39 protein-coding genes and 2 tRNA genes are annotated in these 45,095 nt (G+C 68.0%); 29 read left to right on the top strand and 12 right to left on the bottom strand.

Annotated features, from left to right (window positions below; all coding sequences use genetic code 11):
- The first annotated feature begins 97 nt into the window (after positions 1-97).
- The 5 genes from QM019_RS07685 (at position 98) to QM019_RS07705 (ending at position 4,656) form a co-directional block, all read left to right on the top strand.
- Positions 98-1,156, top strand: coding sequence for an aspartate-semialdehyde dehydrogenase (locus QM019_RS07685; RefSeq protein WP_282852500.1), 1,059 nt, complete (start codon positions 98-100; stop codon positions 1,154-1,156).
- Between the two features lie 84 nt (positions 1,157-1,240).
- Positions 1,241-2,734 carry a malate dehydrogenase (quinone) gene (gene mqo / locus QM019_RS07690; protein WP_282852501.1) on the top strand — a complete coding sequence of 498 codons (1,494 nt, stop codon included), beginning with the start codon at positions 1,241-1,243 and terminating at the stop codon, positions 2,732-2,734.
- 1 nt (position 2,735) lies between these two features.
- Positions 2,736-3,389: a uridine kinase gene (gene udk / locus QM019_RS07695; RefSeq protein ID WP_282852502.1), complete on the top strand. Its 654-nt coding sequence runs from the start codon at positions 2,736-2,738 to the stop codon at positions 3,387-3,389.
- A gap of 2 nt (positions 3,390-3,391) precedes the next feature.
- A complete protein-coding gene (locus QM019_RS07700) occupies positions 3,392-4,000 on the top strand; it encodes a thymidine kinase (protein ID WP_282828587.1) in 609 nt (202 codons plus the stop codon).
- A gap of 98 nt (positions 4,001-4,098) precedes the next feature.
- Positions 4,099-4,656, top strand: a complete 558-nt coding sequence (locus QM019_RS07705) for an SRPBCC family protein (protein ID WP_282852503.1) — start codon at positions 4,099-4,101, stop codon at positions 4,654-4,656.
- Between the two features lie 157 nt (positions 4,657-4,813).
- On the opposite strand, the gene map is transcribed toward QM019_RS07705, so the two are convergent.
- Positions 4,814-5,581: a type I methionyl aminopeptidase gene (gene map, locus QM019_RS07710; RefSeq protein WP_282852533.1), complete on the bottom strand. Its 768-nt coding sequence runs from the start codon at positions 5,579-5,581 to the stop codon at positions 4,814-4,816.
- Positions 5,582-5,594: 13 nt separating this feature from the next.
- Positions 5,595-6,107 (bottom strand): pirin-like C-terminal cupin domain-containing protein, encoded by a 513-nt coding sequence (locus QM019_RS07715; RefSeq protein ID WP_282852504.1) that lies wholly within the window; start codon positions 6,105-6,107, stop codon positions 5,595-5,597.
- Between the two features lie 219 nt (positions 6,108-6,326).
- On the opposite strand from QM019_RS07715, the gene QM019_RS07720 reads away from it, so the two are divergent.
- Complete coding sequence (locus QM019_RS07720) at positions 6,327-7,925, top strand: HNH endonuclease (protein ID WP_282852505.1); 1,599 nt, start codon at positions 6,327-6,329, stop codon at positions 7,923-7,925.
- A 322-nt stretch (positions 7,926-8,247) separates the two neighbouring features.
- Here the strand turns inward: QM019_RS07720 and QM019_RS07725 are convergent.
- From QM019_RS07725 to QM019_RS07735, 3 genes are all read right to left on the bottom strand, one after another.
- Positions 8,248-8,321 (bottom strand) — tRNA-Pro (locus QM019_RS07725).
- A gap of 126 nt (positions 8,322-8,447) precedes the next feature.
- Positions 8,448-9,380: a metallophosphoesterase gene (locus QM019_RS07730; RefSeq protein ID WP_282852506.1), complete on the bottom strand. Its 933-nt coding sequence runs from the start codon at positions 9,378-9,380 to the stop codon at positions 8,448-8,450.
- A 1-nt stretch (position 9,381) separates the two neighbouring features.
- Positions 9,382-11,919: a transglycosylase domain-containing protein gene (locus QM019_RS07735; protein ID WP_282852507.1), complete on the bottom strand. Its 2,538-nt coding sequence runs from the start codon at positions 11,917-11,919 to the stop codon at positions 9,382-9,384.
- Between the two features lie 127 nt (positions 11,920-12,046).
- Here QM019_RS07735 and sp36 point away from each other — a divergent pair, with 127 nt between their 5' ends.
- Positions 12,047-12,220, top strand: coding sequence for a Sp36 family protein (gene sp36, locus QM019_RS07740; protein WP_345957658.1), 174 nt, complete (start codon positions 12,047-12,049; stop codon positions 12,218-12,220).
- Positions 12,221-12,247: 27 nt separating this feature from the next.
- Positions 12,248-12,709, top strand: a complete 462-nt coding sequence (locus tag QM019_RS07745; protein WP_193127534.1) for a RidA family protein — start codon at positions 12,248-12,250, stop codon at positions 12,707-12,709.
- Between the two features lie 78 nt (positions 12,710-12,787).
- Here the strand turns inward: QM019_RS07745 and acs are convergent, their stop codons facing one another.
- Positions 12,788-14,758: an acetate--CoA ligase gene (acs, locus tag QM019_RS07750; RefSeq protein ID WP_282852508.1), complete on the bottom strand. Its 1,971-nt coding sequence runs from the start codon at positions 14,756-14,758 to the stop codon at positions 12,788-12,790.
- A 131-nt stretch (positions 14,759-14,889) separates the two neighbouring features.
- Here acs and QM019_RS07755 point away from each other — a divergent pair, with 131 nt between their 5' ends.
- The 6 genes from QM019_RS07755 to QM019_RS07780 all read left to right on the top strand — a co-directional run bounded on the left by QM019_RS07755 (position 14,890) and on the right by QM019_RS07780 (position 19,504).
- Positions 14,890-16,065 carry a TadA family conjugal transfer-associated ATPase gene (locus QM019_RS07755; protein WP_282852509.1) on the top strand — a complete coding sequence of 392 codons (1,176 nt, stop codon included), beginning with the start codon at positions 14,890-14,892 and terminating at the stop codon, positions 16,063-16,065.
- Positions 16,058-16,987 carry a type II secretion system F family protein gene (locus QM019_RS07760; protein ID WP_282852510.1) on the top strand — a complete coding sequence of 310 codons (930 nt, stop codon included), beginning with the start codon at positions 16,058-16,060 and terminating at the stop codon, positions 16,985-16,987. The genes QM019_RS07755 and QM019_RS07760 overlap by 8 nt, the downstream gene beginning before the upstream one ends.
- 46 nt (positions 16,988-17,033) lie before the next feature.
- Positions 17,034-17,234, top strand: a complete 201-nt coding sequence (locus QM019_RS07765) for a DUF4244 domain-containing protein (RefSeq protein ID WP_282852511.1) — start codon at positions 17,034-17,036, stop codon at positions 17,232-17,234.
- An 8-nt stretch (positions 17,235-17,242) separates the two neighbouring features.
- The gene (locus QM019_RS07770; protein ID WP_282852512.1) at positions 17,243-17,614 is read left to right on the top strand and encodes a TadE family type IV pilus minor pilin; all 372 of its coding nucleotides are present in this window, start codon (positions 17,243-17,245) and stop codon (positions 17,612-17,614) included.
- A 116-nt stretch (positions 17,615-17,730) separates the two neighbouring features.
- Positions 17,731-18,153 (top strand): Rv3654c family TadE-like protein, encoded by a 423-nt coding sequence (locus QM019_RS07775; protein WP_282852513.1) that lies wholly within the window; start codon positions 17,731-17,733, stop codon positions 18,151-18,153.
- 109 nt (positions 18,154-18,262) lie between these two features.
- Positions 18,263-19,504 carry a hypothetical protein gene (locus QM019_RS07780; RefSeq protein WP_282852515.1) on the top strand — a complete coding sequence of 414 codons (1,242 nt, stop codon included), beginning with the start codon at positions 18,263-18,265 and terminating at the stop codon, positions 19,502-19,504.
- A 148-nt stretch (positions 19,505-19,652) separates the two neighbouring features.
- On the opposite strand, the gene QM019_RS07785 is transcribed toward QM019_RS07780, so the two are convergent.
- On the bottom strand, positions 19,653-20,657 hold the full coding sequence (locus QM019_RS07785) for a substrate-binding domain-containing protein (RefSeq protein WP_282852516.1): 1,005 nt from the start codon (positions 20,655-20,657) through the stop codon (positions 19,653-19,655).
- A gap of 122 nt (positions 20,658-20,779) precedes the next feature.
- On the opposite strand from QM019_RS07785, the gene QM019_RS07790 reads away from it, so the two are divergent.
- The 7 genes from QM019_RS07790 to QM019_RS07820 all read left to right on the top strand — a co-directional run bounded on the left by QM019_RS07790 (position 20,780) and on the right by QM019_RS07820 (position 30,407).
- Entirely contained in the window at positions 20,780-22,396 is a 1,617-nt protein-coding gene (locus tag QM019_RS07790) for an amidohydrolase (protein ID WP_282852518.1), read from the top strand.
- Positions 22,393-23,763, top strand: a complete 1,371-nt coding sequence (locus tag QM019_RS07795) for an APC family permease (protein WP_282852519.1) — start codon at positions 22,393-22,395, stop codon at positions 23,761-23,763. Before QM019_RS07790 ends, QM019_RS07795 begins: the two co-directional genes overlap by 4 nt.
- Positions 23,764-23,983: 220 nt before the next feature.
- A complete protein-coding gene (gene topA / locus QM019_RS07800; protein ID WP_282852520.1) occupies positions 23,984-26,779 on the top strand; it encodes a type I DNA topoisomerase in 2,796 nt (931 codons plus the stop codon).
- Between the two features lie 14 nt (positions 26,780-26,793).
- Positions 26,794-27,420 carry a dTMP kinase gene (gene tmk / locus QM019_RS07805; protein ID WP_282852521.1) on the top strand — a complete coding sequence of 209 codons (627 nt, stop codon included), beginning with the start codon at positions 26,794-26,796 and terminating at the stop codon, positions 27,418-27,420.
- On the top strand, positions 27,417-28,577 hold the full coding sequence (locus QM019_RS07810) for a DNA polymerase III subunit delta' (RefSeq protein WP_282852522.1): 1,161 nt from the start codon (positions 27,417-27,419) through the stop codon (positions 28,575-28,577). Before tmk ends, QM019_RS07810 begins: the two co-directional genes overlap by 4 nt.
- A gap of 37 nt (positions 28,578-28,614) precedes the next feature.
- Positions 28,615-30,261, top strand: a complete 1,647-nt coding sequence (locus QM019_RS07815) for an alpha/beta hydrolase (protein ID WP_282852523.1) — start codon at positions 28,615-28,617, stop codon at positions 30,259-30,261.
- Between the two features lie 73 nt (positions 30,262-30,334).
- Positions 30,335-30,407 (top strand) — tRNA-Thr (locus QM019_RS07820).
- A gap of 78 nt (positions 30,408-30,485) precedes the next feature.
- Here the strand turns inward: QM019_RS07820 and QM019_RS07825 are convergent.
- The 3 genes from QM019_RS07825 to QM019_RS07835 form a co-directional block, all read right to left on the bottom strand.
- A complete protein-coding gene (locus QM019_RS07825) occupies positions 30,486-30,725 on the bottom strand; it encodes a hypothetical protein (RefSeq protein ID WP_282852524.1) in 240 nt (79 codons plus the stop codon).
- A 179-nt stretch (positions 30,726-30,904) separates the two neighbouring features.
- On the bottom strand, positions 30,905-31,600 hold the full coding sequence (locus QM019_RS07830; protein WP_282852525.1) for a response regulator: 696 nt from the start codon (positions 31,598-31,600) through the stop codon (positions 30,905-30,907).
- Positions 31,597-32,874: an ATP-binding protein gene (locus tag QM019_RS07835; protein WP_282852526.1), complete on the bottom strand. Its 1,278-nt coding sequence runs from the start codon at positions 32,872-32,874 to the stop codon at positions 31,597-31,599. The genes QM019_RS07830 and QM019_RS07835 overlap by 4 nt, the downstream gene beginning before the upstream one ends.
- Positions 32,875-33,022: 148 nt before the next feature.
- Between QM019_RS07835 and QM019_RS07840 the strand changes: the two genes are divergently transcribed.
- Positions 33,023-34,432, top strand: a complete 1,410-nt coding sequence (locus QM019_RS07840) for a cation:dicarboxylate symporter family transporter (RefSeq protein WP_282852527.1) — start codon at positions 33,023-33,025, stop codon at positions 34,430-34,432.
- Positions 34,433-34,509: 77 nt separating this feature from the next.
- Here QM019_RS07840 and QM019_RS07845 read toward each other — a convergent pair whose 3' ends face one another.
- Entirely contained in the window at positions 34,510-35,991 is a 1,482-nt protein-coding gene (locus QM019_RS07845; RefSeq protein ID WP_125106837.1) for an aminotransferase class I/II-fold pyridoxal phosphate-dependent enzyme, read from the bottom strand.
- A gap of 105 nt (positions 35,992-36,096) precedes the next feature.
- Between QM019_RS07845 and QM019_RS07850 the strand changes: the two genes are divergently transcribed.
- From QM019_RS07850 to QM019_RS07880, 7 genes are all read left to right on the top strand, one after another.
- A complete protein-coding gene (locus tag QM019_RS07850) occupies positions 36,097-37,020 on the top strand; it encodes a LysR family transcriptional regulator (protein WP_282826764.1) in 924 nt (307 codons plus the stop codon).
- Between the two features lie 99 nt (positions 37,021-37,119).
- Positions 37,120-38,343: a M24 family metallopeptidase gene (locus QM019_RS07855; RefSeq protein WP_282852528.1), complete on the top strand. Its 1,224-nt coding sequence runs from the start codon at positions 37,120-37,122 to the stop codon at positions 38,341-38,343.
- Positions 38,340-39,245, top strand: a complete 906-nt coding sequence (locus QM019_RS07860) for a M20 family metallopeptidase (protein ID WP_282852529.1) — start codon at positions 38,340-38,342, stop codon at positions 39,243-39,245. The genes QM019_RS07855 and QM019_RS07860 overlap by 4 nt, the downstream gene beginning before the upstream one ends.
- Before the next feature lie 20 nt (positions 39,246-39,265).
- Positions 39,266-39,565: a M20/M25/M40 family metallo-hydrolase gene (locus QM019_RS07865; RefSeq protein WP_211198180.1), complete on the top strand. Its 300-nt coding sequence runs from the start codon at positions 39,266-39,268 to the stop codon at positions 39,563-39,565.
- A gap of 106 nt (positions 39,566-39,671) precedes the next feature.
- Positions 39,672-41,102, top strand: coding sequence for an MFS transporter (locus QM019_RS07870; protein WP_193127551.1), 1,431 nt, complete (start codon positions 39,672-39,674; stop codon positions 41,100-41,102).
- 84 nt (positions 41,103-41,186) lie between these two features.
- Complete coding sequence (locus QM019_RS07875; protein ID WP_282852530.1) at positions 41,187-42,560, top strand: D-alanyl-D-alanine carboxypeptidase/D-alanyl-D-alanine-endopeptidase; 1,374 nt, start codon at positions 41,187-41,189, stop codon at positions 42,558-42,560.
- Between the two features lie 52 nt (positions 42,561-42,612).
- The gene (locus QM019_RS07880) at positions 42,613-43,194 is read left to right on the top strand and encodes an isochorismatase family protein (RefSeq protein WP_282852531.1); all 582 of its coding nucleotides are present in this window, start codon (positions 42,613-42,615) and stop codon (positions 43,192-43,194) included.
- 3 nt (positions 43,195-43,197) lie between these two features.
- On the opposite strand, the gene QM019_RS07885 is transcribed toward QM019_RS07880, so the two are convergent.
- Positions 43,198-45,095: ABC transporter ATP-binding protein (locus tag QM019_RS07885; protein WP_282852532.1), on the bottom strand; the 1,898-nt coding region annotated here is incomplete at its 5' end.

Consider the following 45,095-nt stretch of genomic DNA (forward strand, 5'->3'; position numbering starts at 1 on the left):
TTGTAGTTCTGGCGGTGCCAGAACTACAAAAAACGACCACTCAACCCCCTTCTTGGTGGGGCGGCGGGGCTTGTCTCGGACGGTTAAGCTAGTCGGCATGGTCAAGCAGATGAATGTTGCCGTTGTCGGTGCCACTGGTCAGGTTGGTGGCGTTATGCGCCGCCTCCTCATTGAGCGGAACTTCCCGATTGCGACGATTCGCCTCTTCGCCTCCTCGCGCTCGGCGGGCAAGCAGATCGAGTTCGCCGGCGAGCAGGTTACCGTCGAAGACGTCGCCACCGCCGACCTCAGCGGCATCGACATCGCCCTCTTCTCGGCGGGCGGCGCGACTTCGCGCGCCCAGGCCGAGCGCTTCGCCGCAGCGGGCATCGTCGTCATCGACAACTCGTCGGCGTGGCGTGGCGACGTCGAGGTGCCGCTCGTCGTCTCGGAGGTCAACCCCGCCGACATCGCGAACCGCCCCAAGGGCATCATCGCGAACCCGAACTGCACCACGATGGCGGCCATGCCGGCACTGCGTGCGCTCAACGACGCCGCGGGCCTCGAACGCCTCATCGTCACCACTTTCCAGGCCGTTTCGGGCTCGGGCCTCGCCGGCGCCCGCGAGCTCTCGGGCCAGGCCATCGCCGCTGTGAACCAGGGTGAAGACGCCTTGCTCGGCCTCGTGCACGACGGCCACGCGGTCGAACTGCCCGAGCCGGAACTCTACGTGCATCCCATTGCCTTCAACGTCGTCGCCCAGGCGGGCAACTTCGTCGACGACGGCAGCGGCGAGACCGACGAGGAGCAGAAGCTGCGCAACGAGTCGCGCAAGATCCTCCACCTGCCCGAACTCCGCGTCTCGGGCACCTGCGTGCGCGTGCCGGTCTTCACCGGCCACTCGCTGTCGATCAACGCCGAGTTCGCGAACGACATCACGCCCGAGCGCGCCACCGAGATCCTCGCCGAGGCGCCCGGCGTGCAGCTGCAGGACGTGCCGAGCCCGCTCGACGCCGCTGGCACCGACCCGAGCCTCGTCGGCCGCATCCGTGCCGACCAGTCGGCGCCCGAGGGCAAGGGCCTCAGCCTCTTCATCTCCAACGACAATCTGCGTAAGGGCGCTGCGCTCAACGCGATCCAGATTGCCGAGCTCGTGGCCGAGGAACTCTCGGCCTAACCAGCGCATCCGCGAGCATTAGCGGGTCACACCAACTGAAAAGCACACCCAAAGCGTGCCGAAGCCCGGGAGTAAGGTAGTTACGTGACGAACCCGAAGATCTACGATGTTGTCCTCATTGGCGGCGGTGTTATGTCGGCGACCCTGGCGACACTGCTCCACGAACTCGAACCCGACTGGTCGATCAAGATCATTGAGCGACTCGACGACGTCGCTCAGGAGTCGTCGGGCCCCTGGAACAACGCGGGTACCGGCCACTCGGCGCTCTGCGAACTCAACTACACCCCCGAGACTGACGGCAAGATCGACATCTCGAAGGCGCTCACGATCAACGAGCAGTTCCAGGTGTCGCGCCAGCTCTGGTCGACGCTCGTGACTCGCGGCCAGCTGCCCGAGCCCACGAAGTTCATCAACCCCGTGCCGCACATGACGTTCGTGACCGGCGAAGAGAACGTCGAGTTCCTCCGACGCCGTTGGAGCATCCTCAAGGAACAGCCGTTGTTCTCGACGATGCAGTTCAGCGACGACCCCACGCAGATCTTCGAGTGGGCGCCGGCGCTCATGGTCGGCCGTGCCAAGGACGAGAAGGTCGCCGCGACCTTCGTCGAGCAGGGCACCGACGTTGACTTCGGTTCGCTGACTCGCCTGCTCTTCCAGGCCGCGATCGAGAATGGTGCCGTCGTGCGTCTCGGCACCGAGGTCGTCGACCTTCGCCAGCGCCCGGACGGGGTCTGGCAGGTCGCGACGAAGGCCGCGAGTGGCGCCGAAAAGGGACGCAAGAACGTCACCCACGGACGCTTCGTGTTCGTCGGCGCCGGCGGTGGCGCGCTGCCGCTGTTGCAGAAGTCGGGCATCCCTGAAATTAAGGCGTTCGGTGGCTTCCCGATTTCGGGTGAGTTCTTCCGCACCGACAACCCCGAGGTCGTCGCGAAGCACCAGGCAAAGGTCTACGCCATGCCCCCCGTCGGCGCCCCGCCGATGTCGGTGCCGCACCTCGACACGCGTGTGGTCGACGGCAAGGCCTCGCTCATGTTCGGCCCCTACGCCGGCTTCAACACGCGCTACCTCAAGCAGGGCTCGCTGCTCGACATGTTCAAGTCGTTGCGCGTCGACAACATCCCGACCTACCTCGGCGTCGGCGTCACGAATCTCGACCTCGTCACCTACCTCGTGGGCCAGCTTGCCGCGTCGCCGGCCAAGAAGTTCGAGGCGCTCGCCGAGTTCTTCCCCGAGGCGAAGAGCGAAGACTGGCGCCTCATCACGGCCGGACAGCGCGTGCAGGTCATGAAGAAGAACCCGAAGGGGAAGGGCTACCTGCTCGTCATGGGCACCGAGGTGGTTACCAAGGCCGACGGCTCGATCGCGGGCCTGCTCGGCGCCTCTCCCGGCGCATCCGTCGCCCCCTCGGCAATGATCTCGCTGCTCGAGCGCTGCTTCCCCGAGCAGTGGCCGACCTGGTCTGAGAAGATCACCGACCTCGTGCCGTCGTACGGCCAGACGCTCAACGACAAGCCGGAGCTTGCCAAGCAGGTGCAGAACGACACCGCGAAGGTGCTCGGCATCGCCCCCGTCGCGTAACTTGGGCCAGCCATTCGTTGTCGGCATCGCCGGCGGATCAGGAAGCGGGAAGACGGCGCTCACGCGCGCGCTCGCCGAACGATTCGCCGACGATGCCGCGGTGATTTTTCACGACAACTACTACCACCGGCAGGATGCGCTGAGTTACGACGAGCGCGTGCTCGTCAACTACGACGCCCCCGAGGCCTTCGACAACGCACTGCTGGTGGAGCACCTCGACGAACTCCTTGCGGGGCGCGACGTTGAGTCGCCGACGTATGACTACGCGCAGCACAATCGGTCCGATATCTCGGTGCCGGTGTGCAGCCGGCCGATCATCTTTGTCGAGGGCGTACTTGTGCTCGCCGACGAGGCGCTGCGGGCCCGCTTCGACCTCAAGCTCTACGTCGACACCGATGCCGATGTGCGCATCCTGCGGCGCATCAAACGCGACGTGCTCGAGCGCGGCCGCACGCTGGAGTCGGTCGAGGCGCAGTACCTCGCGACCGTGAAACCGATGCACGAGCGTTACGTCGAATCGTCGAAGCTCTGGGCCGACGTCATCGTGCCCGAGGGCGGCCGCAACTCGGTCGCGCTCGAGACGATCGCCGGCGGGCTCGTCGCGAACCTGCGGGGCCTCGCGCACGAGTCGCTGCGAACCATCGGCGAGGAGTAATCGTGGCCAAGCTCTACTTCCGCTACGGCGCCATGAACTCGGGCAAGTCGACGGCGCTGCTCCAAACCGCCTTCAACTACGAGGAGCGCGGCCAGGCGGTCGTGCTGCTCAAGCCGCGCATTGACACGAAAGGCGCCGAGTCGATCTCGTCGCGCCTCGGCATGGACCGCAAGGTCGACATCCTGCTCGACGACGGCGCATCGCCACGCGAGGCGCTGGCCGGTGTCGTGGCCGAGCGTGGCGCGATCGCCTGCCTGCTGGTCGACGAGGCGCAGTTCCTCAGCCCGCAGCAGATCGATGAGCTCTTTCGCATCGCCGTGCTCGATGGTATTCCGGTGCTGAGCTACGGCATCCGCACCGACTTTCAGACCGTCGCGTTCCCGGGCGCCCGCCGCCTGCTTGAGATCGCGCACTCGGTCGAAGAACTGAAGACGATTTGCCGCTGCGGCCGCAAAGCGGTGTTCAACGCGCGCAACGTCGACGGCAAGTTCACGTTCGCGGGCGACCAGGTCGCGATCGACGGAGGCTCGGTCACCTACGAGTCCCTCTGCGGCCAGTGCTACCTGCTCGAGTCGGGTGGGCGCCTCGCGAGTGACGTCCTCGAGGGCTGACTACGCGCCTTGACACCATTAGGCGTTCGTGAGGCATGCACCCCGTACGCTATGTGGCACGAATTAATGGTGATTCGTGAGTTTAAGGACGGCACACTATGGAACCTCACGACGACGTGCGACTCGCTCGCATGAAACGGATTGACCTCGAACCCGAGCGCAGCCTTACCGTGACCAAGCTCGCCTACTCCACTCCGGCTGAGATCTACGACGTGGTGCGCAACCCCACGCTGCACATCGACTTCGACCCGAAACAGATGATCGTGAGCGTCGATCCGTCGTCGGCCGACCCGATCACCAAGGTGGGCGATACCTTCACGATGAACATGTTCTCGCCGAAAATGGGCGGCGCGTATCGCATGGTCAACCTCGTCACGCACCTCGAACAGAACTCCGCCATCGCGTGGAAGCCGGCGACCGAGGGCTACCCGCCGATCGGGCACCGCTGGACGTGGACGCTCGAGCCGCGCGATGCCGAATCGACCTACGTCTCGCTCACCTACGACTGGCTCGATGTGACCCATGCGGGGTTTCTCGCGAAGAACACGTTCCCCATCTTCCCTATCGGCAGCTTTCACGAGTCGGTGGATGCGCTGGTCGAGTTCGTCGAGAGCGACTGGGGCGATGGCTACGAGGATGCGGTCGCCCACGGGTAGGTAGCGGGTTGAGTAAGGGGTGCGGCCGCGCAGAGGAATCGCGACGTGGTTGCGCTGCTGGAGTCGTCCTGAGGAGGTCGCCAAGCGTTGTCCGTAGATCGCTGAGCCGGCCGTAGCGCGGGGCACCCCGTGGGGCAATCTGTGTCGAAGCGAACCGCTAGTTGGCCGAGGTGAGGATGCGCGGGCCGTCCTCGGTGATCGCCACGGTGTGCTCGGTGTGGGCCGTCAGGCAGCCTGTGGCGCTGCGCAGCGTCCAGCCGTCGGCGTCGGTGACGAGCTCGGCGGTGTCGAGCATCGCCCAGGGCTCGATGGCGAGCAGGATGCCCGGGCGCAGCTTCCAGCCCCGGCCGGCCTTGCCCCAGTTCGGGATGTGCGGGTCCTGATGCATGGTGGAGCCGACGCCGTGGCCGCCGAACTCGAGGTTCACCGGGTAGCCGGCGCCCTGCAGGATCGTGCCGATCGCATGCGCGATGTCGCCGATACGGCCACCGGGACGCGCAGCCTCGATGCCCGCCGCCAGGGCGCGCTCGGTCGCGTCGATGAGGTCGAGGCCCTCTTGTTTGGGCGTGCCGACGAAGAAACTGATCGCCGCATCGGCCACGATGCCCTGCAGCGAAATCGCGAGGTCGAGGGTGAGCAGATCGCCGTCGTGAAGCGCGTAGTCGTGCGGCTTGCCGTGCAGCACGGCGTCGTTCACCGAGGTGCAGATGTAGTACCCGAACGGCCCCTCGCCGAACGACGGCTCGTAGTCGACGTAGCAAGACTCGGCCCCGGCGGCGAGCATCATGTCGCGTGCCAGGGCATCGAGCTCGAGCAGGTTCGTGCCGACGGATGCGCGCGCCTTCGCGGCTTGAAGGATGTCGGCGACCAGGGCGCCGGTTTCGGCGCCGCGGGCGATTTCGGTGGGGGAGAGCAGTTCGATCATGTGACTGCTCATGCTACTCGCGAGGCTTGAGGCGCGTGATCGGCAGCGGCGGCGCCGGGAGCGGGGTGGGTTGGCCGTCGGGGAAGTCGCCGAAGAGCGGGCGCTTGCCCGCGTCCTGCGGGTCTTCGGGCTCGAAGCCGAGCTCGGCCTGGTAGCGGCGGCGGAACTCGACGATCTCGTCGTGGCTGCGGCCGACGAAGTTCCACCACATGACGATCTGCTCGCCGAGCGGCACGCCGCCGAGTAGCAGGATGCGCGCGCCGCTCGAGCCCGCAGTGACCGTGATGGTGTCGGCGCCGCTCGGGGCATAGGCGAGTTCGCGGTGTGCGGTCGCAGTGCCATTGACGCGGATCTCGCTGTCTTCCGCCATCACCCCGTGCTCGAACTCGCGGCGGATCGGAATGGTGAGCGTCGCATCCGGGTCGAGCAGGATCTCGGCCCCGAGCAGCTCGGGTGTGCGGGTTGCAACGGGTGACGTCGAGCCGAACAGCGAGCCGATGAAGACGCGGGCGGATGCGCCGGGCACTTGGGCATCGTCGTGTCGGGGTGCCTCGGTCGTGTCGGTGGCTCGGGTGACAATGAGTTCGTAGTAGGAGACCGCTGTCCACAGGGGGCGGCGGTAGGCACGAGAAATCGTGAACCTGGGAGCCAGCTTCGAACATACATACTAAACATATTGACCTGCTGCGTGGATCCCGTAGAATAGAAGTACGCACTGTTGCAGTCACCTGAGGAGGTGATTCCGATGTCCGTCACCAACTTCTCTGACTTCTCGTTCGCCGACCACTCCCACGCAGGACGCCTGCGCACGAGGTTCACCGAGTTAATGGGGTCGTGGGAATCCCTCACGCATGGGCGGGGTTCTTCGGAAGAGCTCGCGTATTCGCTGACCGCGGCGGATGACGCGGACGTCCTCGGTTTTCTGCAGCATCTTGGTGCGCTGCAGCGCCAGTTGGGTGCGGCGGTCGCGGTGGTCGCGAACGAGGTCTCGGTGCGCTCTGACGTGACGCGTGGTGAGGAGTCGTTGGCGCGGCGCCACGGCTGCCGCGACGCCAGCGACCTGGTTGCCGAGCATTTGCGGGTCGAGAAGCGTGATGCCGACGCGTACGTGCGCATCGGGAAGGACGTCGTTGGCCAGGAACGCTGGAATGGCGAACGGTTTGTGCCGCGGGCGCCGCATGTCGCGACCGCGCTACAAGCAGGTGAACTCGGGCTCGCGCACGCGAACGAGGTCGTGAAGCTCCGCCGCCGCATGGCTCCCCGCGTCCTCGAGGAAGAACTCGCCGAGGGCGAGCGTGAGATCGTCGAGGTCGCGAAGACTGGGATGCGCCTGCCCGACTTCCGCAAGGTCGAGGCCCGGTTGGAGGCGCAACTCGACCCGGACGGGCTCGAGCCGTCTTTCCGCAAGCAACGGCGGGAGCGGAGCGTCAAGGTCTCTACCGACATCGACACGGGCATGCTGCACGTGAAGGCGAAGCTCGACCCCGAAGCTGGCATGTATGTCGCGAAGTTCTTCGAGTCGTACTGCACGAACGCGCTGCGGACCTCTCGCGGCAACAATGTGAAGGGCGACCCGGAGGTGCCGGCTGATGGTGAGGTGGCGGGGTCGAGCGTGTTCTTCCGCCCGAGTGGTGACGGGGTGGAGCCGGTCGCGGTGGAGCAGGACACGCGGTCGATTCCGCAGATGCAGGCCGACGCGCTCGTCGAAGCGTGTAAGCACCTGCTTGGTTGTGCGCAGGACGAGGTTCCTGGGGTGACGACGACGGTGTTGATTCGGATGCATGCCGAGGGCCTGCGCGAGCACCTGACGGGCAAGGGCGAGGCGGCCGAGTCCGAGGGTGGCGCGATGTTGGATGCGAGCAACCTGCGTCGTCGCGCCGCGGTCGCGAACATCATTCCTGTCGTGCTTGGTGGTGACAGTGAGGTCCTCGACCTGGGGCGCGAACACCGTCACTTCAGCAAGGCGCAGCGCCTAGCGCTGGTGGAGCGGGATGGTGGTTGTGCGTTCTGTGGCCTGCCACCCGGGATGACGGAAGCGCACCATATTGCGTGGTGGAAAGCGCACGACGGCACGACCGATCTCGATAACGGGATCTTGTTGTGTACCTCGTGTCACCATCGCGTGCATGAGGGGTGGGGTGTCCGGATCACGCATGAACCGGGGCCGCCGGAGCATGTCGCGCGGGAGAAGTCGCGGGGTGGTGGCACGGTGTGGTTCATCCCGCCCGAGCATCTCGATTGGACGCAAGAGCCGCGCCTTGGTGGGCGCAAACGGTTCGATATCGGGTATCGGCTCGAGCATCCGCCGACCCCGCTGCCCGAGACGGTCGGACGCAGCTGGTAACGCGGGGGAGGGCTCTGCCTGCCCCCCACGCGTCCTCAGGCCCGGGCGCTAGTTACCCCGCCCGCCTACACGTACATCAACAAGACAGCGAGCTCGCAATCGTCGCTACCCTTGGCTCGCTGCTCGCTGCTCGCTGCTCGCTGCTCGCTGCTCGCTGCTCGCTGCTCGCTGCTCGCTGCTCGCTGCTCGCTGCTCGCTGTTCGCTGCCGCATGCCCGCTGCCCGCAGCGCACTCGGTGAGGCGATTGGACGTGCGTCGTCGTGCGCCGATACAACAAAGTCGCGGGGCATCCACTACTGGATACCCCGCGACTTCACCAACGTCGGGATGACAGGATTTGAACCTGCGACCTCCTCGTCCCGAACGAGGCGCGCTACCAAGCTGCGCCACATCCCGATGTGCCAACCAGGTCGGCAACTCGTCAATACTACCCCAAATTGGGGGGTCGTCCAATCACGCGATTCGCGGCGAGCGGCACGCGCAATGCCCGCCAATCACGTGATTCGTAACGCGTGGCAGCACCTAGTTGCGCGCGGTCAGCGTGATGAGCGACGCCTCGGGCGGGCAGAAGGTGCGATACGGCGCGTAGATCGAGGTACCGAGCCCGCGCGACACATGTAGGGGCACGGTCCGTCCGCCGGCCGTCCAATCCGATACGCCACCGGCTTGGTCCTTCGGCAGGTCGCAGTTCGCGATGATCGCCCGGCCACCCGGCAGACAAACCTGCCCGCCGTGGGTGTGGCCGGCGAAGATCGCCGCGACGTCCGTGTCCTCGACATAGCGATTGAGAATGCGCTGGTAGGGCGCGTGCACGAGCCCGAGCGTGACATCCCACTCGCCACCGCGGCGGGCGAGGCGCTCGAGGTCGGCGAGCGCTGCATCCGGCCTATCGAGGTGGATGTGCGGGTCGTCGACGCCGACGGCGCGGATGCGCAGCCCGCCCGCCCGCACGATCGCGGCCGAGTTCGTGAGGTCGACCCATCCGAGGTCATCAAACAGCAGCTGACGCAGGCCGGCCTCATCGAGGTCGGGCTGGCGCTCGACCTTGATCTTCTTGCCAGTGAAGTAGGTGAACGGGTTCTTGAAGATCGGCCCGTAGTAGTCGTTCGAGCCGAACACGCTGAGCCCAGGCACGCCGCGGAACGGCTCGAGCATCTCGGCGATGCCAGCGAGGCCGTCACGGTGGCCGTAGTTGTCGCCCGTCGCAATGACGAGGTCGGGCTCGTGCTTCGCGAGGCCACGCACGAAGCGCTGCTTCTTGCGCTGTCCGGGCGCGAAGTGGAAGTCGGCGAGGTGCAGCACCTTCACCGGCGTCGAGCCCGCAGGCAGCACCGGCAACTCGTAGCGACGCAGCGTAAATCGGCGGCGCTCGATGGCCGCAGCCCAGGCAACGAAACCGAGGCCGCCCGCAATCAGCGTGGCGGCCCCGGTCCCGAGAAGACGCGCGATGCGCACCTTAGTCTTCGGCCTGAATGGTCACGGTGTCGTCGGGTCCGACGATCTCACCGGCGGCGGGCGAGGTGCTCTTGACGGGCTTGTCCTTCGACCCCTGCCACTGGAACTGCGTGCCTTGGTCGCCGAGCCCCGCCGCCGAAAGCGCATCCACTGCCTCGTCATAGGACTTGCCGACGATGTCTGGCATCGCGATGCCGTCCGTCGAATCGCTGCCACCGCTCGACGGGCTGATGGTCACGCTTGAACCCTCTTGCGCGCTCGTGTTCGCGGAAGGGTTCGTGCGTGCGACGGTGCCTGAGGCCTCCTCGGAGGCGACCGAGTCGCCCACCGTCACGGTGAAGCCCGCCGATTCGAGCGCCGAGGTGGCCGCATCGACCGACATCCCCACGACATTCGGCACGGTCACGTTCTCGCGCTGGACGGCGTCGCCGGTGGGTGCCGGGAACGTCTCCGCACCGTACTTCGTGATGCCCGCGGCGAGGATCGGGCGGGCGACCTCGTGACGTGTCCAACCCTGGCCAATTTTACGCATCGACGCGAGCCGGCCATCGATCCGCTCGACGTTGCCGTTCCAGACGGCGAGCGAGAAACCGGAGCTGGCCGCGACCATCCAGGTGTACGCGGCACCGTCACCGTCGCCGATCGTGCCACCGGTGGTACCGGTCTTACCGATGATCTCTGAGGTGATGCCCGGGTTCGAGGCGCTACCCGAACCGGCCGACATCACGGTCTTCATCGCCACGGCCATGGCGTGCGCGACGTTTTCATCGATCGCCTGGGTGCAGTTGCTCGATGGCGGATCGATCTCGGTGCCGTCGCGCAGCGAGATGCTCTTGATCGCGATGGGGCTGCAGGACTCGCCATTGTTCGCGATCGCGGCGAACGCCGTGGCGAGCGACAGCGGCGCAACGTTGTTGCGGCCTGAACCGATGATGTCCGAGGAGTTCGTCTCGAGCGGCGTGCCGTTGGCGTTGTGTACGCCGAGCGCCTCCGCAATGTCGGCGGTGGTGCACTGGTCGAGCTTCTCGGCCATCGCGAGGAAGCCGGTGTTGATCGAGTCCTGCGTCGACTGCAGCGCGTTGATATTGCCGAAATTCGCCCCCGCGTCGTTGCCCGGCCCGTAGGCCTCGTTACTGCCCGGTCGGTCGCACGACTGGTAGAAGGGGCCATATTTGCGGTCGGCCGCGTTGAAGCTCTCGTAGAGCGAATGGCCGGATTGCAGCCAGTTCGCCAAGGTGAAGACCTTGTAGGTCGACCCGGGCGGGAAGCCCGCGGAGTTGCCGTAGTCGTAGTCCGTGTTGAAGTTGATCGACGTCAGCGCGGGATTATCCTTCGCCGCATCTGTCCCGTCGTATTCGGTGTTCTGCTGCATGACCAGTACGTGACCGGTGCCCGGCTGCACCGCCACGGCCGAGCCGCCGAACTTCAGGCCCTCCATCGCGGCGGGGAAGTTGGCGCGGATCGCGTCGGTCGCCGTCTGCTGCAGGGCGAGGTCGATCGTGGTGTCGATCTGGTAGCCCTTGGTCTGGAACGCGAAGCGGCGCTCGTCGTACGTCGCGCCGAAGGCCGGGTCGTTGAGCACGACCTTCTCGACGTAGTCGCAGAAGTACTGCGCGTTGTACTGCGCGTTCATGCAGCCCTGCTGGCTCGGCGTGATGTTCGGCGTGATCTCCTCCGCCTTCGCCTCGTCGTATTCGGCCTGCGTGATCGCACCCTCGTCGAGCATCCGGCCGAGCACGTAGTTGCGTCGGTTCATGCTCGCGTCGATGTTGTCGGGGTTGTCGATGCGGAACGCGTTCGGGTTCTGCACGGTGCCGACCAGCGTGGCCGACTCCGAGAGCGTCAGGTCCTTCGCTGGCTTCCCGAAGTAGTACTGCGCGGCCGCCTCGATGCCGTAGATCTGGCCGCCGAAGAGGGCGATGTTCAGGTAGCCCTGGAGGATCTCCTCCTTCGAGAACTGCTGCTCGACGCCGATCGCGAGGCGCATCTCCTGCAGCTTGCGGCCCATCGACACCTCGGTCGCGTCCTCGTATGCCGCCGCCTGCTCGTCGGGGTCGAGGATGGCCTCGGCCGCCTGCACGCGCTGGTTGCGCACGTACTGCATCGTGATCGTCGACGCGCCACCACCGTCGTCGCCGATCAAGCCGACAAGGAGGGCACGAGTCGCCGAGATGACGTCGACACCGCCGTGCTCGTAGAAGCGCGGGTCCTCCGTCGAGACCGCGGCCTCGGCGACGTACGGCGAGATGTCGTCAAGCGCCACCTCGACGCGGTTCTGCGAGTAGAACTCGGCGAACTTGACGCGCTCGCCGTTCAAGTCACCGTAGAGCTCGGTCTTCTGCTGCAGTGGCTGGATCTCGAGGTAGTCGGGAAGCGATTCGAACAGCGTGATTGACGAGTTCGCCGCAACACCGGCAACGGCAATGAGCGGGGTCACGAGAGCCGCAACCAACACGCCCGCGATACCGCTCATCCCAAGAAGGCCGAGAATTGTCGCAACGACGTTGCGTTTCGGCGCAGTGGAGGAGTTGTTAGGCATGCCAACTAGGGTAATTGGAAACGTGTAATTACGGGCGGTGCGTTCAGAAAACTGGCTCCCGCCCCACGGCACTCTCGCCCGCAAACACGGGCGAATCTCATTGCCAGAACCAAATCGACGGAGGGCCATGACCATGACCAACTGGGAGTACTTCATCACGCCGCTGCCTCTGCACACGCCGGGTGCAATCCTCAACAACTGGGGCAAGCAGGGCTGGGAACTCGTGCAGATCGTCACGAACGAGCAGGGTGGCTCCGTCGCCTACATGAAGCGTCCGCTCGCCGACGACGCGACCGCCTAAGCCGCACCCCTACGAAGGAGAACCCAGATGAGCCGTGTTGAATCCGCCCTGCGCGAACTTGGCCTGACCCTGCCCACCGTCGCCGCCCCGGCCGGCGACTACGTGCCCGCCCTCGTCGACCGCGGCACGGTCTACACCTCGGGCCAGCTGCCGTTCGTCGACGGCACCCTCAAAGCGACCGGCCACGTCGGCGCCGAAGTCACCGTCGAAGAGGCGCAGGAGCTCGCCGAGCTGTCGGCACTCGGCGCCCTCGCAGCGATCAAGCAGCAGATCGGCGACCTCGACCGCGTCACCCGCGTGCTCAAGGTCACGGTGTTCGTGAACTCGACCGCCGACTTCACGCAGCAGCCGCAGGTCGCGAACGGCGCATCCGGCCTGCTCGGCAAGGCGTTCGGCGAGCGCGGCCGCCACACCCGCTCGGCCGTCGGCGTCGCGGCCCTGCCGCTCAACTCGCCGGTCGAGCTCGAGGTGACGGTCGCGTTCGAGTAGGCGCGCGCATCCGCTCGTAATCACAGACGCCTCGGCGCTGTCGTCTCCGACACCGCCGAGGCGTTTTGTTGCTGTGGACTAGTCCTGCGCGCCGGCCGCGACGTTGTCGGCAATCGACGCCATCACGTTCGCGTCGGTGAGCGTCGTCGTGTCGCCGACGGTGCGCCCCTCGGCGACGTCCTTGAGCAGCCGGCGCATGATCTTGCCCGAGCGCGTCTTCGGCAGTTCGTCGACGACGAACACCTGCCGCGGGCGGGCGATGGCGCCGATGCGGTCGGCGACGAACTTGCGCAGCTCCTCGGGCACGTCGGCCTTCGCGATCGCGTCGGCCTGCGAACGTTTGAGCACCGCGAAAGCCACGACGGCCTGGCCCTTCACCTCGTCGGCCGCGCCGACGACCGCCGACTCGGCGACGAAGGGATGCTCGACCAGGGTCGACTCGATTTCGGTGGTGGAGAGGCGGTGGCCCGACACGTTCATGACATCGTCGACGCGGCCGAGCAGCCACAGGTCGCCGTCGAGGTCGACGCCCGCGCCATCGCCAGCGAAGTAGCGGCCCGGGAACTGCGACCAGTAGGTCTCCTTGAAGCGCTCGTCGTCGCCCCAGATGCCGCGGGCCATTGAGGGCCACGGCTCGGTGATCGTGAGCAGGCCCATTTCGCCCGGGTTGACGCGGTTGCCGGCCTCATCGACGACCTCGACGACTACACCGGGAACCGGCTTCTGCGCCGAACCCGCCTTGAGCGCATCCTGCGTCGGAATCGGCGCGATCATGTGTGCGCCCGTTTCGGTCTGCCACCAGGTGTCGACGATCGGGGTCTTGCCCGAGCCGATGACGTCGCGGAACCACTCCCAGGCCTCAGGGTTGATCGGCTCGCCCACCGAGCCGAGCAGGCGCAGCGACGAGAGGTCGTGGCGCAGCGGAATCTCGCGTCCGGTCTTCATGAACCCACGGATCGCGGTCGGCGCCGTGTAGAAAATCGTCACCTTGTAGTTCTCGATGATCTCGAACCAGCGGTCGAGCGACGGATAGTCGTTCGTGCCCTCGTACATCACCTGGGTCGCGCCGGCGAGCAGCGGGCCATAGATGAGGTAGCTGTGGCCGGTGACCCAGCCGATGTCGGCGCTGAGCCAGTACATGTCGTCGTCGCGTAGGTCGAACATCGTGCGGAACGTGAGGTTGACCTGGGTGAGGTAGCCGCCCGTCGCGTGCCAGAGGCCCTTCGGCTTGCCGGTCGTACCCGAGGTGTAGAGGATGAACAGCGGGTGCTCGGCGTCGAAGGCCTCGGCCTCGTGCACGGCGGGCTGGTCGGCGACCGCCTCGTGCCACCAGAGGTCACGGCCCTCGACCATCTCGACGTCGTACTCGGGGCGCTTCACGACGAGCACGTGCTCGACGGTGTGGCCCGGAGCCTTGAGGGCCTCATCGACGGTGGGCTTGAGTGGGAATACCTTGCCCTTGCGGTTCGACCCGTTCGCGGTGATGATCAGCTTCGCGTCGGCGTCATCGGCGCGCTGGCGGATGGCGTCGGACGAGAAACCCGCGAAGATCACCGAGTGGATCGCGCCGATGCGCGCGCAGGCGAGCAGCGCGATGACGGCCTCAGGAATCATCGGCAGGTAGATGGCGACCACGTCGCCCTTCCTGATGCCGAGCGAGAGCAGCATGTTGGCCGCCTGCTGCACCTCGCGGTGAAGGTCGTTGTAGGTGATGGCGCGCTTGTCGCCGGGCTCGCCCTCCCAGTGGATCGCGACGCGGTCGCCGTTGCCGGCTTCGACGTGGCGGTCGACCGCGTTGACCGTGGCGTTGATCTTGCCGTCGGCGAACCAGCGGGCGCGGGGCGCATCGCTCCAGTCGAGCACCTCGGTGAACTCCTGACCCCATGTGAGTTCGCGCGCCTGATCGGCCCAGAACCCGAGCCGGTCTGCCTCCGCTCGATCGCGGAGGTCGGTGGTGACCTTCGTGCCCGCAATGAAGTCCTCGCTTGGCGGGAACGTCTCAATCGGGTTGACGAGCTTCTCGATCTTGTCGTCGCTGGCAGCAACCATAGGAACCTCACTTCGTTGTGATGCGGAATCTCCACGCGAAGTCTATGCCTCGGGTTTCGGGGCGCGCTCCGCTTACCAACTTTGGTAGGTAGTTGCACGGCGCGTCGCAACGCCTCCCGCTCGGACGGTGGATGCGCGGCGCTCCACAGGCGTATGGGCTCGGCACGCGCACGGCCCGCCAGCCGAGCATCCTGGGGCGCATGCAACGCACTTCGTTTGATGCCTACGACGCCGGCGACCCCGAGCCCTTCGTGCTGCAGCGCGCCGCGGACCGCCCCGCGCAGGTGCAGCTCGTGTCCCGGCCCGGGCGCCCCGACGAGGCCCGCCCGCGGCGGGAGCTGACGCGCGGCCAGGCCGAGGCATTCGGCCCGCTTGCTGGCTACGTTGCCGACGGCGAGGTGACCGACCTCTTCGTGAACGGCATGGCCGGCCTGTGGGTCGACCGTGGCTCGGGCGCCGAACTCGACCGCTCGTGGAAGGCCCCCGGAGAGCGGGCCCTGCGCGAACTCGCGACCCGCATCATCGCAGCGGGTGGCCGGCACCTCGATGAGGCGGCGCCGACCGTCGACGTGCGCATTGGTGCGGGTATTCGCGTGCACGCGGTGCTGCCGCCGGTGTCGACGACCGGCACGCTGCTCTCGATTCGCGCGCCCCGGGCGACACGTCTCAGCCTCGACGACCTCGCCGCGGCCGGCTTCTTCTATGACGACGCCGAAGAGATTGTGCGCCGCGCACTCGCCGACCGCGCGAACATCCTCGTCACCGGAGCAGGCGGCTCGGGCAAGACGACCCTGCTCGGCGCGATGCTCGGTGAGGCGCCGAAGGATGAGCGGCTCGTGGTGATCGAGGACGTCGCCGAGCTGCGCATCCGGCACCCGCACGTCGTGCAGATGGAGGCGCGGCAGGCGAACGTCGAGGGCGCCGGCGAGGTCACGCTCGAGCGGCTCGTGCGCGAAGCTCTGCGCATGCGCCCCGATCGGCTCGTGCTCGGCGAGTGCCGCGGAGCCGAGCTGCGCGAGCTGCTCGCCGCGTTGAACACCGGTCACGACGGCGGTGCCGGCACCCTGCACGCGAACTCGCTCGCCGATGTGCCCGCGCGACTCGAGGCCCTCGGAGCGCTCGCCGGCATGTCACAGGAGGCCGTGGCGCGGCAGACCGTCTCGGCGCTCGACCTCGTGATGCACATCGAGCGCGATCGCGGCCTGCGGCAGCTCGTCGACATGGGCGAGTTCGGGCTCGACGACCTCGGGCGGCTGCGCGTCACGAGCGTGCGCACCGGCAAGCGGCTGGAGCGACCGGGTGGCTAAGCGGCACGAATCCGAGCACACCGCGGCCGTGGTCGAGCGGCTCGCGACGCTGCTCGGCGGTGGGGTCGTGCCCGACTCAGCCTGGCAGCGGGTGGCGCAGGCTGATGCCCTTGAGCAGGCGCCCGAGGGGAAGCGACGGCGCCGCGCGCCCGAGACGACGATCGCGCGGCTCGCGCGCGAGGTGGGCGGCGGTAGCGACGCCGGGATGCTGCTGCAGGGACATCCCGATGCGACGTGGAGGGCCCTCGGCGTGACCTGGGCGCTCGCGAATCGCACCGGTGCCCCGCTCGCGCAGTCGCTGCGGCAGCTCGCGAATGGCTTTCGCGATCTCGGCCAGTCGGCCCGCGACGTACAGGTCGCGCTGGCCGGCCCCGCATCCGCGTCGCGCATCGTCATGCTGCTGCCCGTCGTCGGCCTCGTGCTCGGAGCCATGCTCGGGTTCGACACGCTCGGCGTGCTCACGGGCAGCGCGCTCGGCTTCGGCTGCCTCGCTGTCGGCGGGGTGCTCATGCTCATCGGCTGGCTCTGGAACCGCCGCATGATCGCGAAGGCGACGCAGCATCCCACGACCCCGGGCTTCGGCCTTGACCTCATCGCCATGGTGATGCTTTCGGGTCGCAGCACCGACCACGCGAAGTCGGCGGTACGCGACGCCCTTCGCGAGTGGCGTCTCGAAGAGAGCGGCTTCGAGCGTGCTGAGGGCATCGTGCGCCTCGCCGCCGAGGCGGGCGTGCCGGCGGGCGAGCTGCTGCGCTCGGAAGCGACGCTCGAGCGGGCGCGCGCCCGTGCCGACGCAGCCCAGTCGGCGGCGAAGCTCGGCGTGCAGCTCATGCTGCCGCTCGGGGCGTGCATCCTGCCGGCGTTCCTCGCCGTCGGGGTCGCGCCGCTCGTCATCGCCGTGCTGCAACGAACCATCGGGTAATCCCGCAATAACGTGCCGTGCATCCACCCCTACGAGAGGAACCGACATGACCAAGACCCCGACTCCCGACTCTCCCGACCGCAACTGGTTGCAGCGGCTGCTCCGCGACGAGCAGGGTGCGGCGACCGCAGAGTATGCAATTGTGATCATGGCGGCGGTAGCGCTGGCCGGCGTCCTTGTCGCCGTTGTGCAGTCTGACGCGGTGCGCCAGATCATCGAAGACCTCGTCATCAGCGCGTTCGGTTAGGCGCGGCGATGCGGATGTGGTGGCCGCGTTCGCGGCGGCGCCGGCGGATGCGCGCCGACGAGCGCGGGTCGGTTGCAGTCGAGTTCGCGGTCACCATGCCCGCCGTCGTGCTCGTGCTCGCGCTCTGTGTCGGCGCCGTCGTCGGGTCGGCCGCCTTCGTGCAGGCGCAGGATTCCGCGGGCGAGGTCGCTCGGCTCGCGGCGCGAGGCGACAACTACGGTGCCGCCCTCGTAGGGCACGGCGACGGAGCGAGCGCCGAGGTGTGGGATGCGGGCGAGTTTCGCTGCGCGCGCGTCACGGTGCCGATCCGACTGCTCGGCGCGCAACTCGGTGTGAGCGCCGACGCGACCTCCTGCGCGCTGCGGGACGTCGACGGATGAGCCGGGATTCGTGGGGTGCGCGCTTCAGGCGGGCGAGCCGGGACGTGCCTGACTGGAATTCGGAGCGCGTGAACGGGAATGCGCCGCACTGGCACTCGAGGCGGGTGAGTCGGGGTGTGCCTCGCGGCAATGCGCAGCAGACGATTCGGGGCGCGAAGTGCAGGAGATCGAAACCGGCGCACCAGAACGTGCACCGCCGCCACCTGGAGCGGGGGAGCGGCAGCGTGCTCGCGGTGGCGATCATCGGGGCAACCGTGTCGATCGCGGTCGCACTCTGCCTCGTGCTCGCAGCACACGCCGCGAACACTCGAGCCCAGGTTGCTGCGGACGCCGCCGCGCTCGCGGCCGCCGACACCGCGTCGGGTCGCATCCCCGGCGATGCTTGTGGTCGCGCTGCGGCCATCGCTGCCGAACACGGCGCCACCCTCAACGGCTGCGACGCCGGCCGGACCGAGACCTTCGTCACTGTCTCGCTCGACTTCGGCTGGATCACTCTGACCGCGTCGTCGAGGGCGGGGCTGCCCGATTCGGTGCCGTAGCGATTTTCATGTCGGAGGCTCGGGAGAAAGTTCAGGTGCGTGAGAAATCACACTCATGCGGCTTCGCAGCCGGGTTCCGAGCTGCCTTTCGAGAAAGACGCACACCACCATGACTGATGGCGTAGCTGGCTCCAACGACCACGTTCCGTTACCCGACAACCGCATGCCACAGCTGCTGCCGCTGCCACAGCCGGTTCCCAACCCCGAGTTCGGCCGTGCCGCAGCGGCCACCGTGCCCAACCCCGCATACGGGCGGCCTGCAGCGGCCACAACGAGCAACCAGGGCACTGGCGCGCCGTCTCAGGGGCCGACCGTTCCTCCGCGCAAGAAGCGGAAGAAGTCGTCGCGGAAGGCGCGGATCCGCGTCGTGATCGGGGCACTGGTGGTCGTGCTTGGCGCGGCGCTGATCGTGCCTCCGCTCGTGAACGAGCCAAACTTGGCCGACTATCGCGAGCAGGTCAGCAAACTCGACGGCGTCATATCTGACTCAGAGTCGCTCCTGAGTGAGGTGCCCGACGGCTACGAAGCGAGTCTTGTCGCCGACATTGAGAGCGACGTTGAGGCGGCAGGCGCACTGCTCGACGCAGACGAACCGCACGCGTACTCATTCACGATTCGGGCGCAGGCCGACGAAATCTACGAATCCCGCCAGGGCATTCTCGCGCTCACCGACGAACTGGATTCCGCGCTGCAGACCAAGGATGACTACGACGACTACGTGAGCCACGCCAACGACGTCATGGCCGACGCGCAGAGCCTCCTCGAAACGACCTCGGGCCAGGTCGACAACGACGCCACGCGCACGGAACTCGCGGACGCGATCGACTCCCTCGAGTGGGAGTTGGGCCTGGACGCGGACCACGCCGAGGCCGACGGCTACTCGGAGGCACGTACCAACCTCGAGGGCGCCGTGGGCGATGTCGAGAATGCGTCGGACAACGTCGAATCAAGCAACGAGGCCTGGATTACCGCCGAAGAAGAGCAGGCGCTGACCGACCCCGCGAACTACGGCACAATCTCCGATCGCGACTGGCAGCTGCTCGAGCGCACTGCGGACAGCCACACGGGCGAGAACTACGTGCTCTACGGCTATGTAACTCAGGCCGACAGCGCCATGGGTTCGTATGGCATTCGCGTGAATACCTCCGGCGAACAGCTCGGTAGTTGGTACGACTACGAGATCAACACCATCGTGGTGGCAGCCAGCGACGACCTCTTGTCGACCGTGATTACCGGTGACACCGTGAAGCTCCTGGTCGAGGTGCAGGGCTCGACGTCGTACGACACCGCGATCGGAGGCACGGCGACGGCAATCACCGTGCTCGCCTATTCCGTCGAGATCATCGGATAGTCGACGGAGACCCGGCTCGGTGGCGCAGCCTTCGTCGAGGGAGTAGCGCCGAGCCAGGTCGACGTTCGCCTCGACCGCGGGGACGGCGGCCGCGGTGGTCGTGAACTGGTGGCGAGGTTCGCCGGGAGGTCCTCGCGCGCGGCGAAGGTCAGTTGACCCGAGCCCAGTGCTCCGCCCAGGCGATTCGGGTCGGCCACGCCTCGTGTGTGGCCGACGGGAGCTTGCCCGCAGAAATGAGCCCGGCGAGCGCCTCGCCCGACCGACGACCGAACTCGTGCGGCTGCGTGTCGAGCGCCGAGATCTGGGGCGCGTTGACCTCGCTGAGCGGGTCGCCGGCGCAGGAGGAGATCCACGGCACCGCAGAATCCGCGTAGCCGATGTGTAGGGCGGCCGAGCACACCGCCGCGAGGCGCTGGCCGGCGAAGATCATCGTGTCGGGCGCATTCTTCTGCTCGAGCTCGCCGCGCACGAGCGCGATGATGTCGGCATCAGGACCGTTGACCGGGAACATGCGCACCGATCCCGAGACCCCGAGGTGCTCACACCACCGCTCGAACGCGGCGGTCACGCGGTCGCGCCACGACGACGCGAGCGACAAATCCGGGGCAATGAGCATGGGGCGTCGGGCCCCGGAGGCCACCGCGGATCGCAGCAGGTGGCCGATAACCTCGTCATAGTTGATGTCGATCGACAGGCTGGGCTTCGGGCCGGGCACCGGTGCACCATCGGCGGCAACCACCGGCACGCCAAATGCGATGAGCTCGCGCAGGCGCTTCGAATCCTCCTCGGCGTCGATGAACACGGCACCGTCGGCGGCGAGCAGGCCGCCCGAGCGCGGCCGGTCGGCGGTCGTGAGCAGCACATCCAGCCCCGCGGCTGCGGCCGCGTCGACGACCCCAAACGCGAAATCGATGTAGAACGAGAGATGCCGCGCGTTCCGCGGCAGGTGCAGCTCGATCGCCTGCGTCGCGCCGACCCGCAAATTGCGCGCGGCCGAGTTCTTACGGTAGCCCCGGGCCGCGGCGTGGTCGATCACGCGCTGCCTCGTTGCCGGTGCGACCCGGCCCGTGCCGCTGAGTGCGCTCGAGACAGTGCCGACGCTCACGCCGCGGTCGGGGGCGAGCTGGGGGATCGTGACTCGGTCGGCTGTCATGTCGTCGATCCTACGGGGATGCTTGCGCGTCTCGGCCCCATCGTGACAAGATGTCGAAACGTTTCAGCACAGCAGCGGAAACGTCGACACCAACCACGTCGGACCCAATGGAGGGCGCCTACATGACGACTGCCACCACACTGTTCCGAGCGCACACGGTGCGATCGCCGGAGCGCGTCCTCGGCGACACCATCGCTGTCGTCGACGGGGAGATCTCGGCGGTCGGCACGTGGGACGAGCTGCGGGCCGCGCATCCCGACGCCGAGGTGCTCGAGTATCCCGAGTCAACGATCACCGCGGGGCTCATCGACGGCCACAGCCACCCCATCTGGGGCCTCTCAATGGCACGCGGCGTTGACCTCACTGGAATCGAGACCCGCGCCGAGATCATCGCCGCACTCGCGAAGGGCGCCCAAGAACTTCCCGAAGGCGAGTGGCTCTTCGGCTGGGGCCTCGCCCCCAACGCGCTCGAGGGGCCGGTCGACAACACGACCATTCATGAGGCGGTCGGCCCCGATCTGCCGGTCTACCTCATGCTCTTCGACGCCCACTCGGCCCTGCTCTCCGACGCGGCCCTGCGCGAGGTCGGCGTCACCGAACCCCACCGCACCGTCGACGGCGGCGGCTTCACCGCGCGCCCCGACGGTCGGCTCTCGGGCCACGCCCTCGAGTTCGCGGCCATGGGGGAGGTTGAGGACCGCGTGCCACAGGAGCCGCTCGAGGCGCGAGCCGACAAGCTCGACGAGCTGCTGCACGACATGGCCGCGACCGGCCTCACCTCGCTCGTCGTCGCCGACGCGCAGGGCGGCGAGGCCGTCACCGACGTGCTCGAAGAGCTCGAGCGGCGCGGCGAGCTGCCGGTGCGCCTGCGCATCGCGCCCTGGTGCACGCCCGACCTCACCGAGCAGCAGGTGCGCGAGCTCGTCTCCGGTCTCGGTCGACACGGCCGTCGCTGGCGCCTCGAGGGCGTCAAGCTCTTCATCGACGGCACGATCGACAACGGCACGGCCTGGCTGCACGAGCCCGACACCGAGGGCGAGGGCCGCGCCGGCTTCTGGCACGACCCGCAGACCTACGCGGCGCGCATCCAGCTGCTGCACTCCCTCGGTGTGCCGACCCTGACCCACGCGATCGGCGACCGCGGCGTCCGCTTTGTCGCCGAGACGCTTGCCGCGCTGCCGAAGACCGGCGTGCAGCACCGCATCGAACACCTCGAACTCGCCGACGACGAGACCGTCGAGATCCTCGCCAAGCACGGCATCGCCGTCTGCGTGCAGCCGACCCACTGCACGCTCTTCGTGCATCCCGACCAGCGGGACTCGTGGTCGCAGCGGCTCGGCGAGCCCCGCAACCAGCAAGGCTTCCGCACGGGCGACTTCGCGGCGGCTGGCATCGTGCAGGCGCTCGCGAGCGACTGGCCGGTCGCGCCGTACGACCCGCGCATCACCTTCGCGGATGCGCAGCTCCGGCACCCGCACGACCAAGACAGCCCGGCGGTCGGCGCGCAGCAGGCCCTGACACCAGAGCAGATCCTCGCGGGCTACACGACCGCCGGTCGCGCATCCATCGGCGAGACCGGCAGCAGTCTGCGGCCGGGTGAACCCGCCGACATCACTATCTGGGCCGCCGACCCCATCACCGCGTCACCGCACGACGTCGCCGACATTCGCATCCTTGCCACCACGCTCGACGGCGTCGTGGTGGCGCAGTACGCATCTTCGAAAGGCACGACGGCATGACCACGAACCAGCCGCAGCTCAAGCGAGCGATGGGCACCCCGACCCTGCTCATGTTCGGCATCGCCTACATGGTGCCGCTCACGATCTTCAGCACCTACGGGGTCGTCAGCGACATCACCGGCGGCCGCCTGCCGCTCGCCTACATCGTGACGACCATCGCGATGCTCTTCACGGCGCTGAGCTACGCGAGCATTGTGCGCCGCCTGCCGACCGCGGGCAGCGCCTACGGCTACGCGCGCCAGGCGTTCGGCCGCGGCGTCGGCTTCGTCACCGGTTGGGGCCTCATGGTCGACTACATGCTGCTGCCGATGCTCAACTACATGCTCGTCGGGCTCTACGTAAACAGCCAGTTCCCGGATGTACCGGAGTGGCTCGTCATCGTGCTCGCGATCGCGCTCGTCACGGTGCTCAACATCATCGGCATCGAGGTCGTGCGCAACATCAACGTGCTGCTCGTCGCGTTCCAGGTGCTGTTCCTCGTCTTCTTCGTCGTGCTCGCCCTCGGCAAGTTCTCGCCCGACGCGAACGCCGCAGCGCCCTTCGCGGTTGCGCCCGACTTCTCGACCGTGGTCGCGGGCTCGGCGATTCTTGCGCTCTCGTTCCTCGGCTTCGACGCCGTCTCGACGCTCGCCGAAGAGGCGAAGGATGCGCGCCGCACAGTCCCGCGCGCGGTGCTGCTCACCGTCGTGGTCGGCGGCGTGATGTTCGTGCTCGTCTCGTGGATCGGCGCCATGGTGTGGCCCGACCACTCGACGTTCGAGAACCTCGACACCGCCCCGAACGAGCTGTTTGGCCTCGTCGGCGGCTCGGCGCTGCAGGCGTTCTTCCTCGCCGCCTACATCGTCGGCTGCGTCGCGAGCGCCCTGAGCTCGCAGGCCTCGACCTCGCGCGTCCTCTACTCGATGGGCCGCGACCGGATGCTCCCGCAGCCCCTGTTCGGCAAGATCAACGCGCGCTTCCAGACGCCGAGCAACGCGATTCTCGTGGTCGCCGCGGTCTCGCTGCTCGCGCTCGTGCTGCCGCTCGACACCGTCATTTCAGTCGTGAGCTTTGGCGCCCTCGCCGCCTTCTCGATGGTGAACCTCGCGGTCATCAAGTTCTTCCTCATCGACGCGAAGCTGCGCGGGGCGAAGGCCATCTTCCTCTACGGTGTCCTGCCGCTCATCGGTTTCGCGCTCACCATGTGGCTCTGGTTCTCGCTCAGTGCCGAGGCGCTCACGGTCGGCCTCGTCTGGGTTGCGATCGGCATCATCTACCTCGCGGTGATCTCGAAGGGTTTCCGCAAGATCCCCGATTCGAGCATCGATACAAAGGCGATCATGCACCTCGACGAGGAGGAGCGGGCGCAGCTCGAACGCGACGCGTAGGGTCGGGTTCGAGCACACTCGGAGACGAGTGCATATATAAAGGAATGACTTCGCCCTGTGGAGAACCCCGGCGCCGCACGCTGATGTTGCGCTACTCTGCGCAACGTGGCAGTTTTTGTCGGAGCGCGCTGCACTCCCCGTCACGGGCATCCTCCAACCCGCGTGCGACTGACGCATCCGCGTACTGCCGCACCCCCAACCCCGCAACAGAAAGCACATCGTGTCGCACAAGCTCGTCATCGTCGAGTCACCAACCAAGGTCAAGAGCATCTCGAAGTACCTGGGTGACGACTACACGGTGATGGCGTCGGTCGGTCACATTCGCGACCTGATCGAGCCGAAGAACCTCCCCGCCGAGCAGAAGAAGGGCTCGCTGGGTAAATTCTCGGTCGATGTCGAGAATGGCTTCGAGCCGTTCTACGTCGTCAGCGACGCGAAGAAAAAGACGGTCACCGACCTGAAGCGGGCGCTCAAAGACTCCGACGAGCTCATCCTTGCAACTGATGAGGACCGCGAGGGTGAGGCCATCGCTTGGCACCTCCTCGAAGTGCTCAAGCCCAAGGTGCCGGTCAAGCGCATGGTCTTCCACGAGATCACTCAGGAGGCCATCGAGGCCGCCCGCGACAAGACCCGCGACATCGACGACCACCTCGTCGACGCGCAGGAGACCCGTCGCATCCTCGACCGCCTCTACGGCTACGAGATCTCGCCGGTGCTCTGGCGCAAGGTTGGCCCGGGCCTGAGCGCCGGTCGCGTGCAGTCTGCCGCGACCCGTCTCATCGTCGACCGCGAGCGTGAGCGCCTCGCATTCGTCGCTGCCAGCTACTGGGGTGTCGAGGCCGACCTCGCCGCATCCGGCCAGGCCTTCGGCGTGCGGCTCACGCGCGTTGACGGCAGCCGCGTCGCCACCGGCCGCGACTTCGACGACCACGGCCAGCTCACTGGCGACGCGACGATCCTCACCGAGCCGACCGCGACGGCCCTCGCTGACGCGCTAGCCGCGGGCAGCATCGACGTCACGGTCTCGAGCATCGAGTCGAAGCCGTACACCCGCCGCCCCGCCGCGCCGTTCACGACGTCGACGCTGCAGCAGGAGGCCTCGCGCAAGCTCGGCTTCTCGGCCCGCCAGACGATGTCGGTCGCCCAGTCACTCTACGAAAACGGGCACATCACCTATATGCGTACCGACTCGCCGAACCTGTCGGCGCAGGCGCTCAACGCGGCCCGCAGCCAGGCTCGCGAACTCTACGGCGCCGAGACGGTGCCCGAGAAGCCGCGCTTCTACGGCTCGAAGTCGAAGAACGCCCAGGAAGCGCATGAGGCGATCCGCCCGGCAGGTAGCGAATTCGCTCGCCCGCGCGAGCTGAGCGGCGTCAACGACAACGAGCGCAAGCTCTACGACCTCATCTGGAAGCGCACCGTCGCGAGCCAGATGGCCGACGCGAAGGGCCAGACACAGACCATCACGTTCGCGGGTGCCGCCCACGAACTGCCGGATGCGGCGGGCACGTTGACGAAGATCGCGACCGAATATCAGGTGTCGGGCACGGTCATCACGTTCCGCGGCTTCCTCGCCGCGTACGAGGAAGGCCGCGACGAGACCCGTAACTCGCAGGATTCGAGCGACGGCAACGCGAAGCTGCCCGAGCTCACGACCGGCGTGCAGGTTGACGTCGCCGGCGCCGAGGCCAAGCCGCACGAAACGACCCCGCCGCCGCGCTATACCGAGGCGAGCCTCGTCAAGGTGCTCGACGACCTCGGCATCGGCCGGCCGTCGACGTACGCGTCGATCATCGCGACGATTCAGGACCGCGGCTATGTGAGCCGGCGCGGCAACGCGCTCGTGCCAAGCTGGACCGCCTTCAGCGTCGTGCGCCTGCTCGAAGACCACTTCACCGACCTCGTCGAGTATGACTTCACGGCGCAAATGGAGTCCGACCTTGACGCCATCGCCTCGGGCGAGCAGGATCGCGTCGAGTGGCTCGGCGGCTTCTACTTCGGCAACGACGACCACCCGGGCCTGCGCCGCGTCGTCGACAACCTCGGTGAGATCGACGCACGAGCGATCAACTCGACGCGCCTCACCGACACGGCGACGCTGCGCATCGGCCGCTACGGCCCCTACATCGAGGTCGCGCAGGGCGAGGGCGAAGACCCGCGCCGCATCAACGTGCCCGAAGAACTCGCGCCCGACGAACTCACCGCCGAGAAGGTGCAGGAGCTCATCGACGCGCCCGTTGCCGGCGACCGCGTGCTCGGCCAAGACCCCGAGTCGGGCCACGACATCGTAGTGAAGGACGGCCGCTTCGGCCCCTACGTCTCCGAGGTCATCCCCGAGCCCGAGCAGCCCGAGGGTGCCAAGCGCAAGAAGGCCGCGCCGAAGCCGCGCACCGCATCCCTCTTCAAGTCGATGTCGCCCGACACCCTCACGTTCGAGCAGGCCATGCAACTGCTGAGCCTGCCGCGCGTCGTCGGCACCGACGAGGAGTCGGGCAACGACATCACCGCGCAGAACGGCCGCTACGGCGCATACCTCAAGAAGGGCACCGACACTCGTTCGCTGCCCGACGAAGAGTCGATCTTCTCGATCGACCTCGCGGGTGCGCAGGAGCTCTTCGCGCAGCCGAAGTACGCGAACCGCCAGTCGAAGACGGTCATTCTTGACTTCGCCGAGCCCGACCCCGTTTCGGGCAAGGTGGTCAAGGTGAAGGACGGCCGCTTCGGCCCGTACGTCACCGACGGCGAAACGAACGTCACGGTGCCACGCGGGCAGGACGCCTCGACGATCACCTTCGCGCGCGCCGTCGAGATGATCGCCGAAAAGCGGGCGAAGGGCCCGGCGAAGAAGCGCACCACGGCGGCCAAGAAGCCGGCGGCGAAGAAGGCGACCACCGCGAAGAAGCCCGCGGCGAAGAAGACGACGGCGGCGAAGAAGACGACGACGGCCAAGAGCACCGCGGCCAAGAAGCCGGCGACAGCGCGCACGACGAAGACGACCACCGAGTCGGCTGAGTAGTGGCGTCGCGGGGCATGTTCATTACCTTCGAGGGCGGGGATGGTACGGGCAAGTCGTCGCACGCCACCCGCGTTGTCGAGTGGTTGCGCGGCCTCGGCCACGAGGTCGTGCAGACGCGCGAACCCGGTGGCACCGAGCTCGGCAAGCAGCTGCGCAACATCGTGCTCCACGGCCCGGACGACCTCTCGGACCGCGCCGAGGCGCTCATCTTTGCGGCCGACCGAGCCCATCACATCCAATCCCTCGTGAGGCCCGCCCTCGAGCGCGGGGCGATCGTGGTGCAGGACCGCTATCTCGACTCGTCGATCGTCTACCAGGGCCGCGGGCGCGGCCTCGGCGCGCAGCAGATTCGCGACCTCTCGATCTGGGCCGCCGACGGGCTCATGCCCAACCTCACGGTGCTGCTTGACCTCAAGCCCGAGATTGCAATGCAACGGATGCGCACCGGTCGCGGTCGCCTCGATCGCCTCGAGTCGCTCGGCCTCGAATTCCACCTGAGCGTGCGCGAGCAATTTCTCAAGCTCGCGGGGGACGAGCCGGAGCGCATCCATGTCGTCGACGCCGACCGCCCCGAGCGGCTCGTGAGCGACGAGATCCGCGGGCTCGTCGAGGCGAAGCTTAAGGAGTTGCAGCAAGCGTGAGTGTCTGGGATGAGGTCGTCGGCCAGCCGCGCGCGGTCGGGACTTTCCAGCGCGCCGTGCTCGGCGCCCGCCGTGGCGCCGAAGATCCGCAGGCCTTTACCAACTCGTGGCTCGTCACCGGGCCCGCGGGTTCGGGCCGCTCGACGATCGCGTACGCCTTCGCCGCCGCGCTGCTCTGCCCCGACAACGGCTGCGGCGTCTGCCCGAGCTGCCAGCAGGTCGCCGCGCGCAGCCACGCCGACCTGACCGCCGTCGCGACCGAGAAGGTGTCGATCGACATCGGCACCGCGCGCGAGCTCGTCAGTCGAGCCGCGAACTCGCCCGTGAACTCCGACTACCGCGTCATCGTGGTCGAAGACGCCGACCGCATGATCGAGCGCACCTCGAACACGTTGCTCAAGGCGATCGAAGAGCCCGTCGACTCGACGGTGTGGGTGCTCTGCGCGCCGAGCGAGGCCGATCTGTTGCCGACCATCCGCTCGCGCGTGCGGGTCGTCGCGCTCTCGACGCCGCCGATCGACGACGTCGCCGAGCTGCTCGAGCGTCGACACGGCATCGGCCACGAAACCGGGATGCGGGCGGCTCGGGAGGCGCAATCGCACGTCGGCATGGCCTCACGCCTCGTCACCTCGCCCGAGGCCTGGCAGCGGCGCGACTCGTCGCTCGACGGCGTGCTCAGCCTCGCCTCGACCGGCGACGCGGTGCGCAAGGCGCAGCAGTGGGCCGACCTCGCGAAGTCCGACGGCGAGGCGCACTTTGCCGAGCGCGCCGAACGCGAGAAGCAAGAGACCTACCGCAGCCTCGGCCTCGACCCGGGGCAGGCGGTGCCGCGCAAGCTGCAGGGCATTTTTCGCGATCTCGAGCGCGACCAGAAGCAGCGAGCGAAGCGCGCGACGATCGACGGTGTCGACCGCATCCTCACCGACATACAGTCGCTGCTGCGCGATCTCCTCATGCTGAAGTTGCAAGTTGGCGTGCCGCTCGTGAATGAATCTCGGCGTGGCGAACTCGAAGCCGTCGCAAATCGCGCGCCCGCGTCGCACACGATCGCTAGCATTGAAGCAATTGCGCTGGTGCGCGAACGATTGGCGGCAAATGTGCCGCCGCAGCTCGCGCTCGAAGAATTGTTGATCGGTTACGCCATCGGCTCGAGCTAGCGCGACCCCGCCCGAATTCCGCGCTGAGAGGACACCGATGCGAGAAGCAGCGAAGCGACGACGAGCAAGACTGATTGGCGCCGGGGCGATCACGCTCACCGCATCCCTCGTGCTCAGCGGCTGCACCCTGATTCAGGAGCTGCAGACGCCCGACGAGCAGCAGACGAACGAGGAAGAGAACGACGGCGGTAGCGAGGGCGCCGTGGGCATCCCCGAGTCGGTGGCGCCGGGCGGCGAAGACTTTTACGAGCAGGGCATCGAGTGGGGCGAGTGTCCCGAGGAGTATGCGGCCGTCGACGATACCGCCGAGTGTGCCTACGTTGACGCGCCCCTGAACTGGGCCGAGCCCGGCTCAGATGACCCGATCGAGCTCGCGCTCGTGAAGCTGCCCGCCACGAGCGGCAACTCGCAGGGCGCGCTGTTCACGAACCCGGGTGGTCCGGGCGCGGGCGGCGTCGACTTCGTTGCTCAGAGTGGCGACTACATGTTCTCGAGCGATCTGCGCGAGAACTTCGACATCGTCGGCTGGGACCCCCGCGGCGTCGGTTACTCGAGCGCCGTCTACTGCGTCGACGACGCGGGCATGGACGACTACCTCTACGGCGTGCCCGACGGCTACGCCGACATGACCGAAGATGAGCTGCTCGCCTACCAGCAGGCGAAGGCCGCCGCGTTCGGCGACTCCTGTTACGAGAACACCGGCCCGCTGCTCGAGTACGTCGACACGAAGTCGACGGTGCAGGACCTCGACATGCTTCGCTACGTCGTGGGTGAAGGCAGCGCGCTGAACTACTTCGGTTTCTCGTACGGCACCGACATCGGGGCCCAGTACATCGACATGTTCCCCGAACAGGTTGGCCGTGTCGTGCTCGACGGTGCGACCGACCCGACCGTGCCGATGTTCGACGTGATCCTCGACCAACAGGAGAAGTTCAGCGACTCGATCCGCGCGTATCTCGAGGACTGCCTCACCTCGGCCGAGTGCCCGTTCGACCAGGCGGGCGGCGTCGACGGTGCGATCGACGAGATCAGCGACATCATGAACGACGTTGACGAGACGACCCCGCGCGCCGCCGATGGCCGGGTCTTCACTTCAAGCGTCATCTACCAGGCGATCGTCGCTGGCATGTACGACGAGACGAGCTGGCAGTACGTCACCCAGGCGTTCGTGCAGTGGGAGCGCAACAAGGACTCGAGCATCTTCTTCTCGCTCACCGACTCGTACAACGGTCGCGACCCGAGCGGCACCTACTACTCGAACCAGGAAGAGGCGTTCACCGCGATCAACTGCCTCGATTACCCGCTCGTGACCGACAAGGCGACGATCAAGGCGTTCAACCAGAAGCTGCAGGACGTCACGCTGTTCCAGGCGCCAATGACCGAGGCACAGCTCGAGGTCGGCGATGTCACCTGCGAGAACTGGCCCGTGCAGTCGCGCGTGACCGAGCAGGAGCCCGTCGTGGGCGCCGGCGCGGCCCCCGTGCTCGTCGTCGCGACGACGAACGACCCCGCAACCCCGCTGAAGTGGGCCGAGGCCGTCGCCGAGCAGCTCGAGTCGGCGTCGCTGCTCGTCTATGAGGGCGAGGGCCACATCGCCTACGACGAGGGCAGCGAGTGCGTCATCGGCACCGTCGATGACTACCTGATCACGGGCAACCTGCCCGAGGGCGACATCAACTGTTAGCGCTGATTTGCCCCGAGTGGCGCGCGACACGAAACGTACGATAAGATTTCGTGTCGCCTGTCACTGGCGGCACGCCGCCTTAGCTCAGTCGGTAGAGCGATTCACTCGTAATGAATAGGTCACCAGTTCGATTCTGGTAGGCGGCTCCGACAACAAACGCCCCGGCCACCCGCGCAGAAGCGCGAAGGTGACCGGAGCGTTTCGGTGCAGGCGGATGCTCGGGCTCAGTCGAGCTGCGCGAGCCTCGCTTCGAGGGGCGCGTTGTGGTGCTCGACGGCCAACGGGTCGTCGAGCGCGTCGCCCGACTCGGCGGCGACGAGCAGCTCGCGTCCACGCGCCGCGTGCGGCAACTCGGCCCGTGGGTTCGGGCTGCCGCTGCCCTGCCACTTCGACAGCGTCCTTCGAACCAGGGGTGTCGCGGTTGGGGCGGCACCGATGGTGCGAATTGGCGCCGTCAGCGACAAGCGGCGTCGTCAGCATCGCGCCACTTGTCGCTGAGCGCGCCACCACCGTTCGCGCTCGTCGGAGAGAGCGCCACAACCTGGCTCACCGCGTCGGTGACAGCGCCACAAACACTCACGCTGCGTCGTTGACAGCGCCAAAAAGACACGTCAGGCCGCCCACTGCCCACGAAGAGCATCAACTACCGCGCACCGCGCCAGCGGTACTCCGAGCGCGGCCGACCGCCGGTGCCGTAGTGCGCCACGCGCTCGACACTGCCGAGCTCAGCCAGGTGCTCAAGGTAGCGCCGCGCCGTCACGCGCGACATGCCCGCGACCTCGGCCGCTTCTGCTGCCGTCACCTGCGCCCGCGCGCGCACGACGGCGAGCACCGCCTCGAGCGACTGCGGCGATAACCCCTTCGGCAGCGCCGTCGGCGCCGGCCGCAGGGCGCCGATCATCGCGTCGATCTCAGACTGGGTCGCCGCGCCCGACGCGTTCCGCAGGCGCGCCCGATAGTCGCGGTACTGCGCGAGCCTCTCCCGAAAATCGGCGAAGGTGAACGGCTTCACGAGGTATTGCACGGCGCCGAGCATGATCACCTGCCGCACCACCTCGGGGTCGCGCACGCTTGTGAGGGCAATGACGTCGACCGGCGTCGCCTTCGCCCGCGCGTACCGCAGCACGTCGACCCCAGTGCCGTCGGGCATCGTCATGTCGAGCAGCACGAGGTCGATCGTGTCGCCGCCCCCGCCATGGATGTTCGGGGCGAGCCGGTCGAGGGCGGCCCGGGCCCCGGAGGCCTCGGCCACGACACGAAAGCCGTCGATGCGCCCGACGTATTCGCAGTGCGCTTCGAGTACGAGGGGCTCATCGTCGACGAGCAGCACATTGATCACCGTTGACTCTCCTCCTGCACGGCACGGCCCGGCAGCGTCACCGTGAACAGCGTCGGTGCCTTGCTCACCTCGATCGTGCCGCCTGCCGCGTCGACGATCGATCGTACGAGGGCGAGGCCGATGCCGCGACCCGACGCGTCGGCTGGCTTCGACGAGACGCCCTCCTCAAACATCCGCGCCTCGATGCCGGGCGCGAAGCCGGGCCCGCTGTCGGCGATCGCGAAGACGACCGCGCCGTCCGCGCCGGGCATGATCGACACTTCGACCCACCGCGCCGCTTCGCTCTCGCCTGCCGCGTCGAGGGCATTGTCGATGAGGTTGCCGCACACCGAGACGGCGTCGACCGCAGTGAGTGTCGAGCGCGGCGCCGCGGGGTCGATCTCGATCGACCACTCGATGCCGCGCTCTGCCGCGGCTGACGCCTTGCCGAGCAGGAGTGCCTGCACAGCGGGCTCGAGCCGGCTGCCGTCGGCGGCGATATCGAGCAGCAGCTGTTGCCGCCCCGCGGTTTCGGTAAGGATGCTGATGGCCTCGTCGGTGCGTCCCAGCTCGAGCAAGCCAACGGCGGTGTGCAGGCGGTTGCCATGCTCATGGGCCTGGGCGCGCATCGCCGAGCTCAGCGTGCGCACCGACTCGCGCGATGACACGGCGTCGCGGATTGTTGAGGCCGGCAGGTCGCCGGCGAGTTGACGGATGCCCCGGCGCGCGAGCACCGCGCCGCCGAGGCCAAGCAGCAGTACGAACAGCGACACGATCGCGACCGTCGCGAGTCGCTGCGGCAGCCCGGCGTCGATGCTCCGGATCGTGATGCCGGAGGAGACCCAGCCGACGACCTGGTCGTCGTCGAGCACCGGCACGATCGTGCGGATAGAGGCCCCGAGCGAGCCGACAAACTCTTCGGAGAGCGGCTCGGGCGCATCCGGAATCGTGCCGAGGTAGTGCGCGCCGACCTGCGTGTCGGTTGGATGCGTGACGCGCGTTCCGTCGGGCCGCATGATCGTCACGAAGTCGAGGCCAGCGTCGTGCTCTACCTCGGTCACGACGGGCTGGAGGGTCTCGGTCGCGGCGTCGTCGTCGTCCGCGAGCGCCTCACGCACGAGCGGGGAGTCGGCGAGCGCGATCGACACAGCGTGTGTCGTTGTCGTGGCGTCGCCGCGGGCATCGGCGAGCGCGTCGATGACGAGGTAGGTCGACGTGACCGCCATGAACAGGGCCGAGGCGAGCGCGACGAGCACGAATACGAGCGTCGCGGCGCTCCAGCGAAATCGTGCCATCAGACCCACCCCTCCCTCGTGTGCGGTCGACGTGCGCGCGAAGACCAATACGACCACAAGCGGAGCCCGCGCGCGTGCACACACCAGGGTAAAGGGCAGTACGGGTGCCCGCCCGCACGTGACAACGAAGTTCACAATGGAGGCAATGATGGCTCTCTCGAATCAGACACCCACGGGTGCGACCCAGGATGCGGCAAAACCGCGCGGGATCGCCGGCTGGGACAAGCACACCTGGCTCTACGTTTCGGTGATTCTCGCGGTCGTGCTCGGCGTGATCGTCGGGCTCGCGGCGCCCGACTTCGCGATCGGACTTGAGCCGCTCGGCAAGGCGTTCGTCGGGCTGATCAAGATGATGATCGCGCCGATCATCTTCTGCACGATCGTCGTCGGCGTGGGCTCGATCGCGAAAGCCGCGACGGTCGGCAAGATCGGCGGCCTCGCGCTCATCTACTTCCTGGTGATGTCGACGTTCGCGCTCGCGATCGGCCTCGTCGTGGGCAACATCATCCACCCGGGCGACGGGCTGAACATGGCTGGCTCGACCTACGAGGCGACTGCCGAGGCGCAGGGCACGACCGACTTCCTGCTCGGTATCATCCCGACGACCTTCTTCGCACCCTTCACCGGCGAGAATGTGTTGCAGGTGCTGTTCATCGCGCTCGTTACGGGCTTCGCGCTGCAGGGGCTCGGCAAGCGCGGCACGCCGATCCTTGGCGTCGTGAAGCAGCTGCAGACGCTCGTCTTCCGCATCCTCAGCATGATTCTCTGGCTCGCCCCGATTGGTGCGTTCGGTGCGATCGCCGCCGTCATCGGCAAGACCGGCATCAGCGCGATCTTCAGCCTCGGCCTGCTCATGGTTGCGTTCTACATCACTTGCTTCCTCTTCGTCGTGGTGGTGCTCGGTACGCTGCTTTACGCGTTCACGCGGGTGAACGTGTTCCGCCTCATCGGCTACCTCGGCCGCGAGTACCTGCTTATCGTCGGCACGAGCTCGTCGGAGTCGGCGCTGCCGCGTCTCATCGCGAAGATGGAGCACCTCGGTGTCGCGAAACCCGTCGTCGGCATCACGGTGCCCACGGGCTACTCGTTCAACCTCGACGGCACCGCGATCTACCTCACGATGGCGTCGCTCTTCATCGCCTCGGGTATGGGCTCGCCCATGTCGATCGGTGAGCAGATCGGCCTGCTCGTGTTCATGATCATCGCCTCGAAGGGCGCCGCGGGCATCACCGGCGCGGGCCTCGCGACCCTCGCCGCGGGCCTGCAGGCCTACCGCCCCGACCTCGTCGGCGGCGTCGGCGTCATCGTCGGCATCGACCGCTTCATGTCGGAGGGTCGGGCCATCACAAACTTCAGCGGTAACGCCATCGCTACCCTTCTCATCGGCACGTGGACGAAGCAGGTCGACATGGAGCGCGTGCGCCTCGTGCTCTCGGGTCAACTGCCGTTCGACGAGTCGACGCTCGGCGCCGACGACCACGGCGCCGACGAGCACGATGCGGCTGAGGATGCGGCGACCAAGCCGGGCGCGCAGCTCGAGCAGGCCGACGTGCGCTAACCACTACCGAGGTAACCCACAACAGGGCCCGGCCGGCGCAACCCGCCACCGGGCCCTGCTGTCGCGCTCTGCCGCCGCTACTTGACGACGCGGAAGGTCGCGGCGGCCGGATCGACCGCGCCGCGCACGTAGCCCATCGGGGCGGCGGCGACGGCTTGCAGGTAGTCGACGATCTCCTCGGTGATCGTCTCACCGGGCGTAAGGTTCGGGACACCGGGCGGGTAGGCCGCGAGTGAGTCGCTCGAGACGCGACCCACCGCATCCTTCGCGAGCACGACCTCGCTCGGCGCGAAGAACGCGTCGCGCAGCGACATTGCGCGGGGGCCCGGATCGACGACGCGGGCGGCGATCGCGTTGCTCGGCATCTCGGGCAGTGCGTCGATCGCGCGCATGAAGCGGTCAACATTCGCGGTGCGAGCGGCGCCGAGCACGAACACCACGGCCCCGTCGGTCGCGAGCTCGGGCACCACACGCTGCTCGTAGGCGAGGTGCTGGTACGTCTCGAAGCCACCGATGTTGCCCGAGCGGGTGTCAATGACGAGCTTGAACGGGTCGATCGCGATCGTGTCCTCGGCCGCGAGCTGCTGCTCGCGCGCCTCGGTGAAGCGGCCGTGTTCGGCGAGGCGCACCCGCAGTTCCTCGGCCGACTCGAGGCCGCGGTTGAACGCGGTGCTCGCCTCGGTGGCGAGGAAGCGACGGGTCTCGTCGAGCGCCGCCATAAGCAGCGCGCTCGAGCTCGTCGAGGTGACAACCTTCGAGACACGGTCGACCGCGGCGCCCAGGGCGGCCGCGTGCGGGCCCTGCCCGAGCAGTAGCATCGCCGACTGCGTGAGGCTGCCGGCGAGCTTGTGGGTGCTCGAGACGACGAGGTCGGCGCCGAGGCGAATCGCGTTCGTCGGCAGCTCGGGGTGGAAGCCGAAATGCGAGCCCCACGCCTCGTCGACGATAAGCGGCTTGCCCGCGTCGTGGGCGACCTTCGCGATCGCGGCGATGTCGGCGACGGCGCCCGAGTAGCTCGGGCTGACGACGAAGACGGCCGCGGCATCCGGATGCTCGGTGAGGGCCTCGGAGACCTGCTGCGGCGTGACGCCGCGCGCGAGGCTGAGGCGGAGGTCCATCGACGCCCGCATGAAGACCGGCTCGACGTTCGCGAGCATCATGCCGTCGATCGTCGACGAGTGGCAGCTGCGCTGCACGATGAGCTTGTCACCGAGCGTGCCGAGCGCGAGCATCGCGATCTGGTTGCCGGCCGAGGCACCGTTGGTGAGGAACCAGGCTCGGCTCGCGCCCCACGCATCCGCCGCGAGCGTGAGCGCGCGCTGCATCGTGTCGGGCGCGTCGCCGAGCGGAATCTGCGGGTCGGCGAGCGGAAATTCGGTGAGGATCATCGGGAAGTCGAGGGCGACGGCCTTCTCGCCGAAGACGCGGGTGAGATGCGTCGAACCCTCCGCGTCGGCGCCGTGGCCGGGCACGAAGTAGCGTTCGAGCTGCAATGACGCCAAGACCTGCAGCTGTTCGGAATAGGGGGCCGCGTATTGGGAGTCGTTTAAGGCAGTCATATGCAGATTTTTGCCCCACCTGTCGGTTTGGCACAAGCGCAGAAGTGTCGAGATCCCTCAATACTCCCTATGGTGGCTATGGGTGCTCGGCCCTAGGCTGCTTGTATGCTCGACCTTCGCCAGCTCTCCGTGCTCGACGCGATCGCCCGCACCGGCTCGCTCGCCGCCGCGGCCCGCGACCTCCACTATGGGCAACCGACGATCAGCCACCACCTGCGCGCGCTCGAGCGACACCTCGACTCCGAGCTTGTCGTCTCGAGCGCCACCGGCACGGCGCTCACGGCGGCCGGCGAGCTCATGCTCGAGCACGCCCGTGCCGTGCTCACCCGCCTGCGCGTTGCCGAACGCGACGTCGCCGAGCTCGGTCAGTCGGGCGGGCCCGTGCTGCGCATGGGTACCTTCGAATCGGCCGGCGCACGCCTCCTGCCGCAGGTGCTCGCGAAGCTGGGCACGGGTCGCACGGTGCAGGTCGAGCTCGTCGAGGGCGAGCCGCTCGGGCTGCAAGAGCAGCTCCTCGACGGCTCGCTGCACTGCGCGCTGCTGTACGACCTCGACGGCGACACCTCGGTGACCGACGCGGCGCTGCGCCAGCGGACCCTCGAGCGCGAGCCCTTTCGCATCATGCTCGGCGCCGACCATCCACTCGCTACCCAGGAGGTTATCGACCTCGCCGACCTCGCCGAGGCCGACTGGATTCGCTCGCGCAGCGTGCTCGAGGCCTCCGAGCGCGCGCTGCTCACGGCCGCGGGCGCAGCCGGCTTCGTGCCGAACACCCTCCTGCAGAGCGAGGACTACTCGCTCGTGCACGGGTTCGTCGCCGCGGGCGTCGGCGTCGGCCTCATCGTCGAGTCGGCCGTCGACACCCGCTACCGCGTCGTCGCGCGGCCGACGGTGCAAGACCTCGGGATGCGCCGGGTGCGCTTCGTCGCGACGGCCACCCCCGAGCCGGGTCGTGCCGCCGCCCTCGCGCGCCTCGAAGAGCTGCTGATCGAGGCAGCCGAGGTGAATCCCGCAGCATCAGTGGAGTAAATAACGACGTTCGTCGATGAGCGTGGCAGTATTGCCAGCACATCACCGTCGTAACGACGCGAAGCCGCAAGCCAGCGCCGTGCTGTCGAAGGGAAACGAATGTCGCAGCCGCACGTTGGACCGAGCATCGGCGCCCCGTTCAGCGAAACAGAGTTCATCGCGCGGCGCGACAGCGTGCGGGAGCGGATGCGTGCCGGCGGCTTTGACGCCCTGCTCGTGGCCGACCCCGCAAACCTCTACTACCTCACGGGCTACAACGCGTGGTCGTTCTACATGCCACAGGTGCTGTTTCTGCCGCTCGACGGCGAGCCGCTGCTCATCATGCGCGAAATGGATGCGAACGGCGCCCACCGCACCGCGACGACCTTCCCGCCAGAGCAGATCCTCGGCTACCCCGAGTCGCTCATCCACCAGCCCGACTGCCACCCCGGCGACTGGATCGCGCAGGCCCTGCTCGATCGCGTCGGCACCGAGCCGCGCCGGGTCGGCTACGAGGGCGAGGCGCACTTCTTCACGGTACGCACCTTCCTCTCGCTGCGGGCGCACCTGCCCGGCTGGCAGCTCGACGGCAGCCAGGATCTCGTCGGCTGGGTGCGACTCGTGAAGTCGCCCGCCGAGATCGAGCTCATGCGTATCGCGGGCCGCGTCGCCACCTCGGCGATGACGGCGGGCCTCGAGGCGCTCGTGCCCGGTCGGCCGCAAAACGAGGTTGCCGCGGCGATCCAGGCCGCGCAGGCGCGGGGCGTCGACGATGCCGCGGGCGACTACCCGGCGATCGTGCCGCTCATGATGGTCGGCGCGGCCGCCGACACGCCCCACCTCACCTGGAGCCACGACCCGCTACCCGACGAGACCGGCGTTGCCCTCGAGCTCACCGGTGCCCACCGTCGCTACCACTCGCCGATCGCGCGCACCGCCTACCTCGGCACCCCGAGCGCCGAGTTGCGCCGCCTTGCCGACGCGACGACCGACGCGCTCGAGGCCGCGCTCGCGGCAGTGCGCCCGGGCGTCACGGCGCACGACGTGAGCGAGGCATTCACCAAGGTCCTCTCGGCGGCCGGCTACGAGAAGGCCTCGCGCCTCGGCTACTCGATCGGCATCGGCTACCCGCCCGACTGGGGCGAGCGCACCGTGAGCCTGCGCCGCGATGACCCGACCGTGCTCGTCGAAAACATGACCTTCCACCTCATCGCGGGCATGTGGATGCAGGGCTATGGCTTCGAGACCTCCGAGGCGATCCGCGTCACAGCGAGCGGCGTCGAGACCTTCGCCGACGTGCCCCGCAACCTCGTGCTGCGGCCGAGCACGGGAGGCGGGGAGTGAGTATCACCGATGCAGAACAGGCCGTTATCGACCGGCTAGACGCCGACGCGATCGCCGAGCTCACGGCCGAGCTCGTGCGCGTCGGCGGCGAGAACCCCGGCGGCACCGAGGAGGCGACGGCGACGCGGCTCGCGTTCGCGCTGCGCGCGCTCGGCGCCGAGGTGACACTGCAGACCGTCGAGCCCGGGCGCCCGAACATCATCGCGCGCATGGGCGACCACCGCCTCGGCGACGGCATCCTTTTTCTCGGCCACAGCGACGTTGTGCCGGCGGGGGAGGGGTGGACTCGCGACTCGTACGCCTGCCTGCGCGAGGGCGACGCCCTCTACGGCCGCGGTACGACCGACATGAAGGGCGGCCTCGCCGCCGTCGTCTCGGCGATGGCGGCGGTCAACGCCGAGCTGCCACACCTGCCGATGACCCTCGTCGTCACGGTCGACGAGGAGCTCGGGGCGAAGGGCGTGCTCCACTACATCGAGCACGAGCCGGTCGGCAGCTACCGGGCCTGCATCGTCGCCGAGCCGACGAACCTCGTGACGATCACCGCGTGCCGCGGCGCGATGAACGTCCGCGTCAATCTCGAGGGCGCGAGCGCGCACGCCGGCAAGCCGGACGAGGGCGCAAATGCCATCGTCGCGGCGACCGAGGTGATCGCCGCGGTCGAGGCCGACGACGCGGCGTTGCGCCGCCACCCGCATCCCGTGCTCGGCAGCGGCACGTGGTCGGTCGGCACCGTCGAGGGCGGCCACGGCACGTCGATCGTCGCCGACGCTGCACGCTCACGATCGACCGACGCATCCTGCCCGACGAGCAGCCGGATGCTATCCTCAACAATCTGCTTGCGGACGCCCGCGGCAGGATCCGTGACCGAGCCCGTGTCGGCACCGACCGCATCCGCGTGAGCGGCGAAGTCGAGATGGTGATGCCAGGGTTCGAAACGGAGCCGGAGTCCGAGCTCGTGAACGCCGCGGTGCACGCGGTGCGCGACGCCGGCGGCGACGGCTCGGTGGGCGTGTGGACCGCAGCGTGCGAGGGCGGATTCCTGCACCGCCATCACGGCGTGGACTGCCTCGTGTTTGGCCCCGGAGACCTCACGACGCAGGCGCACCAACCCGACGAACACGTGCTCGTCTCCGACCTGCATCTCGCCGCCCGCGCCTACGCACTTATGGCCGTGCGTGCCGCCCTCGCGGGCCGGCACCCGGCGCAGACCCCCAACTGATCGACCCGCCTTCGAGCAAGAAAGGATCGCCCCACCGAGACCCAAGCGCGCACGAGGCGCGCACCTTGGCCGCACCGATCGCGGCCATGCGCAGAGAGGAAATCCGATGACTGCGACCCCACCCCCGTACGACGAACTCCCACCCATCACCAAAGAGATCGACCTCACGCCTATCCAAAAGAAGCTGGCGCGCAAGTCGGTGGCCGGTTCCGCCCTCGGTAACGCAATCGAGTGGTTCGACTACGGCATCTACGGCTACCTCGTCACGTACATCGCGGCCCACTTCTTCACGTTCGGCGACAACTCGGGGGCGTGGCCCACGATCTTCGCCTTCCTCACCTTCGCGGTGTCGTTCCTGGTGCGGCCGCTCGGCGGCATCATCCTCGGCCCGCTCGGCGACCGCGTCGGCCGCCAGAAGGTGCTCGTGCTGACGATCATCCTCATCTCGCTCGCGACCGCGGCCATCGGCATTCTGCCGACCTTCGAGCAGGTCGGCTTCCTCGCCCCCGTGCTGCTCGTGCTGCTGCGCATGCTGCAGGGCTTCTCGGCCGGCGGCGAGTACGCCGGCGCGGCCGTGTTCATGTCGGAGCACGCGCCCGACAATCGACGCGGCGCCTACGGCTCGTTCCTCGAGTTTGGCACGCTGCTCGGCGCGAGCTGCGCGGCGATCCTCTGCACCACCCTCACCGCCGTCGTCGGCGAACAGGGCATGCTCGACTTCTGGTGGCGCGTGCCGTTCTTCGTCACCCTCGCGCTCGGTGGCGTCGCGCTCTGGCTGCGGTCGAGCCTGCAGGAGTCCGAGACGTTCAAGCAGGACTCGAAGCACACCGACGAGAACGAGTCGGCGTTTAAGGCGCTCGGCAACCTCTTCAAGCACTACCCGAAGCAGGTCTTCAAGCTCTTCGGCTTCGTGATCCTCATCAACGTCGCGTTCTACATCGTGCTCACCTACATGCCGAGTTACATGGCGACGACGCTGGGGCAAGACCCGGTCGCGTCGAACTGGACGCTCGTCGCGATTCAGGTGGTCATGATGGCGGTGATCGTGCCGTTCGGCGCGTTGAGCGACCGAATAGGGCGCAAGCCGCTGCTCATCACGGCGAGCCTCGGCTTCGTCGTGCTCTCGGTGCCGGCGGTGATGCTGCTGCAGATCGAGGCCGTGTGGTCGCACCTGCTCGGCCTCGGCATCCTCGGTATCTGCCTCGTCATGGTGATTTCGACGATTTCTTCGACGCTGCCGGCGCTGTTCCCGACTGCGGTGCGCTACTCGGGCTTCGCGATCGGCTACAACATCTCGACCGCCCTGTTCGGTGGCACCGCTGGTGCCGCGAACACCTGGCTCGTCGAGGTCACGGGCAACCCGCTCGTGCCCGGATTCTACCTCGCCGTTGCGGGCCTCATCGGCCTCATCTCGGTGCTCACGTTTAACGAGACCGCGGGCCGGTCGCTGCGCGGCAACGTGATCCCCGGCAGCGACGATGAGAAGCGCGTCGCTCGCGGAGAGAAGCTCGTGGGCAAGATCAACACCCCCGCCTAACCATGCGGATGGCAACGGCCGGGCAGCCTAGGCTGCCCGGCCGTTGCCATCCGCAAGTAGGCTAAGGCGGTCGAAAGGAGCGGTGTGAACACGCAGCAGGCGGATGCGCCCGGGCGACGGTGGGCGCCGTGGCTGGTGGCACTGCTCGCGATCGCCCTCGTCGGCGGGCTCGCGCTCGGTGTCGGCGCCGCCCGCATGGGTCTGCTGCCCGAGTCGGCGGCCCCCACGCCGACCCCGACCGAAGTCGTCGTGCCGCATCCGACCGTGACGACCGGCTCGTCGACGCCGCGCACCTGCTCGATCGCCGACGACGTCACCTCGTCGGCCGCCCTCGACTTCCACGGCATCGTCGAGCGCGCCGACACCGGTGAGGTGCTCTTCGCGCGGCAGGAGGACGAGGCGACCCCGACCGCATCCGTCATGAAGCTCGTGACCGCGGTCACGGCGGTGTCGACGCTCGGCGCCGACACCCGCCTGCCCACCACCGTCTACCCCGGCACTGAGGCCGGCAGTGTCGTCCTCGTCGGCGGCGGCGACCCGACGCTGAAGTCGCAGACCACGAGCTACTACGCGCAGGCCACCGCGTCGATCGCCGAGCTCGCCGATGCGGTGACCGCGGCGGGCGGCGCGACCACCGTGAGCTACGACGACTCGCTCTTCACCGGCGACACTTGGCAGCCAAGCTGGAACGACGCCGACCGAGTCGACGGCTCGACTTCGGCGATCTCCGCGCTCATGATCGACGCCGGCCGCGCCGACCCGACGACCGAGTATTCGCCGCGCACGCTGACACCATCGGAGGACGCGGCCGACGCCTTTGCCGCCGCCCTCGGCGCCGACGTCGACGACACAATCGGCATCGAGCCCGACAGCGAACCAATCGCCGAGGTCTGGTCGCCGACGGTCGAGCAGCTCGTCGAGACGATGCTGCTCGACAGCGACAACGTGATCGCCGAGGTGCTCGCGCGCCTCGTCGCGATCGAGCTCGGCGCCGGCAGCGACTTCGACGCCGTGGATGCGGGGCAGCAGCTCGCGCTCGACGCCCTGGACGTGCCGACAGCCGGCTTCGTCGGCGCCGACGGCTCGGGCCTCTCGCGCGACAACCGCGGCAGCGCCGCGACGATCGTCGGCCTGCTCGAGCTCATCGACGAGGGTGACGACGGCCTCGGGATCCTGCGCGACTACCTGCCCGAGAACATGCAGTCGGGCACGCTTGAGCAGCGCATCAACGGGGTGCCCGACGGCGCGGTACAGGCAAAGACGGGCTACACCGACCAGGTCTACGCGCTGGCGGGTTTCATGGTGCTGCCCGACGGCGTGCAACTCACCTTTGCGCTCTTCGTCGCGGTGCCCAACCCCGAAACCGACGCGACCACGACGACCATCACGAACCGCAACGCGCTCGATGCGGCGGCCACGGCCATCTACAACTGCGGCATCGAGCTCACGAACCGATAACTCGCGCCCGAAAACCGGTGACTCGTGCCCCACGGCTCGATACGCTGGGCCTATGACGCGCGGACTCCTTATCGTCGATGTGCAGAACGATTTCACCGAGGGCGGTGCCCTCGCCTGCAGCGGCGGCGGCCAGGTTGCCCGAGACATCTCAGAACACCTGCGTCGCTACGGCGACGACTACGCGTGCGTCGTCGCCTCGCGCGACTGGCACAACGCCGAGGGCGACAACGGCGGGCACTTCGCCGCGACCCCCGACTTCGTCGACTCGTGGCCGGTGCACTGCGTCGCCGGCACCGACGGCGCCGAGTTCCACCCCGACCTCGACACCACGGCGCTCACCGCCGAGGTGCGCAAGGGCCAGGGCAAGCCCGACTACTCGGCGTTCCAGGGTGTCGACGAACAGCAGCGCCCGCTGCTCGAGGTGCTCCGCGAGGCCGACGTGCACGAGCTCGACATTGTCGGCATCGCGACCGACCACTGCGTGCGCGCCTCGGCGCTCGCGGCGCTGAGCCTCGGGTTCAAGGTGCGGGTGCTGAGCGACCTCTGCGCGGGCGTCGCCCCCGAGTCCTCGGCGGCCGCCCTCGACGAACTCGAAGAGGCCGGCGCCGAGATCGAGTACGTCGGCGTCGCGTAGCCGCTACGCGAGCAACTGGTATTCGGCGAGCCGGCGGTAGAGCGGCGTCGTCTCGAGCAGCTGCTCGTGCGTACCGCGGCCGATGATGCGGCCGCCATCGAGCACGAGAATCTCGTCGGCGTCGACGACCGTCGAGAGCCGGTGTGCGATCATGAGCATCGAGCGGCCCTCCGAGACGGTGTCGAGGGCGCCGCGCATGAGCGCCTCATTCTCGCCGTCGAGAGCCGAGGTCGACTCGTCGAGCAGCAGCACCGGCGGGGCCGAAAGCAGCGTGCGCGCGATCGCAAGGCGCTGCTGCTCGCCGCCCGACAGGCGCACGCCCGACTCGCCGACCTGCGCATCCAGGCCCGCGGGGGAGCGGTCGACGACGCCGCCGAGGTTCACCTGGCGCAGCACGGCAACGCACTCGTCATCGCTCGCGCCGGGGTTGCCGAGCAGCAGGTTGTCGCGGATCGTGCCCGCGAGCGTCGGCGAGTTCTGCTGCACGTAGCCGAGCTGGTCGCGCAGTTGGGCTCGCTCGATCGCGCGGAGGTCGACGCCGCCGAGCGAGATAACGCCCGAGATGGGGTCATAGAAGCGCTCGATGAGCGCGAGCGAGGTCGACTTACCGGCGCCCGAGGGGCCGACGAGTGCGACCTTGTGGCCGCGCGGCACCGTGAACGAGACCTCGTCGAGTACGAGCGGCGACTCGACCTGCGTCGACTCGTCGATCATGAGCAGCTTGTCGGCGTCCTTCTGCGCAGCGCGGCCGCGAGCGGTGACGAAGCCGTCGAAACGGGCGGATGCGTCGGCGCGCGCCTGCGCGGCCCGCACGACCCGCTCGGGGTAGCGAAACGACACGTTCGCGAACTCGATCGCGGGGGCCGACGGCTCGGCGTCGACGTTGGCGGGCCCGCGCAGCGCGACGGCGGCGCCGGACGTGCGGTCGTTCGCCTCCTCGTCGGGCAGGTTGACGATCTCCTCGATGCGGCCGAGCGCGCCGAGCGCCGAGGCGACCGCCGAGATCGCGCCGAAGAATTGCGTGAGCGGCGCGATCATGAGGAAGAGGAACATGATGAACGAGATGAGCGAGGCGACCGTGAGGCTCCCCGCGGCGACGCGGGCGCCGCCGACGCCGAGCACGAGCACGAGCGAGAGCTGCAGGGCGAGGAATGACACCGGCACCATGACGGCCGAGATCGCGGCGATGTCGAGCCCGCGGCGGTACGCGCCCTCGGCGTCCTCGATCACCTTGCACTCCTCGCGCTCGGTCGCGTTCGCGGCGCGCAGGGTGCGCATCGCCGAGATCGCCCGCTCGGTCGAGGAGCTGAGCTCGCCGACCTTCGCCTGGGCGGCGGCGGAGGCGCGCATCACGCGCCCGCCGAGCGCCACAACCACGACCGCCGAGATCGCGACGCAGGCGAAGGTGATGAGGAACAGCACCCAGTCGAGGATGAGCATGGCCACGATTGCGCCGGCGAAGGTGAGCACGCCGCCGATCGCCTCGATGAGGCCCTGCGTGAGGACGGCCCGCAGCAGCGTCGTGTCGCTGCCGACGCGCGAGACGAGGTCACCAGTGCGGCGCGCGTCGAACTCCGAGATCGGCAGGCGCAGGATCTTGCGAATGAGGTTGCGCCGGGCGTTGAGCACGATCGTCTCGCCCGTGCGCTGCAGCAGGAAGTGCTGCATGCCCGAGAGCAGCGCGGCGAGAATCACGACTGCGACAAGCAGCCACGCGATCCACCACTGCATCGCGCCCTGCTCGACCTGCTGAATGAGCAGCCCCATGAGCACCGGCTGTGTGAGCGAGAAGACGGCGCCGACGAGCGAGATGATGATGATCAGCGCGAGCATGCGCTTGTCGGCGAAAAGGTACGGCCACAGCTGCCGCAGCGTCGCGCGCGGCGCCGAAGAGTCGGTGC

It is taken from the genome of Gulosibacter sediminis, from assembly GCF_030011715.1.
GTDB lineage: Bacteria > Actinomycetota > Actinomycetes > Actinomycetales > Microbacteriaceae > Gulosibacter > Gulosibacter sediminis.

Excerpts from the sequence above, each read along its gene's own strand:
- QM019_RS07865 (WP_211198180.1), top strand. The coding sequence starts at position 39,266 with ATGCCAGGGTTCGAAACGGAGCCGGAGTCCGAGCTCGTGAACGCCGCG.
- QM019_RS07780 (WP_282852515.1), top strand. The coding sequence starts at position 18,263 with ATGACTGATGGCGTAGCTGGCTCCAACGACCACGTTCCGTTACCCGAC.
- QM019_RS07790 (WP_282852518.1), top strand. The coding sequence starts at position 20,780 with ATGACGACTGCCACCACACTGTTCCGAGCGCACACGGTGCGATCGCCG.
- acs (WP_282852508.1), bottom strand. The coding sequence starts at position 14,758 with ATGGTTGCTGCCAGCGACGACAAGATCGAGAAGCTCGTCAACCCGATT.
- QM019_RS07720 (WP_282852505.1), top strand. The coding sequence starts at position 6,327 with ATGTCCGTCACCAACTTCTCTGACTTCTCGTTCGCCGACCACTCCCAC.
- QM019_RS07870 (WP_193127551.1), top strand. The coding sequence starts at position 39,672 with ATGACTGCGACCCCACCCCCGTACGACGAACTCCCACCCATCACCAAA.
- QM019_RS07840 (WP_282852527.1), top strand. The coding sequence starts at position 33,023 with ATGGCTCTCTCGAATCAGACACCCACGGGTGCGACCCAGGATGCGGCA.
- QM019_RS07835 (WP_282852526.1), bottom strand. The coding sequence starts at position 32,874 with ATGGCACGATTTCGCTGGAGCGCCGCGACGCTCGTATTCGTGCTCGTC.
- QM019_RS07855 (WP_282852528.1), top strand. The coding sequence starts at position 37,120 with ATGTCGCAGCCGCACGTTGGACCGAGCATCGGCGCCCCGTTCAGCGAA.
- QM019_RS07765 (WP_282852511.1), top strand. The coding sequence starts at position 17,034 with ATGACCAAGACCCCGACTCCCGACTCTCCCGACCGCAACTGGTTGCAG.
- QM019_RS07880 (WP_282852531.1), top strand. The coding sequence starts at position 42,613 with ATGACGCGCGGACTCCTTATCGTCGATGTGCAGAACGATTTCACCGAG.
- QM019_RS07850 (WP_282826764.1), top strand. The coding sequence starts at position 36,097 with ATGCTCGACCTTCGCCAGCTCTCCGTGCTCGACGCGATCGCCCGCACC.
- QM019_RS07735 (WP_282852507.1), bottom strand. The coding sequence starts at position 11,919 with ATGCCTAACAACTCCTCCACTGCGCCGAAACGCAACGTCGTTGCGACA.
- QM019_RS07685 (WP_282852500.1), top strand. The coding sequence starts at position 98 with ATGGTCAAGCAGATGAATGTTGCCGTTGTCGGTGCCACTGGTCAGGTT.
- QM019_RS07770 (WP_282852512.1), top strand. The coding sequence starts at position 17,243 with ATGCGGATGTGGTGGCCGCGTTCGCGGCGGCGCCGGCGGATGCGCGCC.
- QM019_RS07795 (WP_282852519.1), top strand. The coding sequence starts at position 22,393 with ATGACCACGAACCAGCCGCAGCTCAAGCGAGCGATGGGCACCCCGACC.
- QM019_RS07815 (WP_282852523.1), top strand. The coding sequence starts at position 28,615 with ATGCGAGAAGCAGCGAAGCGACGACGAGCAAGACTGATTGGCGCCGGG.
- map (WP_282852533.1), bottom strand. The coding sequence starts at position 5,581 with ATGATCGAACTGCTCTCCCCCACCGAAATCGCCCGCGGCGCCGAAACC.
- QM019_RS07755 (WP_282852509.1), top strand. The coding sequence starts at position 14,890 with ATGCGCGGCGCTCCACAGGCGTATGGGCTCGGCACGCGCACGGCCCGC.
- QM019_RS07705 (WP_282852503.1), top strand. The coding sequence starts at position 4,099 with ATGGAACCTCACGACGACGTGCGACTCGCTCGCATGAAACGGATTGAC.
- QM019_RS07845 (WP_125106837.1), bottom strand. The coding sequence starts at position 35,991 with ATGACTGCCTTAAACGACTCCCAATACGCGGCCCCCTATTCCGAACAG.
- tmk (WP_282852521.1), top strand. The coding sequence starts at position 26,794 with ATGTTCATTACCTTCGAGGGCGGGGATGGTACGGGCAAGTCGTCGCAC.
- sp36 (WP_345957658.1), top strand. The coding sequence starts at position 12,047 with ATGACCATGACCAACTGGGAGTACTTCATCACGCCGCTGCCTCTGCAC.
- QM019_RS07745 (WP_193127534.1), top strand. The coding sequence starts at position 12,248 with ATGAGCCGTGTTGAATCCGCCCTGCGCGAACTTGGCCTGACCCTGCCC.
- QM019_RS07785 (WP_282852516.1), bottom strand. The coding sequence starts at position 20,657 with ATGACAGCCGACCGAGTCACGATCCCCCAGCTCGCCCCCGACCGCGGC.